We start from the raw sequence: 57,671 nt of genomic DNA, 5'->3' as shown, positions 1-57,671 counted from the left end.
GCCGACGCCTTTGCCGGCGATGAAGCGGATTCCCGGCTCGGCCATCAGCTGCACGCGGGAATAGAGCAATGCGCCGTGAGTCACGTCCGGGTCGTCACCGGCATCCTTGATGGTTCCAGCCTCGGCGCCGTCCTTGGTCAGCCGACAGAACTCCAGGCGCATCTGCACCTGCTTGCCCTTGGGCAAGACGATCTGCACGGCGTCCGCCACCACTCCACCGAGCAACAGGCGCGCGGCGGCGAGGCTGGTGGCCGTGGCGCAGCTGCCGGTAGTCAGGCCGCTGCGCAGGGGCGCGGGTTGTTCGGCGGTTTCGTCACGCATCGAGGGGTTTGACCAGATCGAGCAGGGTGATCGGCAACGCCTGGCGCCAGGTGTCGAATTCGCCCAGCGGCTGTGCCTGGGCGATGTGGATGCGGGTCAGTTCGCCGCCGTGGCGTTCGCGCCAGCTCATCAAGGTCATTTCGCTTTGCAGGGTCACAGCGTTGGCGACCAGTCGGCCACCGGGTTTGAGTTGTGCCCAGCAGGTTTCCAGCACGCCTTCGCGGGTCACGCCGCCGCCGATGAAAATCGCGTCCGGTCGCTCCAGCCCGGCGAGAGCTTGCGGGGCGCTGCCACGAATCAGTTGCAGGCCGGGCACACCCAGCGCATCGCGGTTGTGTTCGATCAGCTGCTGGCGACCATCGTCAGCCTCGATGGCCAGTGCGCGACAGCTCGGGTGCGCGCGCATCCACTCGATGCCGATCGAGCCGCTGCCCGCGCCGACGTCCCAGAGCAATTCGCCCGGTGTCGGGGCGAGGCGGGCGAGGGTGATCGCGCGCACGTCGCGCTTGGTCAGTTGGCCGTCGTGCCGGAAGGCCGAGTCCGGCAGGCCGGCGAGGCGCGACAGGCGCGGTGTCTGCGGATCGGCGAGGCACTCGAGGGCGATCACGTTGAGGTCGGCAATGAGCGGATCGTTCCAGTCGTTGGCGCTGCCGTCGATCCGGCGTTCGGCGCTGCCGCCCAGATGTTCCAGCACGCTCAGGCGACTGGCGCCGAATCCGCGTTCACGCAGCAACGTGGCAACCGCCGCCGGGCTCTGGCCGTCATTGCTCAGCAGCAACAGGCGCACGCCGCCAAACAGTTGTGCATTGAGAGCCGCCAGCGGGCGAGCCACCAGCGACAGCACGCTGACGTCCTGCAACGGCCAGCCCAGTCGGGCCGCCGCCAGCGAGCAGGACGACGGGGCCGGCAGGACCAGCATCTCGGCCTCCGGAACCTGACGCGCCAGACTCGCGCCAACGCCGTAGAACATCGGATCACCACTGGCCAGCACACACACGGCTTCACCGCGACGCTCGAGCACCGGGGCCAGGGAAAACGGGCTCGGCCACAACTGGCGCTCGCCACGGATGCACACCGGCAACAGATCCAGCTGACGCTGACCGCCGATGATCCGCGAAGCGTCCATCAAGGCGCGCCGGGCATTCTTGCCCAGGCCTTTGAAGCCGTCTTCACCGATTCCTACTACTGTCAGCCAGGGTGACATCTGTAGCCCCTCAAAAAAGTGTCCGCAAACGCGCCGTTCCGACGGGCAGACTTTTCATGCCGTCGGACAAAGCAGGCATAATACCGCGCCTTCGCCCGCGAAGCGCCTTTCCCACAGAGCTGTCAGCCCTTGAACGAACGTCCGATGTCCAACGCCATACGCCCCTCGGCCTGTCCGGGGTTGCTGCGTATCGTCCAGGCGCTGGATGGTGGCATCTGCCGGATCAAGCTCGATGGAGGTTCGATCACGGCCGATCAGGCCGATGCGGTGGCCAATGCCGCCGAGCGGTTTGCCGGCGGGGCGATCGAGGCGACAAACCGGGGCAATCTGCAGATTCGCGGGATCGGCGACCAGTCCGCCGCGCTGATCGACAGCCTGCTGGCCGCCGGTCTCGGGCCGCGAACCGCCGCCGGCGACGACGTGCGCAACCTGATGCTCAGCCCCGCCGCCGGCATTGACCGACAGATGCGCTTCGATACCCGTCCATTGGCCGGGCAGATCCTCGAGACCCTGCAAAGCCATCCGCGCTTCCACGAGCTGAGCGCCAAGTTCGCCGTGCAACTGGATGGCGGTGAAGCGCTGGCGATGCTCAAACATCCCCATGATCTGTGGTTGTCGGCATTCGAAAGCGGTGAAAACACGCTGTTGGCGTTTGGCCTGGCGGGTTGCCCGACGGAGCGACCGTTGGCCGCCGTGGCGCTTGTGGACGGACATGCGCTGGTGGTCGCGGTGCTGGAGTTGTTCCTTGATCTCGCCCGACCGGAGCAGACGCGGATGCGCCATCTGCTGGATGAATGCCCGGCGCCGCTGTTCCTGGAAAAACTCGGTCAGCGGATCAGCCTGAAAGCCGCTGGTGATTGGCAGCGGGCAGCCGGACCGGAAGGGTTGCACCTCGGCATTCACCCTCAGCCATCGGCCGGTCAGGTCTATGTCGGTGCCGCACCGCCGCTCGGCCGCCTCGGTCCGGACATGCTGCGTGGCGCTGCGCAACTGGCCATAACCTTCGGCGACGGCAGCCTGCGCTTCACCCCTTGGCAGAGTCTGTTGCTGCCCAATGTGCGGGAAACCGATGCGGTTCAAGTGCTCGACGAATTGGGCAAGCTGAACCTGCTGACCCATGTCGAAGAGCCTTTAACGCACCTGATCGCCTGCACCGGCGCCAACGGCTGCGGCAAAGGCCTGGCCGACACCAAACACGATGCCCGCCTGCTGGCTACGCTGTTGCCACATGCCGTGGATGTGCACCTGTCCGGCTGCCCGCGTTCCTGCGCCGCCGCACATCGGGCTGCGGTGACTCTGCTGGCGGTCGGCCCCGGTCACTACGATCTCTATTTTCGCGATGCAGCGCTGCCGGGTTTCGGCGCGCTGCACGCTCACAACCTTACTATCGAAGCGGCCGCGACCTTGCTCGCCGCCCGCTCACGGAGCCCCCTTGATGCTTGATTACATCCGCGACGGTCAGGAGATCTATCGCAACTCCTTCGCGATCATTCGCAGCGAGGCCAACCTGGCTCGTATCCCGGCCGACCTGGAAAAACTCGCGGTGCGGGTGATTCACGCCTGCGGCATGGTCGAGGCCATCGACGGGCTGCAGTTCTCCGAAGGCGCCGGCAAGGCCGGGCGCGATGCGCTGGCCGCTGGCGCGCCGATCCTCTGTGATGCGCGGATGGTTTCCGAAGGTGTGACCCGCGCGCGCCTGCCGGCCAACAACCAAGTGATCTGCACCTTGCGCGACGACAGTGTGCCGGAACTGGCGCGCGAGCTGGGCAACACTCGCTCGGCAGCTGCGCTGGAACTGTGGCGTCCGCATCTGGAAGGCAGCGTGGTGGTGATCGGCAACGCGCCGACGGCGCTGTTCTATCTGCTGGAAATGCTCGACGCCGGCGCCCCGAAACCGGCGCTGATCCTCGGCTTCCCGGTGGGCTTTGTCGGCGCTGCCGAATCCAAGGCCGAGCTGGCCGCCAACAGCCGTGGCGTGCCGTTCGTGATCATGCAGGGCCGCCTCGGCGGCAGCGCCATGGCCGCCGCTGCGGTCAATGCCCTCGCCACGGAGATCGAATGATGCAGGCTCAAGGACGTTTGATTGGCCTGGGCGTCGGCCCCGGTGATCCGGAACTGATTACCGTCAAGGCCCTGCGCCTGCTGCGCGAATCGCCGGTGGTGGCGTACTTTGTGGCCAAGGGCAAGAAGGGTAACGCGTTCGGCATCATCGAAGCGCACCTGCAGGACGCGCAGAATCTGCTGCCGCTGGTGTACCCGGTGACCACCGAAGTACTGCCGGCACCGCTGTCCTACGAACAGGTGATCAGCGACTTCTACGATGACGCCGCCGAGGAAGTGGCCGCGCATCTGGATGCCGGTCGCGATGTGGCCGTGATCTGCGAAGGTGATCCGTTCTTCTACGGCTCCTACATGTACCTGCATGACCGCCTCGCCGGCCGCTATGAAGCCGAAGTGGTGCCGGGCGTCTGCTCGATGCTCGGCGGCGCGTCGGTGCTCGGCGCGCCGCTGGTGTATCGCAATCAGAGCCTGTCGGTGCTGTCCGGCGTGCTGCCTCACGAAGAACTCAAGCGCCGTCTGGCCGATGCCGATGCGGCGGTGATCATGAAACTGGGGCGCAATTTCCCGAAAGTGCGCGACGTGTTGGCAGAGCTGGGTCTGGCCGAACGTGCGCTGTACGTCGAGCGCGCGACCATGGCCAACCAGAAGATCGTGTCGCTGGATGAGGTCGAGCCGATGTCATCGCCGTACTTCTCGCTGATCATTGTTCCCGGCGAACGGTGGCAAGGCTGATGACCCATTCCACACCGGCCATCGTCATTCTCGGCCAGGGCGCGCTGGCCACGGCCCGTCGCCTTCAGCAGGTCTATCCGGCTGCAAAGATTCACGGCCTCAATGGACGCGTCGAAGGCGCCGACCTGACTTACAGCGACTTCGGCGCGACCCTGCGCGAGTTGTATCAACAGGACACGCCGATCATTGCCCTGTGCGCGGCCGGCATTGTCATTCGCACCCTGGCGCCGCTGTTGCTGGAGAAAGGTGTCGAGCCACCGGTGCTCGCCGTGGCTGAAGACGGCAGCGCCGTGGTGCCGCTGCTCGGCGGCTTGGGCGGGGTGAATGTCATGGCCCGCGAGATCGCAGCTGCGCTTGAAGTGGCAGCGGCGATCACCACCAGCGGTGAGTTGCGTTTCGGCACCTGCCTGCTCAACCCGCCCGGCGGTTATGCCCTTGGCGATCTGGAGCAGGGCAAGCGTTTTGTCTCCGATCTGCTCGCCGGCCACAGCGTGCGCATCGACGGCGCTGCGCCGTGGCTTGAGCAGGCGCAACTGCCGGAAGATCCACAGGCACAGCGCTCGATTCATGTGGGTAGCGCCGCTCGCGCGGCGAATACCAGTGAGTTACTGATTTATCCGCGCAGCGTGGCGGTGGCGGTGGGTTCGTCAGTGACTGACGTGCCGGGCACCCTTCGCGATGCATTGCAGCAGGCCGGTGTGGCGATTCAATCGCTGGCCTGTCTGGTGGCGGCCGATGCTCAGATGGCCAGTCCGGCATTGCGTGAAGCAGCGCTTGAACTGGCAGTGCCGCTGCGCTTTGTCGTGCCGGCGAATGACATCGGTGAGTTGGTTCGCGATGCAGTCCCCGGCGCTCGAATCATCACAACATCCCGAGACATTGCCATCGCCGTGGCCGAACAGCCGCTGGATGTTTCGCAGATCGGTCGTCCGCGCGGCCGTCTGGCCGTCATCGGCCTCGGCCCGGGCGCGGCAGAGCTGATGGTGCCTGCGGTGAAAGCCGAACTGGCTCGCGCCACCGACGTTCTCGGTTACGAAACCTACGTGCGCATGGCCGGCCCCTTCCGCGACGATCAGGTGCAGCATTGCACCGACAATCGCGAAGAAATGCAGCGTGCCCGTCACGCCTTCAGACTGGCCGCTCAGGGACGTTCGGTGATTGTGGTTTCGTCGGGCGATCCGGGCGTGTTCGCCATGGCGGCAGCGGTGCTCGAAGCGTTGCACGAGTCGACGGACCCGGCGTGGCACAGCGTCGATCTGGAAATCCTGCCGGGTGTTTCGGCGTCGCTCGCCACCGCCGCTCAGGCCGGTGCACCGCTGGGCCATGACTTCTGCGTGATGTCGCTGTCGGACAACCTCAAGCCGTGGTCGATCATCGAAAAGCGTCTGGATCTGGCCGCCGAGGCGGATCTGGCGCTGGCCTTCTACAACCCGATCTCTCGTTCGCGACCGTGGCAGTTGGGCCGAGCCCTGGAAATCGTTGCGCAACACCGTACATCGCAGACACCGGTGGTGCTCGGGCGTGACATCGGCCGGCCGGGGCAGACGTTGCGGGTGACGACGCTCGGCGCGTTGACCCCGGATCAAGTGGACATGCGCACTATGGTGTTGATCGGTTCGTCCACCACCTGCACGTTCCCCCGCGCCGAAGGCGGGAAGTGGGTCTACACGCCACGTTGGTACGGTAGCAAGCCAGCGGGCTGAGCCTCTCGCTCCGACGTATCAGGAAGCTGGAGCAGTACTAAATAAAACAGGGCGCGAACAGGAGTTCGCGACCCTGTTTTTTTGGGGACAAGGAAAGTTTCTATTTCGACCGTGTTCAATATTTAAATTGAATGTCTTTGGATGTTTCCATTGACATTGTTTGAATGGTTTCGTGTTTGTCTGGGTCGGTTGTTTTTTTCTATATTGGTTTCGCGCTTTTGGTTGGCGTGTATTTGGGTTTTTAACATGCGTTTTATATCGCTCTGGAGACTTTCTCCTGGCGAGGCATTCATGTGTGCGTTTGTTTTTTTTGAACGAGTTGTTACTTAAAGAGTATTTAAAAATGCAAGGTGCTGAAAATTCAAAAGTTGAGAAAGGCTTTGTAAAGTTCGTCGACTTGTTCAAGCTGGCCGACCTGGAGCGGGCATTATTGCCGCATAAAGGAACTGAGCAGTACGACGCAGTGATTCGTTATTACTTCGCCTGCATCGGTCTGCTCGATTCGCCACGCCTGCTGCAGCCGCTGACATTGTTCAAGCAGGCTCTGGGAGAGCTGGGAAACCATCGAGTGCGCCGTGAAGCGGAAAATGCACCGGCCCCGAGCCCGGACAGCGAGGCGGCCCTCAGCCTTGCGCAAGTAAGCGACCGGGTCGAGGGTTTTGAGGCGCGTCTGCGCTACGGCGTTGAACTGATGAAGACTCCTGCCACCCAAGTGCCGAAAATCCTGCACTTTGTATGGCTCGGTGGCGGGCTGGGTGATATTCAGCGTGATTACATCAATGTCTGGAAAAAGGTACTTGCCGGGCAGGGTTATAAAATCAATGTCTGGTATGACAATGATGCTTTGCTCGCATATCGAACCAACCAGCTTGTTGTAGAAGCTGCCAAAGCCGATGCCATGCAGCACGGTGGTGTCGACAGTGCGACCGAGCGGGAATTGGGTGAGCTCTATGTCGCGCGTGTCATTGCGCTAAAACAGCAGATGTACCAATACATTAATGATGCGGTCGCCAAGGGCGAGTCGGCCGATGCAGCGCGAATGCAGTTACTGGTTCGAGGATACGGGCAGGACGCACAGGAACTACGGCGTCTGAAAACAACTAACCGTGACAGTATCCAGGCGCTTGTCGACGGTGATGTGCAGGTGCGCGATCTGGCTGGCGCCGAGAAGCCTTTGCAGCTGCAGGCCCTTTACCAGCGTGAAATGCGTTTGCGCGGCAATTTCGCCGCAGCGTCGGATGTTGTAAGAGCCGAGGTGTTGCACCTGGAGGGTGGCAGTTACACCGATGTGGATAATTTGCCGCCACTGTTGAAGTCGGTTGGGGGGGTCGATATCAGTGGCTTCAGTGACGATGCCCGATTGGGTCTGTTGCAATTGTTGCTCAACGAAAACCCGGAATGGATGCCGGGGCGGCAAGCGCTGAAAAGCCGCTATGTGGACAGAACCGACCAGATTCCCGAAGCGCATCGGCAGGCACTGCAAGCGTTTGCCAAAGGCAAACCGCTGCTAGCCCAGGTTTTTCAACCACCTCAGGATTTGCTTGTCCGCCCCTACGCTTTGCGAGCGGTGGCGGTGAGATCGACGATCAGTAACGGGTACATGATGGCGCACCCGGGCTCGGCGGTGCTGGAGTCTGTACTCAAGCGTCTTGAGTTCAACCTCGGACTGGTGGATGCCACCGCTCGACTGGCTGTGCAGAGGGGGGTCAAACCCGAGGATTCCGAGGCAATGCAATCACTGGCGCTCGAAGAGCTCGAGCGCACCTACGGGTCTATCAATGACCTGCCGGACATGGAGTCGGTCTTTGCGACCTACCTGGCCGATGCGGCCGCCAGTTACTACAACGATGGCATTCGCCCGCAGAGTGAAGGGACGATTTATCTGACCGGTCCAGTGGGGATAAAGGATGGCACGAGTGATTTCGAGAAGGCCCGTTTAACGCCTCGGGGGGCGCAGGTGTCACGCGAGGAAATGGCGATCGAACCCTTGCTCGTCGTCAATCGAGCCACCGAGGAAGAGTTGGATCACTCGTGGAAAGATAACGAAACCGACTTCGACAAGTGGGTGGAATCCGAAAAGCAGCGCTGGCGCGACGGTCAATTCAAGACCCGCTACGCCGGCAATATTGACGAACTGCTCAAGCACTCCACCGTTGAATTCGAACTTGGCTGGCCCTTGATCGAGGGGCGCCATGTGATCAATACCGAACTGTTGCAACGCATGGCTGACCATCTTGGCGAGCCCTTCACCCGAGCAATGATGAGCGGCCATGATGGCCCGGTCACGTTTGCCGATAGGATACCGCTTGATTTCAATGATCGTCAGTTGATCCGCAATCAGGACACCAGGCGGCGCCCGCCCGCGTCACGGAGTCATGAGGTGACACGAAGTCTTGCGCTGGATGAAATTCTCACAGGTCTGGGTACAGGCGCATGGCAACTGGCGCACCTCAGCCCGCTGCAGCGTCTGACGCTCGGGGCATTGCTCGGTGCAGAGTCACTGGATGAGCAGAGTTTTGCCGCACTGGGCGGCGCGCTGGACAACCTGATCAACAGCCTCAGCGAACGCGGGACTTCCGGGCGTTACGCTGCGATCGAGCAGCATCTCTACCAGCGGCGCCCAGCCGAGTTCGTTGCCGGGCTGAAAAGTGTCGCCGACGTGTTGCCGACGAGTTCGAGCAATGCGCTGAGCCTGAAGAAAACAGCATTGTCCACCGCGGTGACCCTGCATGACTGGGGACGTCAGGTCGCGCTGATTCAGTATGTCGCCACCCAGGAACACCGTCAGCAAGTTCAGGAACGGGTGGAGCAGGTGCTCAACCAATTCGAGGCCGGTACCGTCAAGATGGTACCGCAGGATCTGTTGCTGCACGGGGCGGGTGACACGGTCGCCGGTCGCTGCTTCCCTCTCGTGCTGGCGATGAGTGCGGCCCTGACGCAAGGTGAAGCGGCCAGCCGACGCTTGCGCGAAAGGTTCTTCCTCGCGGTACTTGAGCCGGATCAGGCTGACTCCCAGGCGTTTTTGCAGGCTGTGGAGGAAATGCACGGGGTCAAGGCCGGCGACGTGGGTACCGTTCTGGGGCGGCTGGATCTGGAGACAGTCGCCGCAACGCTGGAGGCATCAGTCGGTACCCGAACCCTGATGCTCAACTCCGACAATCACTCGATGCTGGTAGCCAGAACCGAGAGCGGCACCAACGTTACGTATCACTTTTACGATCCAAACTTTGGTGTGTTCGAATTCGACAGTTCCGTCTCGTTTAAAGTGGCGCTGGGAAAATTCTTCCGGTTGGGGATGGCCAGACATTACGCTGCCTACGGTGAGGCCGACCATCCGCGGTTCGATTTGATCGACATAAAGGGCCAGCAGGTCTCGGAGCAGATGCTGTCGACAGGCGTCAAAGTGGCACACTTGTTCACGGAGGACACCTTGCCGAACGTACCGTTGCGCAAGGTTCGCCAGCGGCTGAACAGTGCGCACGGTCGAGCCTTGATGGAAAATCCGCGCCTGGGCCGCGCGTTGTTTGATGCCGACCATCACTGGTGGGCCGAGCAGATTGCCAGCGCGACGTCGCGCTTGCAGGAAGGGCATGACTCGGTGTCGCCGCTGGTGCCATTGTTCAGCTCGCTGGAGTTCACACACGAGGGCCCGTACCGGCTTGGCATGCTGGACCCGAATACGGGTGAGCTCGTGGCGACGGTGACCAGCATCGACGGGCGCCTGTTGCGTATCAGGAACTATCTGTCCGAGCTGTTCTCGACCCTCGGACGCAAGCCGGTCAAGGCGGGTGCAACGCAGCAAGCCACAGAAGCGGCGGCTGTTCACACCCTCAATGCCGGATTCGCAGTTCAGGCATTGATGAATGCCCTGCGTGGACGCGAAGGCGACGACCGGACCATGACCACTGCCGTGCGCTGGCATGCGTATGTCAACTATGCACAACTGGCACATGGCACTCTGTTCGACGCGGCGGGACTGATCGCGCTGGTAAAGGAGGCACTGCGCGATGAAAAAATCATTGCCCGGACCAGTGCGCGGGTCGTCGGCGAAGCGCTGGCGCCATTGACAGGTAAAACCATCGGGGCGGTGGCTGGACATGTGGCCAATGAGGGCGTGGGGGCTGTGCTGGGGCTGGCCAACGTCGGGTTCGATATTTATCAGTTGGCGACGGCGCAGAACGATCTCGAAACCGTGACCTACGCCACCCAGCTGACATTCGATGCCACCAGCCTCGCCCTGACCGGTGCCGGAATGGGCGCGGGGCTTGCCGGGGCCGGAACGGCGGCAGCAGTGCTGGGTGGCGCGGGCGTGATTATCGGCGGGCTGGCGGTGGGCGTGACTGCATTGGCACAGGCGTACGCGATCATTGCGGAGGAGGCGAAAGCGGTCGGTCTGTTTTTCAACGAGCTCGAACAGGCTCACCGCGGCCAGGCCTACCACTACAAACCCACGCAGGATGTCTGGCTGCCGCGCGCGTCTCTGATAGTCACTGACATTGACATGGACACTGGAGAGGTGTCGCTGGAGAGCACCAAACTCTACCCGCTGCGCGATCATTTCGGTGTGCCGGAATTCGAGGCGGACTACGCGCGTGCAATCAACCTCAGCAAGGAACTGGGTTATCCCGACCGCATGCGTTTCGTTCCCCCGGCCGACCAGGCGATCGTGTTGCCGTGTACGCCCCAGGCCTGCTATCGCTACGAATACCAGACATTGCCTTTCTCCTCGCAACGCCATGACACGGGCTTCGATATCGCCCGGCGTCTGGAGAAGAGGAAGCCGGATGGCAAATGGCTGTTCCTGCATTCGTTCTACTCGTTCCCCAGCCACTACATCGTCAATCGGCTGTGGCCGGATTACCGTGCGACCCAAATCAGCGTCAAGCTCGATGCGCGGGAGCGCAAACTGGTGGTGCCGAATATCCCGCCGGCGTGGCAGGACAAACTTTCCTATCGACTGCAAGGTGGCGCAAGCCTCTGCACCTTGGTGCTCAGTCCCGGTGCCAATGTCGAACTGGTGTCAGCGGGCACACAGAACAATCGCTGGATTCTGGTAGCACCCTGGGCGAGTGAAAGCGACATTCAATTCGGCAAGACCGGCGCGTTCAGTGTGAAGGACTGTCAGTTCAAAATGTCGGGAACCGGACCGTCCGAGGTGTTTCTGGTCATCGACGGTGGCCGCCTGCTGAAGGTCGAGGGCAGTCAGCAACGCCGGTTGGTGGTGGTACAGGAACAGGCGCCGAAGGGCATCGACGGTCAGGTGTTGCAGGATCATCTGCTGGCGTTGGCCAGGGACCATCGATTGGCGCTGCCCTATACGCGGATCAACAACTATCCGATCCCCTTTGAAAAAGCCGAAGCGCCGCGTTACACCACCGGTTGGTATGACGCCGCAGAGGATCGTGTTCTGCACATCCGTAACGACTACGATCTCTCGGAAGAGGATCTGATGTTGTCCGCCGTAGCCGGCGAGTTTGCGTATTTCCATGAAAAAGACGGTTTCGACATCTTGCAGGTCGATGCGAGCACCGGACTGCTCAGCCATCGCTATCGCCTGCTGGTCAGGAAGCAGGGGACCGGTACGATTCGCAGTGTGGAAGCCGACGGCCATGGGGTTCTCCACGTCGTGCAGGAATATGTCCAGCCGGACGCAACGGTTGAGCGCTTCAATTACCTGATTCACGACGGACAGATGTGGCTGAGTTCGGTGAACCGCGGTCTTGAATTGCAATTCGAGGCGTTGCTCGATGACCGTCATGCCCTGACTGACTGGGTGCCTGTGCTGGGGGACAGGTTTTTGTTCCCGCCGGTTCTCGGCGAGCGGGAATACACGACGGTCGACTGGCAGTTCGCGCCTTACGTTTCCATCTGCTGGAAAATGGATGAGACACTGCGCGACATGGCGTGGATTCGTTCCCGGGACAACCTGATCATCCGTCCGGTGCCACGTCGTCATCATCTGCGCGGCTGGCGTGACTCTGTGCAGAATCTGAATGATCTGATGTTGCTCACCGTTGCTGGTGACAACGATGTATTCGTCATCTACGACCGACTCTTCCAGAAGTTGTGCCGGGTGGAGCGCACCGTGGTGCAGGGCGAGAATCGCTGGTCGCATCGTTGGGTCCAGCCTGATCGGCTCAAGGAGGTAATCGCCGAGCAGAACAGTTATCTGGCGAAGACCGAAGACGGGCTGGTCTTCGAGATGGGGGCCGATGGCAACGCGCAGTTTGCCGGAGTCGGCGAGCGCTGGCTCAAGGGCCGTGCACAATGGTGGCTGGCGCTGGAATCTCTGGCCCTTCAGCACGAGGCTGAGCAGTTCTCCATCGTTGGCATTGCAAATGTCGCCGCCGATGCAGGTGTCCACGGTTGGTTCGTGGGCAACCGCCTGTTGTTGAGTGAGGTGGGTAGCGCCGATGTGCGTCTGCTGGGACTGACTCCCGATAATCAGTCGGCCTGGTTGTTCGATCCGGCGGCGGGAGCGGTCTGGCGGCAGGCGTTCGTTGATCCGCAGCGACTCGGCCCGGCATTCGGAAGTGGCTCGCAGTTGCGTCAGGCTGACGCCGTGCCCAAGCCGGAACGGGAATGGGAGCGGCAGAGTTTCACCGATGTCTGGATTGAGGGCGCCGGTCTCATGGGAACGACCCGCGATGGCGTGGTGTTTGAATTGCATTATCAGGAACAGCCGATGATTGTCGCGGTGGCGCCTGACTGGGTGGCGGCGCAGGGCGAGTCCGTGACCGAGAGTCTGCATGCCCTTCTGGCGACGGAAGCGCATCGTCCGTTCATTTCCGTTGCGTCCCGAGACCCCATCGAGCAGTGGTACATCGTCGACAGCGGGCGATTGGTCCGCGTCGCCGCTGCGGATTTGCCCAAGGACTTCCAGTTGCTGGGAACCCGTCGATACGCCGACGTCTTGCTGCACGAGCCTGAGGCGCGTTTAGTCCAGGGCTTCCCGAGCAAGCATCGGATCGGCCCTCTGGATTACGTCCGGCGCGTCGGCGAGGTGCTCGTGATCCAGGGACGGATGGATGCGAACGACCTCATGCCGTTGATCCCCGACGACGTGCTCATGTTGGTGGTGCGCATGGGCCGTGGCTCGATGAAATGTCATCTGACGCCGGCGCTGGCGCGCAAGCTTGATTCTCTGGTGGTCGATTGCCGTTTCCCTTTGGGCGGCACGCCTTTGGTTCCGGGCCGATTGATCTGGTCGCCGGATTCGCCACAGAAGCTTGAGGCAAGTCTGGTCGGGGATCATTTGATCGTGGTGGATCCGGACAGCGAGCACAATCTGATCTGGCGCAATGCGTGTGCGAGTGATACCAGTCTGCGTGGCGATGCGATGCTCGAGGTTCAGGGCTTGCGACGTTGCAAGGTATCGTCGCTCGTGCGTTGGTTGATGGAGCGCAGAGGTGGGAGCAATAGTGTGAAACTTAAAGAACTGTTGGATGAGGCGAAGGGTAAAGTCACTGCCGACTCTACGCTTTAACGTCGAGGACTTGCGTCTGCCGATTCGTGAACACTGACAAAAAAGACCGCCGATACGAACATCGGCGGTCTTTTTGTTTGTGCGCGCAACAGGCTGTTTGCCAATGCCGAAACTTAATTTGTGGTGCGGAAAGTTTATTGTTTTTTTTGTTTTCAGGTCGGCAGGCGAGAGTTTTTTGGTAGTTAGTGTGTTGTTCTTCGAGTTGGTGTTTTTTAATGTTTCGATTGTAATGTTTGGAATTTCCATGGTTTTGCCATGTTTGTGTTGTTTGGGTAGTTTTGAACCGGACTTCAATGGATGGTTGGTTAAAGGTGGTTTTTATGGAATATGTCCCAGGGGATGTTGCAGAATTGTCCTGGTTTTCTTCAGTGTCCGAATTTAAGACAATAAAGGCAGCGTTCGCCGAGTATTCGGCGAGTGCCGAATACTCGGCGCTGGAACGTTATTTTCAATCTGTCGTTGCAACTGCGCCGATCGCCGAAAAGCAGTTGCCGGTCAAACTCTTTCTGGAAACCTTCGAATCGTTGGCCGGGCGAATGGAAGGGCCCGCCTCGTCGGTCATCGAACGGGCGCGTGTCGGTATTAAAAGTTACGCATCGCGGCTTTCCGCAACCGTTTCCATGCTTTCGGGTGTCGCTCGTCCCGTGCCGAAAATCATGCACTTCGTCTGGGTAGGCGGCAGTGAAGTCGGCAACATCCAGCGCGACTACATGAATATCTGGCGCGCCTTGCTGGGCCCGGAGGATTACCGATTCAATCTCTGGTACGACAGCGATGCGCTGCTGGCTTTCGAGATGAACCGCGTCATTCTCGACAGCGCCAGGGCGCATGCGATGGAGTCCGGGGGAGATCAAGTCAGCAAACCTTCGCAGCTGTCGCAAATGATTGAAGACCGCGCGCGTATCCTGAAACTCCAGATGTCGGATTACATCAACCAGCCACAATGGGCCGGACGCAGGGATGACGCCCGCATCCAGTTGATGGTCAGCGCTTATGGCAAGGACCGGACGGTGCTGGAGGCGTTCCGCCAGAAGTGTCTGGATTCGCATCTGGCGATGGCAAGTGACGATCTGCATCTGCGTGACGTTGGCCATGAGTTTGCCGGACATTTTCTGCAGGATGTCTATCAGCGGGAAGTCGGCATGCGCGGAAATTTCGCGGCAGCCAGCGATGTCGTCAGGTTGCAGGCCGGGTTTCTGGAGGGCGGCCGCTACAGTGACATGGACTATTTGCCTCCGTTTGCCGACGGGCTGGGCGGGGTGGACATCAGCAAGTTCAGCGCAGATGCGAAGGTCGGCGTTCTACAACTTCTACTCAACGAAGATGCCGCGTTGATGCCCGGTCGAGATCGGTCCCGATACACAGACAGAACCGACAAAATTCCTGCGGAGCATAAAGATAAACTGCTCGCGTTCGCCCGCGAGAAGCCGGGTCTTTCCAGAATATTCGTTGCCCCGAAGGACCGCTCGGTACCGCAGGACGCTGTTCGCCTGGGGGTCGCGCGAGGCATTGCATCCAACAACGAAATGAACGCGCATTTTCTGGCCCACCCGCGCAGCGCAATGACCATGGCCTACATGCAAGCGATCCGTTTGAATTATGACTGTTTGTATGAAGTCGAACGTCGTCTGGACGCAGCGGGCATCGTGGCGACGGATGATAGCCGTGTTATCAGCGTCATTCAGAACGTCGTCAATGAAAAACAGGCTGAAGGAAGATTTCCAGGTTCAAAAAATCACTATTCATCGGCGAGTCTCATTGAAGCCATTGCTACGTATTATCAAGACGGAATTCGTATCGGCGCACGAGGAACTATCACGCTGACCGGGCCGGGTGGGGCGGTGGCGGGAGTGGCAAAGTATATAGAAGATAAATTATTGCCCGATCATGTTGATGATGTCCGTAATCATCTCAAGTTGGTAAGTGGTTATAACGTCTATACCGAAGAGGAAATGATCTCTGGCTGGACCGTCAATGATGATCCAGAACAATGGCTGACGAAAGAACACAACAAGTGGAAGGGTGGAAAGCTCCTGTCACGTTATGGCGCCAACCTGACGGAGTTGCTCAATGAGCACCATATGACACTCAAGCAGGGCTGGCCGGTTATTGAAGGTAAACCGGTGTTCTTGACCGATGTATTGCAGAAGCTGATGAATGATCTGGGCGAGCCCTTGATCAATGCCATGCGAGACAAACTCAGTGGTGAAATCGATGTCGGCAGGCGCGTCGACCTGGGTTTCGATGTTCGACAGCAAATCCTTGCGCAGCCTGACAGCGCCCTGCCTGTTTCCAACGGGGAACAGGTCGCCGGCAATCTCAATGATTTCCTGACCCGGCTTGCCCACGGATCGGTTGCACTGGATCAATTGAGTCCTTTGCAGAGGGCTGTCATCGGGGGATTGTTCCGCGCACCGAACGTGGATGCCCAAGGTTTTGCCGAGGCCTGGGAAAAAGTCCAGGAGGTCGCCCTGGGAACCGCCGATGAGAGTTTTTTCAAACGCTACAACGCTATCGAAAAGGTCCTCCACGAGAGCAAGGCTCCCGCGTTTGAAGCAGGCCTTGCCCATGGGGGTACACTTGGCGTGGAGACAGCGGGCGAACTGAAAGTGCGTGCATTGGCCGAGCCGCTGACCCTGTACCAGTGGGGGCAGCGCATTGCACAGATCAACAGCACCGCGCGCCGCGACTATCAGACGAAAATCCTTGAAAGTGCCGCGCGGGTTCGGGAGCGGTTTTACAACGCGGGGGCCATTTCGGCGCGACAGTTTCCCCAGGATCTGTTGAGACTGGGCACCGACGATCCCGGCCGCCGCTGCTTTCCCTTGGCATTGCTGATGGCCGCTGCGCTGGGACTCGGGGACGAGGCCCAGCGTGCGCTGGTTGGCCGGATTGCCAATGCCAGTCTTGACCCCACTGACGCCGAGTCCCGAGCCATGTTTGCCGCGCTGGATGATTTGTCGGGCGTTGCAACGACCGAGATCGGGCGCTCGAACGGGGTACTTGGGCTTGACGTGATTGTCCGCAATCTTGAGATGAAACCCGGATCTGCTGTCTACCTGCTCGACACCGGCAAGCATGCATTGCTGGTAGCCAGGATTCAGATTGACGGTAAACCGGCCTATCGCTTTTTCGACCCGAATTTTGCAATTTACGGATTCTCCCGGGCAGATCAACTCCAGCAAGCCATTCAAGGTCACCTCGCCAGTGACGGTGATTTGGCAGCGCTCTATGGTCTGGCCGGTTCGACCGACTCCGTGTTCACGGTGATCGAACTGGATACGAAGGCGATTGCCGACAAGGTATTGCCTTCGAAACTGTCCGTGAACGACCTTCTGAAGAGCGAACGGGTTACCGTCGGCCGAACGGTTTCGGTATGGGATGAACAGGCGTCGGCACGCATGCGCTCGCTTTCTGAAAACCTGCGGATGGGAGAGGGCCTGGCGCAACTTGATGCGCGCTACCAGGCAGGCGAGTTCGAAGAAGCAACCCGGCGTTTGCGCAGTGACAATAAACTTGGGGAGCACTATCTGCCATTGCTTGAGACGGTGAAGGAAACATCGAAAACGCACTACACGCTGACCCTGGTTGACGCTCGCAATCCCCAGGTCTCGGTCGAGGTCAGTACCGTCGACTCACGCTTCATCAAACTCGCAAGGCACATCAAGCGTCTGGCAAAAAACCTTGCGGGTCCGGCGCGAGGTCCGGCGGATTCTGACGGCGGCAGCCGCTTGAGTTTTGCCTTCGCTATCCAGGCCATCATCAATGAGATGCGCAGTCGAGAGTATCAACGTCAAGGGGGGCAGATTCCTGCATTGACCACCGCTTTGCAGGTCCAGGCATACGTGAGCTATGCGCAACTGAGTTTCGGTGTCGCGACAGATGCACTGCAGATGGTCAGTCTGGTGCGACAAGTGGCGGCGAGTGAACGGGCTCTTGCCGCGGGTCACGCTTCACTGTCCTCGCGTCTGCTGGGTCGCGCCGCGTCGGGAGTGGGCCTCGGGTTCTCGGCGGTCAACATCGGTTTCGACATCCATGGCCTGACCGTGGCCACCAATGATGAGCAACGCTCGCGATTCGCCACTCAGCTTGCCTTCAATGTGGCGGCGTTGGGTCTGGATATAGCTGCGCTGGCTGTCGGCGGTACGGTGGGGGCAGCCGCCGCTGTGCTGTCGGTTCCTTTGTTGGGCATCGGTATCGGTGCAGCGGCCATTGCCAGCAACCTGGGACAAATCAGCGACAAGGCCAGAGCGGTCGGACGGCACTTGTTTCTGATCAATGAAGCCTACACAGAGTCGGGGCACAACATAGAGGAGGGTGTCCTGAGGTTCGAACCTGAAGCCGTCATTACAGCGCTGGATCTACGGCGGGGCAGCGTGGAGTTCGATAGCCAGAAGTTCTTTCCGACGATCTTTCAGACTGTAGGGCTTCCCTCCTTCGATGCAAGAGACCAGGAACAGCACCGGGCGATCAATATTCGCGAAGCGCTGCGCCTCCCATCAACTCTGAGAATCGACAGGCAGAATAAGGTCAATGCAGTTGTATTGCCCTGCACGCCAACCTGTTACTACGGATATGAATACCAATTGGGCTCGTCCGGTTTTGCTCCCGACGAGGATGTGTCAGAACGCCTGACGGCTTATCAGCGTTTCTGGGATTACGGGGACTATCCATTACCGGTTGCGCAAGACAGCAGCAGACTGCGTACGTCCTATCCCAATATCATCGACGGGTGGAAGAAACGCCTGGAGTTCGATGAGCGGGGCGAGCAACGGTTCCAGTTCTTTTCCACGGCCCCGTTCCCTCATGTCCTCTACAAACTGCATCCGTTCAACAAGCCGACCACTGTCCGCATCAGCCTGAATGAACACTGCCGCCAGTTGGTCGTACCTCAATTGCCGGCCGAATGGAACAACCTGATTTCCTATGAGATCACCGCCCATTCTGGACAAGTGCAGCTGACGCTCAGTCCGGGTGTGGTATCGGTTGTCCTCAATTCGCCGCCTCTGGTTGACGGACCTTCCGTCGTGGCGTTTTCGCCTCGTGCCACAGCCGACTGGGTAATTTCCGCGCCTTGGGCCGGTGAGGAACAGGTCCGGTTCGAGGACGCTGTACTTATCGTCGACGGCATCCGGATCGATGGCTTTGAAGGTTTTATACGGCTCAAGGGCGGCGAACTGTTTCAGGTCGATCGCAGCAAAAACAATGCGTTGCTGCTGGTTCGCATGGATCTGGAAAGCGACAGGGTTTGGCAAACAAGTAAATCCGCTGTTGGCATCACAATCGATCCGCCGGACGTGGATCGGATTTCCGATACCGTTCTGGCAAGGCTCAGGAGCCTGCGCCGGGCGAATCGACTGGCGTCGTCACACATTCCAGTATCCGGTTTCCATGTGCCTTTGACCGTCTCGAACAGGCCTGTCTCGACCACCGGGTACTACGACGCCGGGCGGGATCGCATGCTGTATCCGCGCAATCTGCCGGACGCAGTGAACACAGGCATCGTTCTTGGGGCTGTCGTCGCAGAGCATGCGTGGTTCTACCATCCCGACCACCCGACGATATGGCGTGTCGATGCCCTTTCCGGAACGGTCAATCATCGCTATCGCCTGATGAATCCTGCGCAGGGTTCAAGAATCAAGGGTTTCGAAGGCACAGTCGGCGGAGATCTGCGTGTCGTTCAGGAAATCACCGGGTCGGGTGAGACCGACTATTCGCTGGAATATCTGATTCGCGGACAAAAGCTGACATTCACCCACTTCCATGCCAGTAGTCACTCTGAAGATTTACTTCAAAGGACACTGGAGTACTGGAAACAACCTTTGAGTCAGTTCATGCGATCCAGGCCGTATGCCGATGACTCCAGCGAAATGTCCGCGTCGCTGAGCTCCTGGAAATCCGCGCCGTTTATTGGGTTGCGCTGTATTGACCACGGTGAGTTTGCGTACTCTGGATGGCTTCGGCCGCATGACAACCAATTCATCCTCAATGATTTCGATGTCACGCAGCGGACGATGTTGATGTGGGACCGGGTCGATAATCAGGACGCGATTATTTATGACAAGGAAGATGAAACGCTCATTCGAGTTGCGCTGAGCCGGATCGAAGACAGGGAGACCCTGGACGACGTTATCGAAAACGATGTCGTCGAGATGACTTCCACCGCAGGTCGTTACATTGCCACCAAAAAGGACGGGCGTCTGTTCGAAGTCGACAGGGACGGCGAACTGCGGTTCATCGGTGTCGGTCAGCGCTGGTTCGAACTGAATCCGCAATGGATCGATGCATTGGCGAAGCTGGCTCAAGCGTATAAGGCCGCGCCGTTTGCGGTCATTGGTCTGACTCGTACTTCCAGTCCCGGATTCCTGGCGGCTTGGTGCATCGCCGGGCAGTTGTTGCTGGTGGACGGCGGCTCTGGCGGGGAACTGACGTTGCTCGCCATGACGCCGGAAGGAAAGGCAGCCTGGGTGTTCGACAAGGAGGCGGGCAAGCTCTATCGCCAGGCATTTGTCGATTTCGCAGCCGTTCGGGTCGCCTTTGCCGAAGGCTCGAAGCTGTTGAACCGGGAGCATTTGCCGAAGGTGGAGCCCGTCTGGGATCAGTGGCAGGTTGCGGAGGTCGAGGTTCATGGTCAAGGATTGCTGGCGCAGACTCGGGACGGTGTGAACCTGGCGTTGATCGAGGGCCGGCCGGCCAGAATCCTCGGTGTCGAAAATCGCTGGTCCGCCCTTGATCATTCAACCGACGTCCAGCTGCGCGGCCGTTTGCAAAAGCTGGTCTCGGCATTTCCTCATGCCGCCTTCATGCCGGTCGGAGAGAAGGATGGTCGCTATCGGTACTATGTCCCCGAGTCCGATCAGCTGTTTGACGTTCGCAAACCGTCAGACGGGCAATGGCCGGCGTTTCTGGGCATTAAAAGTGGATCTGTGCCGCTGACGTTCGACTCCGCGGATAACGTTGTCTTCACTCAGCGCTTTGATCCGGCCCCTTCAATCTCGGTCTGGATGCAGGATTGCCTGGCGAAACGGGATGAAGAGGTCATGTTCATTGCATCTCGCGGTGACTTTCCGGGTTCGCAGGCAGTAGTGCCGCAGGGCGTTGAAAGGCTGTTGCTGACATTCGGCTCGCCGCAACAGGTCTGTCGCCTGAACGACGAGGACTGGCAGCGTATGGACTGCATCGTGCTCGAATGCCAGCCTTCCCCGGTCATTCAGCCTTCAAAACTGCCCGTCCTGATCCTTGAGATGTCTGCGAACGAACATCTGTTGCTGACGGTGCAGGACGGACAACTGGTGTTGATCGATCCGGACAACGCTCACAGTCTGATAGTGCGCGATGTGTACGCCTCGGAAGGCGGGCCGGTCATTGCGATGGAGATCCATGTCAGGACCGGAACGAGTAACCACCGGTTCAGTCTTGAACGGTTGCTGCTCACGGTCATGGCTGATCAGGTCGACAAAGGATACGTGGAAATGAAGGCGTTGATCGCAACGAGCGAATCGTTCACCCGCTGATTCGATGGCCACCAAAAAAGGCCGCTGATGTCTGCATCGGCGGCCTTGTGTATTTCTGCTTCACGGCACCAGATAACCTTTCACACCGGTAAAGATGATTTGCGCAGCCAGGGCGCAGACAAACAGTCCCATCAGGCGGCTGACGATCTGCAGACCCTGATCGCCGAGAATCCGTTCGATGCGGTTCGACAGGTACAACACCACGCCCACCGTGAAGCTGGCGAGGGCGATGCTCATGATCGCAAAGAGCTTGTCGTCCCAGTGCGGCTGGCTGACGCCCATCACCAATAGCGCACCGATGGTGCCGGGGCCGACGGTCAGCGGAATGGTCAGCGGAACAATCGTCACGTCCTGCTGCACGTTGTCGGTCTGCACGGCGGACTTGCCCTGCGCCATGCCCAGCGCCGAAATGAACAGTACGCTGCCGGCACCGATGCGGAAGGCATCCACAGTGATGCCGAACACATCGAAGATTACCCGCCCGAACAGGTACAGCAATACGCTCGAGACCAGGGTGGCGACAGCCACTTTCCAGGCCAGGCGGCGTTGTTCCTTGCGCGAGTAACCGCGGGTCAGGCTGATGAAGCAGGACAACACGAAGAACGGGCTGTAGAGCACCAGCATCTTCAGGTAAACACTGAATAACACGTGGAGCATGGCGCGGGCTCGCTGGCGGGGAAAGTCGGGGGAGTCTAACAGGCGCTATCGTGTCTGTCGGCTCACGACGGTTGCGTCGTCGCACGGTTCTGCTGATCACGCTGGGCTACCCAGTGTTCGATCAGCTCTCGCAGTTGCGACAGCTCCACCGGTTTGGCCATGTGCCCGTCCATCCCGGCCTGGCGCGCGCGTTCCTTGTGCTCGGCGAGGATGTGCGCGGTCAGCGCCACGATCGGCGTGCGGATGCGCTGGTTGCCGACTTCCCAGGCCCGCAGTTGCTGGGTGGCGGAGAAGCCGTCGAGGATCGGCATTTCGCAGTCCATCAACACCAGGTCGTAGCGCTGGGCTTTCATCGCCTGCAAGGCTTCTTCGCCATTGCTGGCGGTGTCGGGCTGCAGGTTGAGTTTGCCGAGCATGCCCCGGATCACCTTGGTCGAAATGGTGTTGTCTTCGGCCACCAGAATACGGAAATCACTCGGCACCTTGACCGGCGCGGCGGGGCTCGCAACCTGTGGCTGGAACACCACCTGGCCACGATTGCGCTGGTTCAGTTCATCGGCGAGCGTGGTCTTGAGGGTGTAGCCGGCCACCGGTTTGGCCAGGATGCGCTTGATCCCTGAGTTGCGCGCGATGATCTTGCTCGGCGCATTGCTGATGCCGGTGAGCATGATCAGCAGGATGTCGTGGTTCAGGCTCGGGTCTTCCTTGATCTTGGCCGCCAGTTGCATGCCGGTCATGCCGGGCATGTTCTGGTCCAGCAGGACCACGTCGAAGTAATCACGCAAATGCGCCTTGGTGCGCAGCAGGGCCAGCGCTTCCTTGCCCGACGGCACGGCGCTGACGTTCAGGCCCCAGGCGCTGCATTGCTGCACCAGCACCTTGCGGCAGGTGTCGTTGTCGTCCACCACCAGCACGCGCGCGCCTTGCAGCGGGCTGTCGAGATCCGAGGTCGGATGCTCCAGGCGATCTGGGTCCAGCGGCAGAGTCAGCCACAGCGTGCTGCCCTGGCTGGCGCCGCTCTTGATGCCGAACTCGCCCTGCATCAGGCGGATCAATTGGCGGGCGATCACCAGACCGAGGTTGCCGCCCAGGCGGTTGGCCGACAGGAAGTGCTTGCTGTGCAACTCGGCGTGCATCAGCGCGTCGCGCTCTTCCTGATCCATCGGCTGGCCGCTGTCCTGCACGGCAATGCGCAGGCGTGGGCCGGCGCTGCGTTCGTCGAGGGCGACCACCACCAGCACTTCGCCTTCTTCGGTTTTCTTCAGGGCGTTTTCCAGCAGGCTCAGCAGCGTCTGACGCAGGCGCGTCGGGTCGCCACTGATGACCCGTGGCACTTGCGGCTGGATGAAACTGATGAGCTCGACGTTCTGCTGTTCGGCCTTGGCGCGGTAGATGCTCAGGCAATCGTCGATCAGCGCGTTGAGATCGAACTGTACATCGTCGAGTTCGATCTGCCCGGACTCGAGCCGCGAGATGTCGAGTATCTCGTTGATCAGGGTCAGCAGTTCGTTGCCGGCGCTGTGGATGGTCTGCACGTAGTCGCGTTGTTTGACCGACAGTGGCGTGCCGAGCAGCAGTTCGGTCATGCCCAGTACGCCGTTCATCGGCGTGCGGATTTCGTGGCTGATCTTGGCCAGGAACTCGGCCTTGGCGTTGATTTCGGCGTTGCTCGCTGCGAGGTCGCGGCTGATGCTGAAACGGCTTTCGGTGATGCTGCGTTGACGCTCGCCGAGGGCGATGCTCATCAACAGGCCGCTGATGCAGATGAAACCCATCAGGGTCATGATCAGGCCCTGCGGCGCCACCAGGGTCAGCCCCAGCAAGGCCGGGAGGATGATCAGCGTGCCGATGTTGAACACCACCATTGCGGCAACGAACAGCCGGGCAGGGCGGTAGCCTTTCTGCCAGTGGTAGAAACCCACCAGCAGCATGCTCAGGCCGGCCAGGGCCACCAGCGCGTAGGTGATGATGTTCAGCGGCAGGGTGTTGACGAACAACAGCAACAGGCTGCAGATCACGATGAACAGGATGTCGCCGATCAGCAGCTTGTTCAGCGGATGCGGGCCGAGCGGGGCGAAGAAACGGTAGGCGAACATCAGGCCGGCGGGCGCGGTCAGCAGCAGGGCCAGATAGGCGCCGGGAGTCTGGATCGCGTGCCAGTTCGGCAACCACGGGCCGGCGAGGTTGAGCAACAGCAACAGGCTCAGGCTCAACAGACCTTCACACACCGCGAGCCACAGGCTGCTGCGCGAGCGGGTGTAGGCATAGCGGATCAGGTTGTGCAGGATCAACATCGCCAGACAGCCGAACAGCAGGCCGTAGATCAGCGTCTGGTTGTGATTGGCCGCGGCCATCACCGCCGCTTGCAGGGTGATGTACGGGCGCAGCTGGTGGTCTGAGACCAGTCGCAGGTAGACATCGAGGGGCTTGTCACTCTGGGGCAACGGCAGCATGAAATCGCTGCTGGGCAGCGGTCGCTCCGCCTGGGGCTGAGCGGTGCCGGTGTCGCGTTGTTCGATCAGTCGATCACCGTCGAGTACATACAGATTGAGGTGCGACAGGTCGGGGGCGAAGATCCGCAGCACTTGTTCGTGCTTGCCGGGCGCCAGTCTGAAACGCAGCCACAAGGCGCCATCGGGTTCGGCCGCGGTCAGGCGGTCAAGCTCGATGGGGCTGAATTGATTGGTGTAGCGGGCGGAGCGGATGTCGCTCAGCTGGAGGTTGCCCTGATCGTCAAGCAATACCGACCAGCCACTGCCTTGCGCGGCCTGGGCCGGGAGCATGCAGAGCAAGGTCAACAGCGTGACGGTGAAGCCTATGGCAATCCTGAGCCAGCGCACGGCGAAATCCCTTCGTAGGTTGATGCCAGAATATAACGATGCGCAGCGTCGGAACAGTCCGGCAGGGGCGATGGGCCCCTGCCGGAAACACAGCGTAGCTTATTACTGAGACTCACCGCGTTCACGGGCAATGGCGCGGTAGCCAATGTCGGTGCGGTAGAAGCAGCCTTCCCAGTCGATGGCCTTGGCCAGTTTGTAGGCCTGCTCCTGGGCGGCGCCGACGCTGGCGCCCATGGCGGTGGCGCAAAGCACCCGACCACCGGCCGTCACGACGTTGCCGTCCTTGAGCGCAGTACCGGCGTGGAAGACCTTGCCTTCCAGTGCGGCGGCTGCGTCCAGACCGTTGATCGGCGCGCCCTTGGCATAGTCGCCCGGATAACCGCCGGCGGCCAGCACGATGCCGACGCTCGGGCGTGGATCCCACTGCGCTTCAACCTTGTCCAGCGCCTGAGCCAGCGCGGCTTCGACCAGCAGTACCAGGCTTGATTGCAGACGCAGCATCACCGGTTGGGTTTCCGGGTCGCCGAAGCGGCAGTTGAACTCGATGACCTTCGGATTGCCGGCCTTGTCGATCATCAGACCGGCGTACAGGAAACCGGTGTAGACATTGCCTTCGTCGGCCATGCCGCGCACGGTCGGCCAGATCACCTGGTCCATCACACGCTGGTGCACGTCGGCGGTGACCACCGGTGCGGGGGAGTAAGCACCCATGCCGCCGGTGTTCGGGCCGCTGTCGCCGTCGCCGACGCGTTTGTGGTCCTGGCTGGTGGCCATCGGCAGGACGTTCTTGCCGTCGACCATGACGATGAAGCTGGCTTCTTCGCCGTCGAGGAATTCTTCGATGACAACGCGCGAACCAGCGTCGCCAAAGGCATTGCCGGCGAGCATGTCGCGCACGGCGTCTTCGGCTTCGGCCAGGGTCATGGCAACAATCACGCCTTTACCGGCGGCCAGGCCGTCGGCCTTGATCACGATCGGTGCGCCTTTTTCACGCAGATAAGCCAGGGCCGGCTCGATCTCGGTGAAGTTCTGGTAGTCGGCGGTCGGGATCTTGTGGCGTGCCAGGAAATCCTTGGTGAAGGCTTTCGAGCCTTCCAGCTGCGCGGCGCCAGCGGTCGGACCGAAGCAGTCCAGGCCACGGGAGCGGAACAGGTCGACGACGCCGGCCACCAATGGCACTTCCGGACCGACGATGGTCAGGGAAACGTTTTTCTCGGCGAAGTCAGCGAGCTGCTCGAGGGCCAGCACGTCGATGGCGACGTTTTCGCACTTGGCTTCAATCGCGGTGCCGGCGTTGCCCGGTGCGACGAAAACTTTCTGCACACGCGGATCCTGAGCCACTTTCCAGGCCAGGGCGTGTTCGCGGCCACCGCTGCCAATGATCAAAACATTCATTTCAAAAACCTCGGATGACGCTAATTCTGTTGAGCGCCGTTGGGGCGCTTTTCTGTGGGAGCTGGCTTGCCAGCGATGGCATCACTGCGGTCTATCTGAAGAACCAAGGTGTCTGCATCGCGGGCAAGCCCGCTCCCACAGGGAATCGGTTTATCAGTGACGGAAATGGCGCATGCCGGTGAAGACCATCGCGATGCCGGCTTCATCAGCAGCAGCAATCACTTCAGCATCACGCATCGAGCCGCCTGGCTGGATCACCGCCGTGATACCGACCTTGGCCGCATTGTCCAGGCCGTCGCGGAACGGGAAGAACGCATCGGATGCCATCACCGAACCGGCCACTTGCAGACCGGCGTGCTCAGCCTTGATCGCGGCGATACGCGCCGAGTTCACGCGGCTCATCTGGCCGGCGCCGACACCGATGGTCTGGCGGTTCTTGGCGTAGACGATGGCGTTGGATTTGACGAACTTGGCCACTTTCCAGGCGAAGATCAGGTCGTGGACTTCCTGCTCGGTCGGTGCGCGCTTGGTCACCACTTTCAGGTCGTCGGCACCGATCATGCCGATGTCGCGGCTCTGTACCAGCAGACCGCCGTTGACGCGCTTGTAGTCCCAGGCCGGAACGCGATCCGCCGACCACTCGCCGCAGGCCAGCAGGCGCACGTTGGCCTTGGCGGCGACAATGGCGCGGGCTTCTTCGCTGACACTTGGGGCGATGATCACTTCAACGAACTGACGCTCGACGATCGCCTTGGCGGTCTCGGCATCCAGTTCACGGTTGAAGGCGATGATGCCGCCGAACGCGGATTCGGTGTCGGTGGCGTAGGCCAGTTCGTAGGCCTGACGGATGCCACCTTCGGCGTCCGGGCTCACGGCCACGCCGCACGGGTTGGCGTGCTTGACGATCACGCAGGCCGGTTTGACGAAGCTCTTCACGCATTCCAGCGCGGCGTCGGTGTCGGCCACGTTGTTGTACGACAGTTCCTTGCCTTGCAACTGGGTGGCGGTGGCGATGCCGACTTCGGCAGGCTTGGCCTCAACGTAGAACGCCGCGCTCTGGTGCGGGTTCTCGCCGTAGCGCATTTCCTGGGCCTTGATGAACTGGCTGTTGAAGGTGCGCGGGAATTCGCTGCGACCTTCGGTGCTCAGGGTTTCGGCGGCCTGGTTCACGGTGCCCATGTAGTTGGCGATCATGCCGTCGTAGGCGGCGGTGTGTTCGAACGCCTTGAGCATCAGGTCGAAACGCTGAGCGTAGGTCAGGCCACCGGCCTTGAGGTTTTCCAGGACGTCGGCGTAATCGCTGGCATTCACCACGATGGCCACGTCTTTGTGGTTTTTCGCCGCCGAACGGACCATGGTCGGACCGCCGATGTCGATGTTCTCGATGGCGGTCGGCAGGTCGCAGCCTGGCTTGCTGATGGTGGCTTCGAACGGGTACAGGTTGACGGCTACCAGATCGATCGGCTTGATGCCGTGCTCGTTCATGATGGCGTCGTCGATACCGCGACGACCGAGGATCCCGCCGTGGATTTTCGGGTGCAGGGTTTTCACCCGACCGTCCATCATCTCTGCGAAACCGGTGTAATCCGCGACTTCCACTGCGGCCACGCCGTTGTCCTGCAGCAGTTTGAAGGTCCCGCCGGTGGAAAGGATTTCCACGCCCAGGGCTTCCAGCTCCCTGGCGAATTCGAGGATCCCGGTCTTGTCGGAAACACTGATCAAGGCGCGGCGGATCGGCAGGCGGGTAGTCTGGTCGGTCATCTCAATTTCCATCAAAAGCAAGGGAAGTCAGCAAAAAAGGCGACCGGTTTTACGCGGGCGCCTTTCTGGTTTGATTGAATGCTTACAGCAGATCGTACTGCTTGAGTTTCTTGCGCAGCGTGCCGCGGTTCAGTCCGAGCAGCTCGCTGGCCTTGGTCTGGTTGCCCTTGACGTAGTTCATCACGCTTTCGAGCAGGGGAGCCTCGACTTCGGAGAGCACCAGGTTGTACACGTCCGTGACGGACGCGCCCTCAAGGTGGGCGAAATAATTGTGCAGCGCCTTCTCGACACTCCCGCGAAGGGTCTGGCCTTCTTCGCTCGGGGTATTGAGGTGCTGTTTCAAATTCACGTTGTCGCTCACGGGTGTTGTTCCACTCACTAAAGTCTCGGTCATCATCGTCATGCGGCCACCCCTTCTCCGTCCCCTGTCAGGCTCTTGTAACGTTCGGCGAAGAACTCCCGAACGTTGGCGCATTGTGTTTCCGTACCATCCAAACGATTGAAGTGGGCGCGAAATTCCCTGGCGCCCGGCAAGGTTGCGAGATACCAGCCCACATGCTTGCGGGCAATTCGCACACCCATCACGTCCCCATAGAAGGCGTGAAGGGCGGCCAGATGCTCAAGCAGAATGCGTTCCACCTCGATCAGCTCCGGCGCCGGCAGTTTTTCGCCGGTACGCAGGAAGTGTTCGATCTCGCGAAAAATCCATGGCCGCCCCTGGGCAGCCCGGCCGATCAACAGGCCATCGGCACCGGTCGCGTCGAGCACGTAGCGGGCCTTTTCCGGCGATACGATGTCGCCGTTGGCAAAGACCGGAATCGACACCGCCTGCTTGATCGCGGCGATGGTGTCGTACTCGGCTTCACCGGTGTACAGGTCGGCGCGGGTGCGGCCATGCACCGCCAGCGCCGTGATCCCGGCCTGCTCGGCGATCTTCGCCACGGTCAGGCCGTTCTTGTTGTCGCGATCCCATCCGGTGCGGATCTTCAGGGTCACCGGCACATCAACCGCCGCCACAACGGCGTTCAGGATCTCGGTAACCAGTGCCTCATCCTTCAACAACGCGGAGCCGGCGGCCTTGTTGCAGACCTTCTTCGCCGGGCAACCCATGTTGATATCAATAATCTGTGCGCCCAGTTCGACGTTCGCCCGGGCCGCATCCGCCAGCATCTGCGCATCGCCACCGGCGATCTGCACCGAGCGCGGCTCGGGATCGCCTTCGTGGATCATGCGCATGCGCGACTTGCGGGTGTTCCACAGGCTCATGTCACTGGTGACCATTTCCGAGACTACAAGCCCTGCGCCCAGACGCTTGCACAACTGACGAAAGGGCTGGTCGGTGACACCCGCCATCGGGGCGAGGATCAAGCCGTTCTGCAATGTATATGGGCCGATGCGTACCGCCGACATAGGACTTCCCTGAAGTGGGGCCGGATCATGAGAGTTCGAAAAAGGGTTGGCATGATACCCGCTCTCGATGACTGGATAAAGGCTGAATTGAACAAAATCTGAACAGTTATTCTGTTATTACCGCCGGTTTGGTCGTGCGCTGCGCAGTCAGAAAACTGCCGTCAATCCGGGAGCGGCGCAGCGTTTCACTCGGGCGAGTGGAAACTCAGGCTGTAGTTCACGGCTTTCGGGCCTGGATCGAGGATGTCCAGGGCGATGTGGATCGGCGTCTGCGGCGGCATTTCCGCCATGCCTTCGAGGTCGCCGTTGAGGTATTCGCCGGGCTTGAAGCGACGACTGGCGATCAGGTGACCGTTGAGGTCGGCGAAGCGCAGCTCCAGCAGCGGAAACGGCTGCGAGAACGGCGCGCGGTTATAGATGATTGCGTCCACCACCAGCGCACCGCTGAATTCCGGGTGGCTGCGCACCACCAGGTTGCTGCTCTTGATCTTGGCGATATCCACCTTGGACGGCACCGTGCAGCCGACTTGCGGACACAGTTGCTGGAACCATGGCCGGTATTGATCCTGGCGGGCCAGTTCATCGAAGTGATAGGCGATGTATTGTCCACCCAGACCGGCAGCGGCGAGTACGATCAGCAACAGCCAGAGCAGACGACGGCCCCAGGGCGAGCGGCGTTTCTGCCAGTCCAGTTGCAGCGGGTCGTCGGTCAGGTCCTGCAAGGCTTCGGCGCGAACGCTGGATTCGACGCGTTCGCGTTTTTTGCGTGCAGGTTCGATCAGTGGCAGTTCGTCGTCGACGTCGTCGCTGGCCGACAGGCGTTCGCGACGGGCATTCGGGTCGATCGGATCGTGCAGGCGCAGTTGCGGGATCGGCGGTTCGTCGTCGAGATCCACCGGTTCCAGCGACAGCGAGGGTTCGGTGCGCTCTGATCGAATCGGCTCGGGCTCGATGGCTTCGGGTTCTTCTTCGACTTCGGGTGCGCGTTCATCCGCCGGCTCGCTGAACAGGCTGTCCGGCCATTTCGTGTCTTCCGGTTCGTGGCTGTCACGGCGAGCGCTCAGGGCGTCTTCGCGCGGGCGGCCGAACTCGGTGGTCGGCTGGATTTCCCGTTGTTCGAGGCGGGCCAGTTCTTCGTCCAGATCCAGACTGTCCAGATCCAGCTCGGTGGCGCTCCATTGCTTCTGGCTGACGGCGCGCGGCTCGGGCGTTTCGACGATGGCCGGTGGCTCGGCAGGCGCAGGCTCGCTGATCGGCGGTGGCTCGCTGATTAACGGCGCCACCGGCGTGACAGCTTCCTTGCCAGCGTGTTGCTCCAGCAATTGCTTGGCGGCATTGAACACTTGCAGACAGGAGCCGCAACGAACCACTCCGCGGGCCACGCTCAACTGAGCGTGGCTGACGCGGAAACTGGTTTGGCAATGCGGGCACTGGGTGACGAAGCTGTCGGTCATGCGGCGATCCGGATTGAGCAGGCGGTCATTCTAGCGCCGACGGCCGGTGATGCGCACCCAGCCATCACGATTGGCGATCGGGTCGAGATCGAAGTCCTGCGCGTAGGCAGCGGCGACTTCGTCACCTTGTTCGGCGAGGATCCCGGACAGTGCCAGACGCCCGCCGGACTTGACCAGGCCGGACAGTTGCGGCGCCAGGGAAACCAGCGGGCCGGCCAGAATGTTGGCGACCAGTACGTCGGCTTTGACCTGCGGCAGTTCTTCCGGCAGGTACAGCGGGAACAGTTCGTCAGCGATATTGTTGCGCCCGGCGTTGTCGCGGGACGCTTCCAGCGCCTGCACATCGATGTCGGTGCCCACGGCTTCTTTCGCGCCGAGCAGCAGGGCGGCAATCGCCAGAATCCCCGAGCCGCAGCCAAAGTCCAGCACGTTGCAGTCTTTCAGGTCCTGGCCGTCCAGCCATTCCAGGCACAGGGCGGTGGTCGGGTGGGTGCCGGTGCCGAACGCCAGGCCCGGGTCCAGCAGCAGGTTGACCGCGTCCGGCTCCGGGGCGGCGTGCCAGCTCGGCACGATCCACAGACGCTGGCCGAAACGCATCGGCTGGAAACCATCCATCCAGCTGCGTTCCCAGTCCTGGTCTTCGATGACTTCGCTGTGGTGCTCGGGCAGCGGGCTGCCGGTCAGCAGTTCCAGATGGGCCAGTACCGGGGCGGCTTCGGTGCCGCCCTCGAACAGGGCCAGCAGGTGGGTGTGCGCCCACAGCGGGGTGGTATTGAGTTCCGGTTCGAAGATCGGCTGATCTTCGGCGTCCATGAAGGTCACCGAAACGGCGCCCACTTCAAGAAAAGCGTCTTCGTAGGTTTCGGCTTGTTCTGGGCTGATGGCGAGACGGACTTGCAGCCAAGGCATGGCGGGCACCTGTGAAAAAGATTGATTGCAGCCTAGCGGCCTGCGACAAGCGCGCAAGTTTACGCGAGCGCGACGGTTTTGTGGGAGCGGGGAATGTGTGAGCAGATGAAACCTTCGGAAACAACAAAGCCGCCCGAAGGCGGCCTTGTCAGGTGCGGGCTGAAGCTTAGTGCTTCTCGCCAGCCAGCTTGTGCTCGAGGTAGTGAATGTTCACGCCCCCTTTGCAGAAGCCTTCGTCGCGGGTCAGATCACGGTGCAGCGGGATGTTGGTCTTGATCCCGTCGACCACGATTTCGTCCAGGGCATTGCGCATGCGGGCCATGGCTTCGTCGCGGGTCGCGCCGTAAGTGATCAGCTTGCCGATCAGCGAGTCGTAGTTCGGCGGAACGGCATAACCGCTGTACAGGTGCGAATCGACGCGAACGCCGTTGCCGCCTGGTGCGTGGAAATGCTTGACCGTGCCCGGGCTCGGCATGAAGGTTTTCGGGTCTTCGGCGTTGATCCGGCATTCCAGCGAGTGACCGCGGATCACCACATCATCCTGGGTATACGACAGCTTGTTGCCAGCGGCGATGCTGAGCATCTCCTTGACGATGTCGATACCGGTGACCATTTCCGAAACCGGGTGCTCCACCTGAACACGGGTGTTCATTTCGATGAAGTAGAAACGACCGTTCTCGTACAGGAACTCGAAGGTGCCGGCGCCACGGTAGCCGATGTCGATGCACGCCTTGACGCAGCGGGCCAGGACTTCCTTGCGCGCGTTCTCATCGATGCCCGGTGCCGGTGCTTCTTCGAGAACTTTCTGGTGACGGCGTTGCAGCGAGCAATCGCGGTCGCCCAGATGGATGGCGTTGCCCTGGCCGTCGGACAGAACCTGCACTTCGACGTGACGCGGGTTGGTCAGGAATTTTTCCAGATAGACCATCGGGTTGCCGAACGCCGCGCCAGCTTCGGAGCGGGTCAGTTTCGCCGAGGCGATCAGGTCTTCTTCCTTGTGCACCACGCGCATGCCGCGACCACCACCGCCGCCGGCGGCCTTGATGATCACCGGATAGCCGACTTCACGACCGATGCGCAGTGCCGTTTCCTCGTCTTCCGGCAGCGGGCCGTCGGAACCTGGAACGGTTGGCACGCCCGCTTCGATCATCGCGTGCTTGGCCGATACCTTGTCGCCCATCAGGCGAATGGTTTCGGCTTTCGGGCCGATGAAAGCGAAGCCGGAGTTCTCGACCTGCTCGGCGAAATCAGCGTTTTCCGCGAGGAAGCCGTAGCCCGGGTGAATGGCGGTAGCGCCAGTCACTTCGGCGGCAGCGATGATAGCCGGGATGTGCAGGTAGGACTGAGCGGCGGACGCCGGGCCGATGCAGACGGATTCGTCTGCCAGACCCAGGTGCATCAGCTCTTTGTCGGCCTTGGAGTAAACGGCGACGGTCTTGATGCCCATCTCTTTGCAGGCACGCAGAATCCGCAGGGCGATCTCACCGCGGTTAGCGATCAGAACTTTTTCCAACTTCGCAGTCATCAAAGGCTCTCCGCAGTTCAAACGATGGTGAACAGCGGTTGGTCGTACTCAACCGGCTGGCCGTCTTCGACGAGGATGGACTCGATCACACCGCTGGTTTCAGCTTCGATGTGGTTCATCATCTTCATGGCTTCGACGATGCACAGGGTGTCGCCTTTCTTCACGGTCTGGCCGACTTCAACGAAGGACGGCGAGGTGGGCGAAGATTTGCGATAGAAGGTGCCGACCATCGGCGAACGGGCAACGGTGCCGTTCAGCGCTGGAGCAGCAGCGGCAGCCGGAGCAGCTGCAGCAGCAACCGGAGCGGCAGCGGCGGCAGGTGCAGCGGCCGGAGCCTGCATCGGAGCCGGAGCGTAGTACTGCTGCGCCGGGGTCTTGCTGTGACGGCTGATGCGTACGGACTCTTCGCCTTCCTTGATCTCGAGCTCGTCGATGCCGGACTCTTCCAGCAATTCGATCAGTTTCTTAACTTTACGGATATCCATGAATCATCAACTCCCAAGGGTCGGTCAGGGGCGTTTAGCTTGGTGTTCAAGCTGCTCTAGTGCAGCCTCCAGGGCCAGTCGGTAACCGCTGGCGCCAAGGCCGCAGATCACTCCTACCGCTACATCGGAGAAGTAAGAGTGATGGCGGAAAGGTTCGCGTTTGTGCACGTTGGACAAATGCACTTCGATGAATGGGATGCTCACTCCCAGCAGCGCGTCACGTAATGCGACACTTGTGTGTGTAAATGCTGCCGGGTTGATCAGAATGAAGTCCACGCCCTCGCCGCGTGCGGCGTGGATGCGATCGATCAATTCGTACTCGGCATTGCTTTGCAGATACAGCAGATGATGGCCGGCTTCACGGGCGCGGCGTTCCAGATCCTGATTGATCTGCGCCAGGGTGGTCGACCCGTAGGTCCCGGGTTCCCGGGTGCCGAGCAGGTTCAGGTTGGGGCCGTGCAGCACCAGTAGCGTTGCCATCTGCGTGTTCCTTGTTATGGGTGAGCCTTCGTCAGAACCCGGCGACTATGCCGCAAAGACTTTGTGACTGTCCAGTTCTCTGCAATAGCCAGCACGATGTCCGATGTTTGCGCAAAATATGTGACTGACTGATTAAATCCGGTCATTCGCTTTGGCAACGCGTTCGGCGAAGTCGCCGGCGTTGATCTCGCCGATCACCCGAACATCGCGACGTTCCACCCCGTCCTTGCCGAAGAACATCAGCGCCGGTGGGCCGAACAGGCTGTAGCGGTCGAGCAGGGTGCGCTGTTCGGCATTGCTGGCGGTGATGTCGAAGCGGATCAGCCGGTAACCCTTGAGCCGATCGACGACCGTGGCGTCATTGAGCACTTCGTGTTCGATGACTTTGCAGCTGATGCACCAGTCGGCATACCAGTCGAGCAGCAGTGGGGTGCCGGCGGTTTTCGCCTCGAGCAGCACCCGATCCAGTTCCGCCGGGGTGCTGACGGTCTGCCACGAACCGCTGTTCTGCGCGGTCGAGCCACTGTCGGCAAGGCGTGTCGGGGCTATCGGGTTCAACGGGTCGGTCTGCCCGCTGAACGCGCCGTACCAGCAGGCCAGCGCGTAAAACAGCAGGAACATGCCGAGCAACTGGCCGAGGCGTTTGCGCGGCGGTTTGTAGACGAATTCCAGAGCGCCGAGGAACAGGCCGACACCGCCGGCCAACAAGCCGATCAGCAGCAACGTGATCTGCCCCGGCAGTACCCGGCTGAGCAGGCCGATCGCCAGACCGAGCAGCAATACGCCGATGCCGTTCTTCACGTACATCATCCACGGCCCGCTTTTCGGCAGCCACGCCGCGCCGCCGGTGGCCACCAGCAACAGCGGCGCGCCCATGCCCAGGCCGAGCATGAACAGCTTCAGGCCACCGCCCAGCGCATCGCCGCTGGCGCTTATATAAAGCAGTGCGCCGGCCAGCGGTGCGGAAACGCACGGCGAGACCAGCAGACTCGACACCACGCCCAACACTGCCGCGCCCCACAGCGAGCCGCCTTCGGTGCGCCCGGCAATCCGGTCGAGTCGGCTGCTGATGAAGTGCGGCAGTTTCAGCTCGAACACGCCGAACATCGCCAGTGCGAACACCGCAAAGAACATCGCGAACGGCACCAGTACCCAAGCCGATTGCAGCCGTGCCTGCAGATTCAGTTGCGCGCCGAACAGCCCCATCAATGCGCCGAGCAGCGCGAAACACGCGGCCATCGGCAGCACATAAGCCAGCGACAGATTGAAGCCACGCAAACCGCCGACCTGCCCACGCAACACCACACCGGACAGGATCGGCAGCATCGGCAATACACAAGGCGTGAAGGTCAGGCCCAGGCCCGCCAGGAAAAACAGCGCCAGATCACGCCAGTCCCAACCCGCCACCGGAGCGGACGCGTCATTTGCCGCCGCGTTGCCCTCGATGCTCAGGCGTTCGGTTTCCGGTGGATAGCACAAACCCTTGTCGGCACAACCCTGATAGGTGACGGCCAGCGTGAACGACCGGGAATCATTGCGCGGCAGTTCTACATCGAGAATGCCGTGGTAGACCTCGACGTCGCCGAAATACTCGTCGTGCTTCTGTTCGCCTTGGGGCAGTTGTGCGGCGCCAAGTTTTACCTCGGCCGGCTCGGCGCGAAACTGGAAACGGTGGCGGTAGAGGTAATAGCCTTCGGTGGCGACGAAGCGCAGTTTGACCGATTGCGGCGTGCTCTCGACCAGGCTCAGTTGAAAGGCTTCGCGCACCGGCAGGAAATCGGCACTGTTGTTGACCGAGCCCAGTGTGGCGCTGGGTTTGCTGTCGAACAGACCGGCGGCGCCGGCCGGCAGGGCGAAGATGAAAAACAGCAGGCAGAGCAGACGGCGCATGACAATCTCGCGAATCAAAGGTGCGGGAATGATAGCGGACTTGGCCCTGCGCTGTGTGTCACACGCGGAACGCCTGCACGGCAGTGTGCAGCTGACCGCCCAGCAACAGCAGGTTCTCGCCTTGCTCGCGGCCCTGGCCGATGCGCAGCAGATTGTCCCCGCCCAATTGGTGAATCCGTTCGCTGTGATCGCGGATCTCGCTGACCGCACCGCTCTGTTGCGCGGTGATGTCGGCGATGCGGATCGCGGTGTCGGAGATGGTCTGGATCGCGCCGACAATCTTGTCCAGTGCCCCGTCCGCCGATTGCGCCTGATTGGCCGTGGCCTCGGCATGTTCGACCTGCGCGCGCATGCCCTCGACCGATTGCCGGGCGGCGGTTTGCAGGCCGGCGATCAGGGTCTGGATTTCGGCGGTGGCGCCGGCTGTGCGTTGTGCCAGCGAGCGCACTTCCTCGGCCACCACGGCAAACCCGCGGCCCATTTCCCCGGCGCGGGCGGCTTCGATCGCCGCGTTGAGCGCCAGCAGGTTGGTCTGGTCGGCAATCGAGCGGATCACCGTCAGCACGCCGCCGATGGTTGCCGACTCTTCGGCCAGGTGTTCGATCATCTGCGCATTGCCTTGCACTTCGCCGACCAGTGCGTGCAGACCGGTGAGGCTCTGGCCGATCACTTGTTGCCCGTGTTCGACGGCCAGCCCGGCATGGCGGCTGGCGTCGGCGGCCTGCCGTGCATCGCCGGCCACTTGCTGGATGGTCGCTTCCAGTTCGCCGAGGGAATCACGGATCAGCGCGGTATCGCCGGCCTGATGTTCGGCGCCGCTGTGCAAGTCATTGCTCAGCTCGGCGAGGGTGCGGCTGCTGCCGGCCACTTGCTCGGCATTGCCGCGAATCGTCCCGACGAGATCCACCAGATAGGCGCGCAGGCGATTGAGCGAGGCTTCGATGTCGTGCAGTTCGCGGTTGGTCTTGCCCAGATGAATGTCGCGGCTGAAATCGCCTTCGGCCCAGGTCGACAGCGCCGGCGCGAGGTTGGTCAGGGTGCGGGCCAGGCGTCGCTGCAGGGTGTCGATCAGCAGCGCGATCAGCAGAATCAGGCCGATCATCACGCCTTGCATCAGCCGCACTTCGCCCTGGATCTGCCCGTGCTGGGCGCGCACCACGGGTTCGAGACCGGCGATGGCTTGTTGCACGGCGGCGATTTTCTGGTGAGTCGCGGTGCTCAGATCGGTGCGTTTCTGGATCTGCTCGCGGGTGCGCGCCAGTTCCGCCGGGTATCGACCGAGCAAACTGTTGAGTTCGCGTTTGAGGCCGACCCCGGCATCTTCGGCGGCGGCTTTTGCTGTGCTTTCGATGCCCATCATCGCGGCGAAGTCGTCGCTGCCGGACTCACTGCTGGCGACCACGCCGAGCAAGGGCAGGGCATCGATTGTCTGGGCCTGGGCGCGGATGTTGCTGACTTCGCGCTCGACATCGGCGGCCAGTTCACTGCGTCCGCTGCTGACCAGTTTGTCTCGGGCCAGCGACAGTTTGCCCAGATGTTGAGAGGCAATCAGCAGGGGCGTCAGGTAAGTCGCATTGCCGCCGGCGTAGGTGCTGAGTTGATCGAGACTGGCGCTCAATTCGCGCTCGGCCTGCAGCAGCAGGGCCTGCGGATCGCCGGCCAGTTTGCCGGCGGCCAGCAGGTCGGTCTTGCTGAACCCATCGAGGTCGGCGAGGCTCGGGCGCAAGGTGTCGGCCAGCGCGGGCGGCAGCTCACCGAGTTCTTTCTGCAAATCATCGATGGCCTGACTGGCGCTGCTCAGGCGCAGGGCGTCGCCGCTGGCGAGGTAATCCTCGACGTTGCGTGCCACGACATTCTGAAATTGCTGCGACAGCCCCAGGTAACGCTCCATCAACAGATACGGGCGCTCCAGGGCTTTTTGCGACCACCACAGCGTGGCGCCGAGGGCCACGCAGACGGCGACCAGCAACAGAGTATTGAGATTGGTGAGCAACTTCAGGCGCATGACGGCTACCAACGGCAGAATGGTAAGCGCCTGAATTTATTGCGGTTCTGTTACACGGTTATGACCGATTGGGTCGAATCCGATGAAAAAGTGGCACTTTGCTTTGAGTCGCGAGCGGTCTGCACCCGATTGCGTCCTTCGCCCTTGGCGCGATACAGCGCCTCGTCGGCCTGGCTGGCCATCATCAGGCTGTCGGAGTCGTCGTGCATCTCCACCACGCCGGCGCTGAAGGTGCACCACAGATCCTGCGGCTGGGCCGGGTAGTGGATCTCGGCAAAGCGCTGGCGGATTTCGTCGAGCACTTTGTGCGCCGCTTCTATATCGGTGTCCGGCATGACGATGGCGAATTCTTCACCGCCGTAACGGCCGATGAAGTCGGTCTTGCGCAGACGCTGCTTGAGGAACAGCGCCAGGCTCTTGATGACCCGGTCGCCCATGGGGTGGCCGTGGCTATCATTGACCCGTTTGAAGTGGTCGATGTCGAGCATGGCAAAGCTCAACGGCTTGTTTTCACGGCGGGCGCGGAACGAGCAGTCTTCGAGCAATTGCAGAATGTGCGTGTGGTTGTACAGGCCGGTGAGGCTGTCGCGGACCATCCGTGCTTTCAGGTTGCGCGCGCGGGCGGCGCGGTTGCGCACGGTGGTGATCAGGTGGCGCGGCTTGATCGGTTTGGTCAGGAAGTCGTCGCCACCTTCGCTCATGGCGTCGAGCTGCTTGTCCAGGTCGTCTTCGGCCGACAGGTAAATGATCGGCACGCTGACGTAGCGGTCGTTGTGGCGGATGACCTTGGCCAGCTCGGTGCCGGTGCAGGCTGGCATGTACATGTCGAGGATGATCAGGTCTGGCTGGAAGTCCGCCAGCTCGGCCATCGCTTGAATCGGTTCGATCAGGGTGCGGGTGACGATCCCGGCGCTGTTGAGCAGGCGTTCGGTGTGCAGGGCCTGGGCGCGGGAGTCGTCGATGATCAGCACTTTATAGGGTTCGTACTGGGCGACGCAGGTCAGGACTTCGATCTTCTCCAGCAGGCTCGACGCTTCGAGGGTGCCGGTGAGGAATTCCTGGCCACCGGCGCGCACTGCCGCTAGGCGGGTCGGGGTGTCGGTTTCGTGCAGGCTGAAGAACAGCAGCGGCAGTGGTTCTTCCAGACCTTGCTGGGCTTCGGCAGCGAGTTTCAGGCCGACGCCGGCGCCGCTGAAATCCACGTCCATGACGATCGCGGCCGGCAGGCGCTCGACCATCGACGAGCGAAACGCCGACACGCTGTCCAGCGCCTGGGCGCTCAGACCGAAAAACTCCAGCTGCTTGGCCAGCCGCTCGGCGCGGTCGTGATCCTGCAGCATCACGTAGATCGGTTTGCGCAGGGGCGGCAGGAAGGTCTGATCAAGCTGATCGCCATGGCGCAGGCCGGTGCGCGACAAGCGCTGCATCAGGCGGTTGAGATCGGTGATCAGGCCGCTGCTCAGGCGTCCGCGATTGGCGTCCACCGCTTCCAGCGACTGGCTGATGTGGCGGGCCAGCTGCGTATGTTCGGGCTGTTCGAAACGCTCGGCAAAACGCAGCAGGCGCAAATTGGCCTCGCTCAGTTCGGCGAGATCGGCAGTGGACCACTCACTGCGTTGCAGGCGCTGCCATATCTCAAGAATTTGACGTGCCTGATGAATTACCCGCTGGGCAAAGTGGTGCTTGAGGCGCTCACGGCTGGGGTCTTCTGGCTCGGTCATATCCTGACTACTAGTTAGGGTGCATGCTGAGATCGACTGGTGGCTCTATGCTAGCACCTCTTTTCCCTTACATGAGTGTCGTACGTCAATAATCTGCGGTACGACATCATTCAGTTTCTGACTGGTGGGTTTCAATTTGAACCTGATCGTCGGGGAAGTCCCCATCTACCGGGCATTTGCCGATCTGCACACCGGTGAATTTGTCGCAGGCCGAGAAAGGTGGGGCGGGGTATTTGTGTTGTCCCGTTGCGGGTATCGGGGGCGGATTGGCGATGGTTCCGGTATCGGGGAATCCCTTAGGTTGGTCTGTCCGGACCTTGTGGCGGTCGGCGAGACAGCGCCTGTCAATATTGACGGGTGCCGGGTCGAGGCACGTTGTTGTATGGTTGTGGTCGAACCGTTGAACCCAAGATTGAAAGGATATCGCCATGCTGGACTGGAAGAACCGCGCGGGCAGCGCGCCTGAACGTGCCGCCGAGCCCAAGTCGGCCGCCCGCAGCTATGTCGGCGGGCTGTTGTTCAGCCGGGCGCTGGCCACGCTGGTTGCCATTTATCTGTTGGTGACTATTGCCCTTGGCTGGTATTGGAGTCAGGAACCGGCGCTGTTTCCCGTCGCGCAGAACGCTCAGGTTGCCGCCGAGAAGGAAGGCAAGCAGATGGTGGTCGGCTACACCACCGTCGAAACCCTGAAAACCGTTGCCGGTACTTTGCTCGACAAGCCGGGCGGCTACATTTCCAACGACCGTTTCCCGCCGGGCCTGTGGATGGACAACATGCCGAGCTGGGAATACGGCGTGCTGGTGCAGGTACGCGACCTGACCCGCGCCCTGCGCAAGGACTTCGCCCGTTCGCAGTCGCAATCGGCTGAAGACGCCGACCTGGCCAAGGCCGAGCCGCGCTTCAACTTCGACAACAAGAGCTGGGTCCTGCCGTCCAGCGAGTCGGAATATCAGGAAGGCATCAATTCCCTGAGCCGTTATCAGGCGCGTCTGTCCGATCCGACCCAGAAAAACGCGCTGTTCTACGCCCGCGCCGACAACCTGAACAACTGGCTGGGCGATGTCGGCACCCGTCTCGGTTCGCTGTCGCAACGCCTGTCGGCCAGCGTTGGCCGGGTCAAGCTCAACACCGCGCTGAAAACCGAAGTGCCGGCGGTGGGTGAAGTGCCGCAGGTCGACGAGGAGGTCGTCGAGACTCCGTGGATGCAGATCGACAACGTGTTCTACGAAGCCCGTGGCCAGGCCTGGGCGCTGTCGCACCTGCTGCGCGCGATCGAAGTCGATTTCGCCGACGTGCTGGCGAAGAAGAACGCGACCGTCAGCGTGCGTCAGATCATTCGTGAGCTGGAGGCGTCGCAGGAGCCGATCTGGAGCCCGATGATCCTCAATGGCAGTGGCTTCGGTGTGTTGGCCAACCACTCGCTGGTCATGGCCAACTACATTTCCCGGGCCAACGCCGCCGTGATCGATTTGCGTCAACTGCTCAATCAGGGCTGAGTCATGGACGAGAGCGCCAGAGAGGCGGCCCACCGCGCTGCCTCGGATGCTGAACAGATCGCCTGGGTCGACGAGCAGGACAACCTGCTCGGCGCCCTGGTACGTTCCGACCTGCGCGAGCGCGGGCTGATCGGCCGTGGCACCTACATCATGCTGTTCAACTCCGCCGGTGAACTCTGCGTGCATCGGCGCACGTTGAGCAAAGCCATCTATCCCGGTTACTGGGACGTGGCAGCAGGCGGCATGGTGCAGGCGCACGAGACCTACGCCGAGTCGGCGGCCCGTGAACTGGAAGAAGAGCTGGGCGTGAGTGGCGTAGAGCTGACGGCCCACGACCATTTCTACTTCGAAGACACCGGCAATCGTCTGTGGTGTTCGGCGTTTTCGGCGGTGTGGGACGGGCCGCTGATCCTGCAGCCTGAAGAAGTGCTCGAAGCGCGCTTCATTCCGGTCGAGCAGGTCATGCAGGAAATCCGGCAAAAGCCTTACTGCCCGGACTCTCTGGCAGCCTTGAAACGTTATCTGAAGGCTCAGCAAAGCAACGTCGCAAAGAACACATAAATTGGCGCCGATTGGCACTTAGCAATCGGTGTTTTTGCCGTTACACTGCGCGACCTTTTCAAGCTGCACCGGCCCGCTTTTATTGAAGAACCGGTGCAGTAGCGCTGCCCCTGCCTGAGTGGGGCTTCGCGGTCGATAGCCTTGCCCAAGGCTGCGATCAGTCTTTGTCCTCCCGAGAGGATTGCCGGTGGCCAAAAAAGCCGCATCCTTCGCCGCCCTGGGCGGCCTGGTATTTTCCACCGACGCAGGTCGTCATTGCCCGGAATGCAGCAAGCCGGTGGACGCCTGTATCTGCAAGCAAACCGTGATCCCGGCCGGCGACGGCATTGCCCGCGTACGCCGCGAGAGCAAGGGCCGTGGCGGCAAGACGGTGACCACCATCACCGGCGTGCCCCTGGCCGAGGACGCACTCAAGGAGCTGGCGACAACGTTGAAGAAACGTTGCGGCACCGGCGGTGCGTTGAAAGACGGGATCATCGAGATCCAGGGCGATCATGTCGAGCTGCTCCTGGCCGAGTTGGTCAAGCACGGTTTCAAAGCGAAGAAGTCCGGCGGCTAGCAGCCTCTGTGAAACCCACCGGCGGCTTGATTCAGCTCCAGGGTTCCTGGGTCTGACGTCGTTTCCATGGTTTTCACAGAGCCTGTTCATGACCGGTTTCTAAACTCAACGCTGTCAGCGCGGTCTACCGCCGCGCTGACGAACCGTCATTTTCATTCTTTAGACTGCGCCGGCCTGAGATCAGGCGACGCACTATGACTTCTTTATAGGGGACTTCGATGTCCGTACGACGCACACGCAAAGACGATGGCAGCCAATGGACAGTTGCGGACAGCCGCAGTGTTTACGGGATTCGCCATTGGGGGGCCGGGTATTTCGCGATCAATGACGCCGGTCGCGTCGAAGTTCGTCCGAACGGCCCGAGCAGCTCGCCTATCGATCTGTTCGAACAAGTCGACCAGTTGCGCAAGAGTGGCTTGTCCCTGCCGCTGCTGGTGCGTTTCCCCGACATCCTGCAAGACCGCGTCCGTCAGCTGACCGGCGCTTTCGATGCGAACATCGAGCGTCTGGAATACCAGAGCAAATACACCGCGCTGTACCCGATCAAGGTCAACCAGCAGGAAGCGGTGATCGAGAACATCATCGCCACCCAGAACGTTTCCATCGGTCTGGAAGCCGGCTCCAAGCCTGAGCTGCTGGCGGTGCTGGCGCTGGCGCCGAAGGGCGGCACCATCGTCTGTAACGGGTACAAGGACCGCGAGTTCATCCGTCTGGCGCTGATGGGCCAGAAGCTCGGCCACAACGTGTTCATCGTGATCGAGAAAGAATCCGAAGTCGGTCTGGTGATCGAAGAGGCCGCCTCGCTGAAGGTCAAGCCACAGGTCGGCCTGCGCGTGCGTCTGTCGTCCCTGGCGTCGTCGAAGTGGGCAGACACCGGTGGCGAGAAATCCAAGTTCGGTCTGTCGGCGGCGCAACTGTTGTCGGTAGTCGAGCGCTTCCGCGCGGCGGGCCTGGATCAGGGCATCCGCCTGCTGCACTTCCACATGGGTTCGCAGATCGCCAACCTCGCTGACTACCAGCATGGCTTCAAGGAGGCGATCCGTTACTACGGCGAGCTGCGCAATCTGGGCCTGCCAGTCGATCACATCGACGTCGGCGGTGGTCTGGGTGTGGACTACGACGGTACCCACTCGCGCAACGCCAGTTCGATCAACTACGACATGGACGACTACGCCGGTGTCGTGGTCGGCATGCTCAAGGAATTCTGCGACGCGCAGGCCCTGCCGCATCCGCACATCTTCTCCGAAAGCGGCCGTTCGCTGACCGCGCACCACGCGATGCTGGTGGTGCAGGTGACCGACGTCGAGAAACACAACGACGACGTGCCGCAGATCGAGAACAAGGAAGCGCTGCCGGAAACCGTGCAGTGGCTGGTTGACCTGCTCGGCCCGACCGACATCGAAATGGTCACCGAAACCTACTGGCGTGCCACTCACTACATGAGCGACGTAGCTGCCCAGTACGCCGACGGCAAACTGACCCTGGCCGAGAAAGCCCTGGCCGAGCAGTGCTACTTCGCCGTATGCCGTCGCCTGCACAACTCGTTGAAAGCACGTCAGCGTTCGCACCGTCAGGTGCTGGACGAACTCAACGACAAGCTGGCCGACAAGTACATCTGCAACTTCTCGGTGTTCCAGAGCCTGCCGGACACCTGGGCGATCGATCAGGTACTGCCGATCATCCCGCTGCACCGTCTCGACGAAGAACCGCTGCGTCGCGCCGTCCTGCAAGACCTGACCTGCGACTCCGACGGCAAGATCAACCAGTACGTCGACGAGCAGAGCATCGAGACCAGCCTGCCGGTGCACGCGCTGAACGAAGGTGAAGACTACCTGCTGGGCGTGTTCCTGGTCGGTGCCTACCAGGAAATCCTGGGCGACATGCACAACCTGTTCGGTGACACCGACTCGGTGAACATCTACCAGAACGCCGATGGCAGCGTGTACCACGCCGGTATTGAAACCCACGACACCATCGAAGACATGCTGCGTTATGTGCACCTGTCGCCGGAAGAACTGATGACTCACTACCGCGACAAGTGCGCCAGTGCCCGCATCAGCGCCAGCGAGCGCACCCAGTTCCTCGATGCATTGCGCCTGGGTCTGACCCGCTCCTCCTACCTGTCTTCCTGAGGCCAGGTTCCGCTTTCATCTGGTTGTCTGAAATTGTTCCGCTAACCGCGGACGTTTCAGATAACCGGGTGAGACGCTTCTTTTTCTCTTCGCGAAACGGCTTGTTCCAAGGCGAGCAAAGTGACGTCGTCTGCTTTTCGCGTAGGTCATTTCCGAATTTGTAGTTCGGCCCTCTACTCGGCCATGGGTCTCGGCGAGAATCCCCGCCCGCCCCCCTGTAGAGAATCCCCCCATGTTCGATCCAGCTGACGAGCCGTCGTTTCGTCTCGATGTAGCGGGCCTGTCCGACTCGCTTGAAGTCCTGGCATTCACGGGTTGCGAAGCCATCAGCGAGCCTTTTTCATTCGAGATCGACGTGCTGGCAGATGATCCGCATCTGGATCTTGCCGGCCTCATGTATCGTTCGGCGCGCCTGTGTTTCGGGTCTTGCGGCAATAGTGTTCACGGGCAGTTGCACAGTCTTGTCCAGCATGAACAGGGGCGCGGTGCGCGGTTGTTTCGGGCGCGGCTCGAGCCGCGGTTGAGCTGCCTGGGCCTGCGTTACAGCCAGCGCATCTTCAGTGATCTTTCGATACCGCAGATTCTTGATCAGGTGCTCAGGGAGCACGGTATCAGTGGCAACTGGCGCCGATTCGACCTGCAAGGCGCGTATCCGCCCCGGACATTCTGCACCCAATACGGCGAGTCGGATCTACAACTGGTGCAGCGGTTGTGCAGACAGGCACGCATTCACTATCACTTCGAACATGGGATTCGGAGACATTGCCTGGTGTTCGGGGACGATCCGACCCGGCTGCCACGCGCCGGGAGCCTGCGGTCCGATGTCGAGGATGGGGAACCGTCGCCGACAGTGCGCCGCTGGCAATCGGGCGAACATTCGCGCCTGCACGCAGAAGGCTCGCGGCGGACACGTACGGCGCAGGGGGAGTCCGATTCGCCAACCCTGCGCAGTGGTCACTGGTTGACGATTTCCGGCCAGCTCCTGGCAGACGCCAATCCGCACTGGCTGGTGAGCCGAATCGAGCATCGGGCCGATCAGTCGCTCGAGCCGCCCTACAGCAACCGGATTTATGCCGTTGACCAGTTGGCGCTACCCCGATCATCCGTCGGATACCGGGGGGCGCGCATGTGCAGTCCGCAACGTGCGTGGGTGGTGGCGGTCGAGGAGGCACAACCTGATGCCGTGCGGCCGGTGGCTGTCCAGTTCGACTGGCTTTATCAGGGTGAAGGGGCCCGCCCCAGCCACTGCTGGCTGCCGCTGGCTCCGGCGTTGGCCGATACGCCGATGGCCTCATTGAAGGACGGGGTGGAGGTGGTGGTGAGCTTTCTGGAAGGTGACCCTGAGCAGCCCGTGATCAGCGGCGTCTTGCAGGTCCCGGCACTCACCGAAGCGATCGCGGATGACGCACCGTCACCACTGCCCGAGCGTCTGGCGAGTGCGGGCTTGCCTCAGTGGTTGAAGGCGGCCGAGCCTTTGTTGTTGCTGTGCCTGATACCGGGGGGCGGCAGTTATCGCCATTGCTCGGCGTCACTGTGCAGCTGTCGATTGGTCGCCGGGCTCAAAACGAGCGACGGAAGATGAGCGTCGCGGCCCCCGGACAGCGCGCTCAATGGTTGTTGCTGGACATCGCACAAGCGCCGCAGGCAGTGCAGACGTTACGTCAGGGATTCGCCGGTGTGCACAGCCTGAAGCTGTTTGACGGTACGGAGTTTCAGCCGGTCAGTGAACAAGGCCCTTGGCTGATCGACCTGCGTGACAGCCCGGCGCTGTCGGCGCTTTGCCACACCGATCCCATGACCTGGCAAGGGCTGCTGCTGGGCAGCGAAGCCTCGGCGCAGGTATTGCGCGAACACTTGCAGCGGATGCTGACCGTGTCCGTCGGCCTGAATCACCGGGCACTGCTCAATTTCTACAATCGCCAGACCGCCAGCTACTTTTTCGACGCCTGCGATGCCCGGCAATTGAGCTGCTGGCTCGGGCCGATCGGATGGCTGCGCTGGTTCGGCGGGAACTGGGCCGATCTGGCTGGCGGCAGTCAGGGCTGGCAGCAACTTCGCAATCCGGGGCTGGCCGTGGAGCCGCTGCGGATCGAACAAAGCCTGACCCGCCGACAGCGCGAACGTCTGCACCGTTGCCTGCTGGATCAGCATGTCTGGCGCTGGAGTCAGGCGACAGGAAGCGACTATCGGCTGATGTCAGCCTTTCAGGAGCAAGGCCTGGCGCTGGGGTTCAGCGAGCAGACGCTGCTGGACGACTGGTTGTGGCTGCGTTTGCAGCATCCGCGTGCCGAGCTGACACCGCTGCCGCAAGGTTTGACCCCACGGCAGCGGCTCGAACTGTTGCGTCGGCGCTGGCTGAACGACCCGTCGTGAGGCGCCGCTTCAGTGAGCGGCACCGCTGAACCAGCCATCGGTGCGCCGCAGCCACCACGCCAGCCCCCCGAGCGTCAGGCTGCGCAGCACCATGAACAGCAGGAATGAAATCCACAGGCCGTGATTGCCCAGACCTTGCAGCGCCCAGGCGACCGGCAGCAGCAGGATCACGGTCGCCAGCATGCCGTTGCGCATTTCCCGGGCGCGGGTGGCACCGATGAACAAGCCGTCGAGCAAGTAGCTCCAGACTGCGATCAACGGCAGCACGGCCAGATAGGGCAGGTAGATGAACGCGGTCTCGCGCACGCTCTGGATGTCGGTCTGCATTTCGATGAACAAGTGGCCGGCCAACAGAAACAGCGCGGCAAAGCCCAGGCTCGCCAGCAACGACCAGCCACCGGCAACCACCAGCGAGCGGCGCAGGGCCAGACGATCCCGGGCGCCGATGGCGTGGCCGCACAAGGCTTCGACGGCGTGGGCCAGTCCGTCCAGCGCGTGGGCGGTCAACAGCAGGCCGTTGAGCAACAGCGCGTTCGCCGCGACGGTGGCATCGCCCAGTCGCGCGCCCTGCACGGTGATCAGGAAAAACACCGATTGCAGGGCCAGGCTGCGGATGAAAATGTCGCGGTTGACCGCCAGCAGCGGGCGCCAGCTCTGCCAGAGTTTCAGGGCGGCCCAGGCGATGTGGCCGGGATAGGCGCGCAAAGCCTTGCGAGTCATCCACAGACCGAGCAGGGCGCCGCTCCATTCGGCGATCACCGAGGCGCGCGCCGAACCGACCACGCCCCAGTCCAGGCCAATCACGAACCACAGGTTGAGCACGATGTTGATCAGGTTGGTGCTCAGCAGAATAGCCAGCGGCGCCCGGGCATTCTGGGTGCCGAGGAACCAGCCGACCAGCGCATAACTGGCCAGCGCTGCCGGCAATCCGAACAGGCGGGTGTGGAAGAAGTCGCGGGTCAGCTGATCCAGCTCCGCCGACGGTTGCATGAAGTGCAGCGCGACCCCGCTCAGCGGTACGCCCAGCGTTCCAAGCAGCAGCGCCAGCCCCATCGCCAGCAGCAGGCCCTGAAGCAGAATCTGCCGCAAGGCTGCACCATCGCTGCGACCCGCAGCCTGGGCGGCGAAGCCGGTGGTGCCCATGCGCAGGAATCCCATGGCCCAGGCCAGAAAGGTGTACAGGCTGGCACCCACGGCCACCGCGCCCAGTTGATGGGCATGGGGCAGGTGGCCGATGACGGTGCTGTCGACCAGCGCCACCAGTGGCACGGAAATGTTGGAGAGGATCATGGGGGCGGCGAGGGCCCAGACCCGGCGATGGGTCGGGCGGTCGCGCCAGTCGGTGATCAGGTTGGACATGCGGGCTCCTTGAGGAGCGGCATTGTAGCGGGCGGCGTCAGTGAATGATCCAGCTCAGCAGCCACAATCCCAGCAGCAACCAGATGATCCCGGCAATGATCGAGGCATTCATGAACGCGCGGATCGCCGACCACAGCAGCATCAGGCCGACGATCAGCGCGATGATGCTGATGATCGACGTGTCCATGCCCAGCGCCTTCGACAGCCCGTCGACAAAGTTGCCGCCCGCGTTGCCGAGCAGATTGAACAGGCCGCTGAGGCCGTCGACGATGAAGCGGATGATCGAGCCGAGCGCCTGGCCCAGCCATTCGAAAAAGCTTTCTACCTGCATGTCTGTTTCCTGATGAAAGAGCTGAGCCTTGGGCCGCAGCGGGTGCGGTCGAGTTCCCTGCAAGCATAGAGGGTTTTAACGGGCGGCTGGCGCTTGCCTTCGCTCGACATCCCCCCGAAGCTATACGCCTTCAGGAGAGCCCGATGAACCTTGTTGAACTGACCGAACGCCTGCACGCCATTCGCGACCGCAATGACTGGCGGCAATTTCACAGCCCGAAAAACCTGGCCATGGCCGCCAGCGTGGAGATGTCCGAACTGGTGGAAATCTTTCAGTGGCTGACCGAAGACCAGTCCCGCGAGTTGCCGGCGGACAAACTCGCCCACGCCGGGCAGGAAGTCGGCGACATCGTTCTGTATCTGTTGCTGCTGTGCAGCGAGCTGGGCCTGGACATGAATGAAGTGGTGCGCAGCAAACTCGCCGACAGCGAACGGCGGTTCAGCTGATGAGCGACCGTCATTTCGATCAGTTGGCGACCCGCTTCGCCGAAAAAATCTACGGTGGCGCCAAGGGCGCGATCCGCCTCGCTGTGCTGCAGGCCGACCTCGCCGAAGCCTTGCCGGATCGTCCGTTGCGGGTGCTCGACATCGGTGGCGGCCTGGGCCACATGTCGTTGTGGCTGGCTGAACGCGGGCACCAGGTGACGTTCACCGAGCCGGCCGAACCGATGCTCGAAGGCGCACGCCAGCGCTTTGCCGAAGCCGGGCAAACCGCGACGTTCATTCAGGCGCCCTGGCAGGAACTGCTCGGCCAGCTCACCGAACCCTTCGATCTGGTGCTGTGCCATGCGGTGCTGGAGTGGCTGGCCGAACCCCACGCGATTCTGCCGGTGCTGCATCAGTTGACCAAGCCCGGCGGCTGGCTGTCGCTGGCGTTCTACAACCGCGATGCACTGATTTACCGGAACCTGCTCAAAGGCCATTTCAAGAAAATGCGCAAGAACGACATGGCCGGTGAAAAGCAGAGCCTGACCCCGCAGCAGCCACTCGATCCACGGGAACTGGCGACGCAACTCGCCGGGTTGTGGCAGGTCGAAACTCAGAGCGGGGTGCGGGTTTTCCACGATTACATGCCGGTGGAATTCCAGGCCCGCGCCGAGTTGATTGATTTGCTCGAGATGGAACTCGCCCACCGTCGTCACCCAGGCTTCGCCGGGCTTGGGCGCTACTTGCACTGGATCTGCCGGCCGATCTGATCGGAGCGAGATATGAAAGGTCATTCAGGGTTACTGCTGATCTGTCTGGGGTTGGCCGCTTGCCAGGGCAGCAACCCCTACGTAGCGCAGTCGCGACCGTTGCCGCCGGCCCCTCCGCAGGCAGCGACCACTTTCGACCGCAGCGCTTATCCTGCGCCGCCACGGGATTACGGGCGCTATCGCAGTTGGGCGTGGCTCAACGGTCAGTTGCCGCCGGGTACGGCCTGGGCGGATTCGGCGCAAGTGGCCGAAGCCGTCAGCAGTGCGCTGGATCAGCGCGGCTTGCGCCCGCTGCATGACAATCGCCCGGCCGACCTGCTGGTCAGCGCCAACCTGAGCCTGGAAACCCGCCTGCGTCAGGTGCAGGACGATTACGGTTACTACGGCGGCTACGGCGGATATGACCGTTACGGCCGCGGTTACGGGATGTACAACACGGTGCCGATCGTGCGTACCTACCAGGAACAGGTCGTGGTGGTGCGAGTCGATCTGTTCGACGCCGGCAGTGGTCAGCCGGTCTGGAGCGCCAGCGCCGAAACCGGCACGCAAGGCAAGCAAAGTGATCGCACCGACGCGATTCGGGAGGCTGTCGAGAAGGCCATGTCGGCGTATCCTCCCAGTTAGCTTCTGGCAAATGAGAAGCTCCCTCAGGTTCATGTCTTCCACCGGAGAAAAACCATGTTCCGCCGTCTCGCTTTATTGGCTGTGGCCGCGCTGCTCAGTGCCTGCGCCGCCAACCAGGTCAACCATGACTTCGACGCCAGCCGCGACTTTGCCGCTTACCGCAGCTGGAGCTGGAAAGACCCCGCCCTGCAATACCGCCCCGACGATCCAAGGATCAAGAGCGACCTGACCGAACAGCGCATCCGTCAGGCCGTCGCCGACCAACTGGATCAGCGTGGCCTGCGCCCGGCCGCTTCGGGCGCCCGAGGCGATCTGTTTGTGCAGACCTACCTGATCGTCGAGGACCGTCAGCAACAGGTGACCACCAACTACGGCGGCGGTTGGGGCGGCCCGTGGAACGGTTACTGGGGCGCCCCGATGTACAACGAAACCCGCAACATCACCTATAAAGTAGCGACCATTCAGGTCGATCTGCTCGACGGCAAGGACGGCAAACTGGTGTGGCGTGGCAGCGACGAGCAGATGCTCAGCCGCACGCCGAACCCGGCGGATCGCAGCAATGCCATCCGCGAAACGGTGGCGCGGATCCTGTCCAACTATCCACCGCGTTAATCTGTTGAAAAAGTACGGGAGCCAAATGGCTCCCGTTTTTTATGGGCGGGTAAAACTGGCGTCTTGCCAGCAGTGTTGCCTGCGCGTGTCTACACTCATACCCATCCATGGAGGTTGCGCCCGGCCGTGCGCCGGCAAAGGAGTGCGCCATGTCCCGCCATTCGCCGTTCATCGATCCTGCCCGACAACGCGGGGCCATTGGCCTGATGGCGGCGCTGACCCTGGGCATGGCGCTGGTGTTCATCCTGGTGGTGGTCGACAGCGGTCGCTTGTACCTCGAGCGTCGTCATCTGCAACAGATCGCCGACGTCGCCGCCCTTGAAGCCGCGACCCGTGGCGGCAACTGCGGCGCCGGGGCCACGGCCAACGCTTATGCGCAGGCCAGCGTCGTGCGGAACAATTTCCCGATTCCCAGTGCCGGTCGCACCTTGGCCGTCGCCTGTGGCACGCTGAACCTGGACGCCAGCAATCTGCGGGTGTTTGCCGTCAATGCCGCCAGCACCGAAGCGATCCGTGTCGTCGTCAGTCATACCGTGCCTCAGAGCTTTGCCGGTGCCATCGGCGGACTCTTCGGCGGCGCGGGCCGCAATGCAACCATCAATCTCAGCGCCACGGCAGTCGCGGCGGTGCCGCCACCATTGGCATCCCTGACCATCCGCAGCACCGCATTGAGCGTCGATACGGGGCGGTCAGCCGTGCTCAATGCGTTGTTCGGTGGCTTGCTGGGCGGCAACCTCTCGCTCAGTGCCGCGAGCTGGAATGGCCTGGTCAACACCAATATCAATCTGCTCGGTTATCTGGACCGGTTGAAGGTCGATATCGGTCTCAGTGCGGGCGGCTACAGTGAAGTGCTCGGCAACACCATCGCCGTCAGTCAACTGGTCCAGACCGCGATCAACGTCCTCGACCCCAACGGCACCCTGAGTGCCACGGCAACCATCCTCGGCTTGCAGGCGATCAAGGCAGCGGCCGGCGCGACCCAAGTGGTGCTGGGCAACCTGCTGAAGGTACAGGCTGGCACCCAGGCCACGGCACTGGCGGTGGACGTGCGGGCGTTCGATCTGATTCAGGGCTTCGTGCAACTGGCCAACAAGCAGAACGGCCTGGTGGCCAACCAGACGATCAACCTTGGCGTGGCACAAATTACCGCGAGCGTGCAGGTGCTGGAGCCGCCGCAATTGTCGGCTATCGGTAACCCTCGGCTGGCAGCCGCCAACCCCTTGGGGCCGAACCGGATTTATGTGAAGACCGCGCAGGTGCGAACTCTGTTATCGGTCAATCTGCCTTTGCTGGATACGATTCTGTCGCTGGTCAACGCCGTGGCCGATCTCGCCGGGCCGCTGACCAATACGTTGAATGCCTTGCTCAGCCTGAATCTGGTGGGGGTGATCGATTCGCTGACGTGCGCGCTCGGTGCGCCCTGCCAGACACCGTCGATCGAGGTGCTGCCCGGGCCGATTCGTCTCGACGTGGCGCTGGATGTGGCGGCGGCCAACAGCTACGTCACTGCATTCAGTTGCCTGACGCCGACCAACAAGACCCTGACCACCAACACCACGACTTCAGTCGCCAACCTGAAAATCGGCCGGATGGATCCGGCAGCGGTTTTCGGCAGTAACGTCACGCCGCCGGCCGTGGTGGTGCAGCCGTTGAAGGTGATCGATATCGGTGTGAAGACCTGTCGGCGTTTTCTGGTGCTGCCGGTCAGCTGCGATCCACGCGTCCCTGCCGTCGGCGGCGGCCTCGACATCTCAGCCGATACCACCGTCGGCCAGAACGCCAACATCCCCCATGTCTACTCCGCACCGCCGGCTGCCAGTCTGCCGGAGATCAACCAGCCGCCGTTCTATTACAGCTACAGCACCGGCAACGTGGTCAGCAGCCTGAGCGACACCCTGAACAACCTCAACCTCAACATGCATGGCCCGACGGGCAGTCTGGTCAGTGGATTGGGGGCGATTCTGAGCTCCGTGAAGACCTTGCTGGTCACCACCATCAATACGGTGCTCAGTCCGCTGCTCGACACCCTCATCAACACGCTGTTGATGGCCCTGGGGATCAACCTCAATCAGGTCGATGTCGGCGCCAATCTCAGTTGTCAGTCGGGGCGGGCGACGCTGGTGATCTGATCGTCGAGGGCGATCGGCAATTCGATGCAGAACCGGGCGCCGTCGTCGCCGTTGCGCACGCTCAGGCGTCCGCCCATGTTCTCGACGATGCCGTAACTCACCGACAAGCCCAGGCCAGTGCCGACGCCCACCGGTTTGGTGGTGAAGAACGGCTCGAAAATCCGCTCCAGCAAACGCGGATCGATGCCGCCGCCGTTGTCCTCGACCCACAGCCGCACCACGTGTTCGTCGTGTTCGGCATGCACGGCAATCCACGGCTGGAAGTCGCGATTGGATTCACGCTTGCTCAACAGCGCGTCCCGGGCGTTGACCATCAGGTTGATCAACACCTGTTCCAATTGATCGACGTACCCGCGCACCTGCAGCTGGAAGTTCGCCTCGCCGATTCGTAGCTCGACGCCTTTGCCGCGCAGACCTTCGGACAGCAACGACAAGGTGCCTTCGATGGCGTCGAGCGGATTGAACGGGTGCTGTTCGATTTCCGAGCGCCGGCCGAACACCCGCATGTGATCGACCACCCGCGCCGCACGCTGGACCTGAGTGTCGATGCGGTTGAGCTTGTCGGTCAGGTAGTCGATCTGCACATCGCCGTTGCCCAGACGTTTGAGCACGTTGACGATGGCCATGCGCATCACGTTCAGCGGCTGATTGATCTCGTGGGCCAGCCCCGTGGCCATCTCGCCGAGGGTGGCCATTTTCGCGCTTTGGGTCAGTTGTTGCTGCGAACGCCGGACCTCGGTGTTGTCACGGCCCACCGCTTGCACTTCAAGCAGACGGCCCTGCTCGTCGAACACTCCGCGATCCGACCAGATCCACCACGCATGTTCGCGCCCCGGCAGGCGCAGGTTGATTTCGGCACTGCTCACCGGCGCGTCCGGAGTCAGTTGCGCCAGACGCTGGACGAAGGCCTCGCGTTGTTCGTCCGACATCCAGCTGCCCAGATTCACCCCCGGCAGTTGTTCCGGGGCGCACTCCAGATACATCGCCAGTGGCCGGTTGCCGAAGGTCAGGGTCAGGTCGGGGCGATAGCGGCAGATCATGGCCGGCGAATCTTCCACGAGGATGCGATAGCGTTCTTCGCTGGTCTTGATCCGCTCGGCGGCGAGGGTCGCGTCGGTAACGTCCAGCCACAGCCCGACAGCCTCCACTGGCAGACCGAGATCGTCGCGCAACAGTTTGGCTTCGTCGAGCAGCCAGTGGGTGTTGCCCTGGGTGTCGAGCATCCGGTAGCGCGTGCTCACCGAACCTTCGCGCAACAACTGCCGGGTGCGTTCGAAATACGCCGCGCGATCGTCGGGATGGACATGATTCACCAGCGCACCGTCGGCGCAGTCGGCAAGGCTCCAGCCCAGCAATGGTTGCAGGCTGGCGCTGAAAAACGTCGGCTGCAGCGCGCCCTCGACATAGCGCTGCACGTAGATCACCGCTGGCGCGCTGGCGATCAGGTTGTCCAGTCGCGCATGGGCAGCGGCGGCCTGCTGTTGCTGGTTCTTGATGTCGCTGATGTCGAGCATGAAGCCTACGAGACGCCGCTCGGCGCCGATGCCCAGTGACTGGCCCTGCAAGCGGAACCACTGCGGTTGCGCCTGATCAACGGGTTGCAGGCGCACGCACAGCTCCAGCGCCTGACCTTCGTCCTGCAAGGCTTGCAGGCGGCTGCGCAGTTCTTCGCGGTCGGCCGGGTGCACCCGGGCGAACCAGGCCTGAATCGGCAGGCGCCCGGCGCTCAAGCCGAGGCTGACGGCCAGCGCATCGGCGAGCAGCACTTCGGCGCTGTCGCTGAACACCTCCCACCAACCGGTGCCGAGCAGGCTTTGCAGGATTTCCAGACGTTCCAGCTGCAAGTGGTGACGATGTTCACGCAGGCGTTCCAGCAGCGGCGCGGCGACGGCGGCGGCCAGTTGCAGCCAGTCGTGATCGCTCAACTCGGCGGTGTGTGGCTGCGCGCTGAAACAGCCGAAGAGCAACCATGCCGCCACGCCATGGGCGTCGCGGTAAGGCACGGCAAACCCTTCGGCGGGGCCGAACACGCTGCTCAGGCGGGGATGCTCGGCGGGCAGCACGCGTTGCGGTGCGGCGCCGTTAAGGCTGTCGAGTCCGGTACCCAGGCGCTGCGCCATATCCCACAGTCGCGGGGCGTCGGGTGCGCTGTAATGCTGATGAATCTGCCAGCCCTCGGTCTCTTCATCCAGCAGCGCTACGGCCAGGCAAGGCACCTGAAAACGCTGGCTCAGGCACTGCAACTGTTCGCCCAGCACCTGTGGCAGACGCGCCAGGCCGCAGAGCCGCAAGTGGTCGCGGATGTGTGCGGCGAGCCACTGGCATTGCTCGCGGCTGTGCGCCTGACGTCTTTCGCTCAGCAGGTCGCCGATATCCAGCAGTTGCAGAACCCAGCCATCCCCCTGCGGCTGTACCCAGCCGCGCAAGTGCAGCGGCGGACCGGCGAGGCTGAAAAAATCCAGATCGAGCAACTGTCCCTGCCAGTCGGCGGGCACGCCTTCGACCGCAAGCGCGCTGTGCGGCAGCAGGTAATCGAGCAGATGCGGCGTGCGAGCGGCGGACAGTTGTTGCGCCAGCACATGGCGCAGTGGCCCGGTCAGGTGGATGACCTGGCCTTCGCCATCCAGATGCAGCTGCAAACCGACGCCGGGCACCACGGGGTCGTCCATGACCGCTGGCGGTGTGGACGTTTGACGATTGAGCAGGCGGTCGAACAGCTTGTCACCGGAACTCAAAATTGCAGGCTCGAGCTGGCGGTCAGGTTGGCCGGTAGATTGGGTACCGCCCCGATACCGGGCAAGACCAGAAACGGTAACGCCTGATTGAGCTTGTTGGTCGGGTAGTTGATGGTCACGGTCAGCAGGCCGCCCACGTAGGTGATCGTGGCGTCGGTGGCCGCGTTGAAGTTCAGTGCTGACGGTAGCCACGCCAGGCGTCGCGTCAGTTCGGCGCGTGCCACGTTCTGGATCGCGGTCGCGTAGTTGGCGGTCGCCGGATCCAGTGCCACGCCACGCCGCACTGCTTCGGACGTCGACTGGGTAAAGGCCTGCATCAGCAACATCGGCAGGCTGTAGCTCACAATCCCGTAAAACACGGCAAAGAAGATGACGAAGACCAAGGCGAATTCGATGGCGGCGGCGCCTTTTTGCTTGCGGGGGAGGCCGGTTTTCATGAGTGCGTCTACCCTGACAGTCACTACGTAGTATCAGCATAGAATCATTCAGCCAAAACGGACGATTTTTACCGGATGCACAGCTTTGTCCTACTGATCTGGCTGACACTCTGCGCCGCGCAGGATGCCCGCGAACGCCACATCGGCAACGGCCTGACCCTCGGCGTCGGCGCGCTGGCGCTGGTCTGGTTGCTGGTCACCGGCAGCACCTGGCTCGGGGCGGATGCGGCGCAGGGCGGCTGGGCGGTGTTGCTGGCGCTGGCGCTCACGCTGCCGGGTTACCTGCTGGGGCGAATGGGCGGCGGCGATGTGAAACTAATGACAGCCCTGGCCCTCGCGACAGACGGTCAGCACCTGCTCGGCGCGTTTATCGGCGCTGCTCTCTGCAGTGCGATGTGGGTGCTGCTGGTGCCAAAAGTCTGGCTGCATGCCAGTCAAGGGGTTAGAGAACGTCTTCGATATTTCAGTCCTGAAATGTCAAAAAAGCTGCCATTTGCGCCGTTTGTGCTGGTTGGAACAATCCTGACTTTTTATTGGATCCATTAGTCGCCACTCGCCACTACTGCTATGTACATAGTCGGAAAGTGCGTCTACTTTCAAATGAGCGGTTATACAGCCATAGGCTGGCGGTACAGGAATGGTCAGCTTTGGCCCGGGCATGGAGTGGCACGTGAACAAGCTTACGTCGGCGGTAAAAGTCCTTGTGGTCGATGATCAGGCGCTGATCGTTGAAGAACTCTGTGAGTTTCTTGAGAGCAGCGGTTATCGCTGCGTGCCCTGTGAGTCCAGCAGCGAGGCGGTCACGCGTTTCAGTGAAGACCCGGCCATCGGCCTGGTGTTGTGCGACCTGCACATGCCGGACATGGACGGCATCGAGCTGGTGCAGGCGCTGCAGGGGGTGTCCGGCAAGAGCCGGGCGTTCGAAGCAATCATGCTTACCGGCCGCGCCGACAAGCAGGATGTGATCAAGGCGTTGCGCGCGGGGATTGCCGATTACTACCAGAAACCGGTGGATCTGGATGAGTTGCTGGAGGGGTTGCGGCGTCAGGAAACGGTGCTGCAGGAGCGGCAGAAGACCCTGCAACTGGGGCACCTGAATCAGAAGCTGCAGGATCTTTCTTCGTCGATCGATGATTTGTATCAGGATCTGGACAAGGTTCGGCGCGGGCCTGCGCCGGCTGCCCAGACCGTGGCAGAGGGTGACAGTGCAGAGATACCGGCGATTTTCGAGCAGTTGTCGCCGCGCCAGCTCGATGTGGCCCGGCTGGTGGGCAAGGGGCAGACCAATTATCAGATTGCCTGTGAGTTGGGGATTACCGAGAACACGGTGAAGTTGTATGTGTCGCAGGTTTTGCGGTTGACGCATATGCATAATCGGACGCAGCTGGCGTTGGCTCTGGCGCCGGGGAGTTCTTCTGCTGTTCGGCGGGGGGTTACGGCGCATTGACCTTGGCGGCCTTTGGGCCGGCCAGGCCTTGGGTTTGTTTTGGGTGAATATCCGTTTCTTTGGGTGTTGCGGCTGGCGGTTCCGCCCTTACGGCGGGTCACTTTTGGCAAACGCCCCAAAAGTAACCA

Annotated in this window: 39 protein-coding genes (1 of these 39 running past the window's edge); 19 read left to right on the top strand and 20 right to left on the bottom strand. The window is 61.6% G+C overall.

All coding sequences use genetic code 11. The features are described 5' to 3' along the window. Window positions 1–321, bottom strand: partial view of a cobalt-precorrin-5B (C(1))-methyltransferase gene (locus tag QRN46_RS21220; RefSeq protein WP_011332250.1) — the 5' end (the start) only. It extends 777 nt beyond the left edge of the window; only the first 321 of its 1,098 coding nucleotides appear in the window; it begins with the start codon at window positions 319–321; its stop codon lies beyond the left edge, outside the window. Next, window positions 314–1,525 (bottom strand): bifunctional cobalt-precorrin-7 (C(5))-methyltransferase/cobalt-precorrin-6B (C(15))-methyltransferase, encoded by a 1,212-nt coding sequence (locus QRN46_RS21215; RefSeq protein WP_011332251.1) that lies wholly within the window; start codon window positions 1,523–1,525, stop codon window positions 314–316. Before QRN46_RS21215 ends, QRN46_RS21220 begins: the two co-directional genes overlap by 8 nt. 144 nt (window positions 1,526–1,669) lie before the next feature. Here QRN46_RS21215 and cobG point away from each other — a divergent pair, with 144 nt between their 5' ends. The 6 genes from cobG (at window position 1,670) to QRN46_RS21185 (ending at window position 21,021) form a co-directional block, all read left to right on the top strand. Next, window positions 1,670–2,968 carry a precorrin-3B synthase gene (cobG, locus tag QRN46_RS21210; RefSeq protein WP_011332252.1) on the top strand — a complete coding sequence of 433 codons (1,299 nt, stop codon included), beginning with the start codon at window positions 1,670–1,672 and terminating at the stop codon, window positions 2,966–2,968. Further along, the gene (locus tag QRN46_RS21205) at window positions 2,961–3,587 is read left to right on the top strand and encodes a precorrin-8X methylmutase (protein ID WP_011332253.1); all 627 of its coding nucleotides are present in this window, start codon (window positions 2,961–2,963) and stop codon (window positions 3,585–3,587) included. The genes cobG and QRN46_RS21205 overlap by 8 nt, the downstream gene beginning before the upstream one ends. Continuing rightward, a complete protein-coding gene (locus QRN46_RS21200; protein ID WP_011332254.1) occupies window positions 3,584–4,318 on the top strand; it encodes a precorrin-2 C(20)-methyltransferase in 735 nt (244 codons plus the stop codon). Before QRN46_RS21205 ends, QRN46_RS21200 begins: the two co-directional genes overlap by 4 nt. Then, complete coding sequence (gene cobJ, locus QRN46_RS21195; protein WP_201817297.1) at window positions 4,318–6,021, top strand: precorrin-3B C(17)-methyltransferase; 1,704 nt, start codon at window positions 4,318–4,320, stop codon at window positions 6,019–6,021. Before QRN46_RS21200 ends, cobJ begins: the two co-directional genes overlap by 1 nt. 343 nt (window positions 6,022–6,364) lie before the next feature. Next, entirely contained in the window at window positions 6,365–13,507 is a 7,143-nt protein-coding gene (locus tag QRN46_RS21190; protein WP_285357044.1) for a TcdA/TcdB pore-forming domain-containing protein, read from the top strand. Window positions 13,508–13,827: 320 nt separating this feature from the next. Beyond that, window positions 13,828–21,021 carry a TcdA/TcdB pore-forming domain-containing protein gene (locus tag QRN46_RS21185; protein ID WP_285357042.1) on the top strand — a complete coding sequence of 2,398 codons (7,194 nt, stop codon included), beginning with the start codon at window positions 13,828–13,830 and terminating at the stop codon, window positions 21,019–21,021. 60 nt (window positions 21,022–21,081) lie between these two features. Here QRN46_RS21185 and tspR read toward each other — a convergent pair whose 3' ends face one another. From tspR to gcbA, 14 genes are all read right to left on the bottom strand, one after another. Next, window positions 21,082–21,678: a type III secretion system genes modulator TspR gene (gene tspR / locus QRN46_RS21180; protein WP_007951032.1), complete on the bottom strand. Its 597-nt coding sequence runs from the start codon at window positions 21,676–21,678 to the stop codon at window positions 21,082–21,084. 62 nt (window positions 21,679–21,740) lie between these two features. Further along, window positions 21,741–24,518: a hybrid sensor histidine kinase/response regulator gene (locus QRN46_RS21175; RefSeq protein WP_011332258.1), complete on the bottom strand. Its 2,778-nt coding sequence runs from the start codon at window positions 24,516–24,518 to the stop codon at window positions 21,741–21,743. A gap of 102 nt (window positions 24,519–24,620) precedes the next feature. Beyond that, complete coding sequence (purD, locus tag QRN46_RS21170) at window positions 24,621–25,913, bottom strand: phosphoribosylamine--glycine ligase (RefSeq protein WP_064379203.1); 1,293 nt, start codon at window positions 25,911–25,913, stop codon at window positions 24,621–24,623. Window positions 25,914–26,066: 153 nt separating this feature from the next. Beyond that, a complete protein-coding gene (purH, locus tag QRN46_RS21165) occupies window positions 26,067–27,674 on the bottom strand; it encodes a bifunctional phosphoribosylaminoimidazolecarboxamide formyltransferase/IMP cyclohydrolase (RefSeq protein ID WP_041475129.1) in 1,608 nt (535 codons plus the stop codon). 82 nt (window positions 27,675–27,756) lie between these two features. Beyond that, window positions 27,757–28,077, bottom strand: a complete 321-nt coding sequence (fis, locus tag QRN46_RS21160; RefSeq protein ID WP_002555375.1) for a DNA-binding transcriptional regulator Fis — start codon at window positions 28,075–28,077, stop codon at window positions 27,757–27,759. Next, window positions 28,074–29,084 carry a tRNA dihydrouridine synthase DusB gene (dusB, locus tag QRN46_RS21155; RefSeq protein ID WP_011332261.1) on the bottom strand — a complete coding sequence of 337 codons (1,011 nt, stop codon included), beginning with the start codon at window positions 29,082–29,084 and terminating at the stop codon, window positions 28,074–28,076. The genes fis and dusB overlap by 4 nt, the downstream gene beginning before the upstream one ends. Before the next feature lie 185 nt (window positions 29,085–29,269). Then, complete coding sequence (locus QRN46_RS21150; RefSeq protein WP_011332262.1) at window positions 29,270–30,538, bottom strand: DUF3426 domain-containing protein; 1,269 nt, start codon at window positions 30,536–30,538, stop codon at window positions 29,270–29,272. A gap of 30 nt (window positions 30,539–30,568) precedes the next feature. After that, window positions 30,569–31,447: a 50S ribosomal protein L11 methyltransferase gene (gene prmA / locus QRN46_RS21145; protein WP_201817304.1), complete on the bottom strand. Its 879-nt coding sequence runs from the start codon at window positions 31,445–31,447 to the stop codon at window positions 30,569–30,571. A 166-nt stretch (window positions 31,448–31,613) separates the two neighbouring features. Then, window positions 31,614–32,972, bottom strand: a complete 1,359-nt coding sequence (gene accC, locus QRN46_RS21140; RefSeq protein ID WP_064593229.1) for an acetyl-CoA carboxylase biotin carboxylase subunit — start codon at window positions 32,970–32,972, stop codon at window positions 31,614–31,616. Window positions 32,973–32,989: 17 nt separating this feature from the next. Beyond that, on the bottom strand, window positions 32,990–33,457 hold the full coding sequence (gene accB / locus QRN46_RS21135; protein ID WP_007951023.1) for an acetyl-CoA carboxylase biotin carboxyl carrier protein: 468 nt from the start codon (window positions 33,455–33,457) through the stop codon (window positions 32,990–32,992). A gap of 24 nt (window positions 33,458–33,481) precedes the next feature. Next, window positions 33,482–33,937, bottom strand: a complete 456-nt coding sequence (aroQ, locus tag QRN46_RS21130; RefSeq protein ID WP_011332265.1) for a type II 3-dehydroquinate dehydratase — start codon at window positions 33,935–33,937, stop codon at window positions 33,482–33,484. A 132-nt stretch (window positions 33,938–34,069) separates the two neighbouring features. Then, on the bottom strand, window positions 34,070–35,827 hold the full coding sequence (locus QRN46_RS21125) for a protein-disulfide reductase DsbD (RefSeq protein ID WP_201817306.1): 1,758 nt from the start codon (window positions 35,825–35,827) through the stop codon (window positions 34,070–34,072). 58 nt (window positions 35,828–35,885) lie between these two features. Further along, window positions 35,886–36,929, bottom strand: a complete 1,044-nt coding sequence (locus QRN46_RS29155) for a methyl-accepting chemotaxis protein (RefSeq protein ID WP_371857702.1) — start codon at window positions 36,927–36,929, stop codon at window positions 35,886–35,888. Between the two features lie 953 nt (window positions 36,930–37,882). Beyond that, window positions 37,883–39,553 (bottom strand): diguanylate cyclase GcbA, encoded by a 1,671-nt coding sequence (gcbA, locus tag QRN46_RS21115; RefSeq protein WP_011332268.1) that lies wholly within the window; start codon window positions 39,551–39,553, stop codon window positions 37,883–37,885. Window positions 39,554–39,981: 428 nt separating this feature from the next. Here gcbA and QRN46_RS21110 point away from each other — a divergent pair, with 428 nt between their 5' ends. The 6 genes from QRN46_RS21110 (at window position 39,982) to QRN46_RS21085 (ending at window position 46,674) form a co-directional block, all read left to right on the top strand. Further along, on the top strand, window positions 39,982–41,049 hold the full coding sequence (locus QRN46_RS21110) for a DUF2333 family protein (RefSeq protein ID WP_011332269.1): 1,068 nt from the start codon (window positions 39,982–39,984) through the stop codon (window positions 41,047–41,049). A gap of 3 nt (window positions 41,050–41,052) precedes the next feature. Then, entirely contained in the window at window positions 41,053–41,610 is a 558-nt protein-coding gene (locus tag QRN46_RS21105; protein ID WP_064379226.1) for an NUDIX hydrolase, read from the top strand. A 187-nt stretch (window positions 41,611–41,797) separates the two neighbouring features. Then, on the top strand, window positions 41,798–42,169 hold the full coding sequence (locus QRN46_RS21100) for a translation initiation factor Sui1 (RefSeq protein WP_007951016.1): 372 nt from the start codon (window positions 41,798–41,800) through the stop codon (window positions 42,167–42,169). A gap of 218 nt (window positions 42,170–42,387) precedes the next feature. After that, entirely contained in the window at window positions 42,388–44,301 is a 1,914-nt protein-coding gene (gene speA, locus QRN46_RS21095; RefSeq protein WP_011332271.1) for an arginine decarboxylase, read from the top strand. Between the two features lie 232 nt (window positions 44,302–44,533). Beyond that, window positions 44,534–45,883 carry a type VI secretion system Vgr family protein gene (locus QRN46_RS21090; protein WP_221615459.1) on the top strand — a complete coding sequence of 450 codons (1,350 nt, stop codon included), beginning with the start codon at window positions 44,534–44,536 and terminating at the stop codon, window positions 45,881–45,883. Beyond that, complete coding sequence (locus tag QRN46_RS21085) at window positions 45,880–46,674, top strand: DUF4123 domain-containing protein (protein ID WP_011332273.1); 795 nt, start codon at window positions 45,880–45,882, stop codon at window positions 46,672–46,674. Before QRN46_RS21090 ends, QRN46_RS21085 begins: the two co-directional genes overlap by 4 nt. A gap of 9 nt (window positions 46,675–46,683) precedes the next feature. Here QRN46_RS21085 and QRN46_RS21080 read toward each other — a convergent pair whose 3' ends face one another. Further along, a complete protein-coding gene (locus tag QRN46_RS21080; RefSeq protein WP_011332274.1) occupies window positions 46,684–48,033 on the bottom strand; it encodes an MATE family efflux transporter in 1,350 nt (449 codons plus the stop codon). 37 nt (window positions 48,034–48,070) lie between these two features. Further along, a complete protein-coding gene (locus QRN46_RS21075; protein WP_007951010.1) occupies window positions 48,071–48,364 on the bottom strand; it encodes a hypothetical protein in 294 nt (97 codons plus the stop codon). Between the two features lie 143 nt (window positions 48,365–48,507). On the opposite strand from QRN46_RS21075, the gene QRN46_RS21070 reads away from it, so the two are divergent. The 5 genes from QRN46_RS21070 (at window position 48,508) to QRN46_RS21050 (ending at window position 52,924) form a co-directional block, all read left to right on the top strand. Further along, the gene (locus tag QRN46_RS21070; protein WP_011332275.1) at window positions 48,508–48,810 is read left to right on the top strand and encodes a MazG-like family protein; all 303 of its coding nucleotides are present in this window, start codon (window positions 48,508–48,510) and stop codon (window positions 48,808–48,810) included. Continuing rightward, window positions 48,810–49,559, top strand: coding sequence for a methyltransferase (locus QRN46_RS21065; RefSeq protein WP_011332276.1), 750 nt, complete (start codon window positions 48,810–48,812; stop codon window positions 49,557–49,559). Before QRN46_RS21070 ends, QRN46_RS21065 begins: the two co-directional genes overlap by 1 nt. 12 nt (window positions 49,560–49,571) lie before the next feature. Further along, window positions 49,572–50,183 (top strand): DUF4136 domain-containing protein, encoded by a 612-nt coding sequence (locus QRN46_RS21060; protein WP_011332277.1) that lies wholly within the window; start codon window positions 49,572–49,574, stop codon window positions 50,181–50,183. Window positions 50,184–50,237: 54 nt separating this feature from the next. Further along, window positions 50,238–50,795: a DUF4136 domain-containing protein gene (locus tag QRN46_RS21055; RefSeq protein ID WP_007951006.1), complete on the top strand. Its 558-nt coding sequence runs from the start codon at window positions 50,238–50,240 to the stop codon at window positions 50,793–50,795. Between the two features lie 149 nt (window positions 50,796–50,944). Further along, the gene (locus QRN46_RS21050) at window positions 50,945–52,924 is read left to right on the top strand and encodes a TadG family pilus assembly protein (protein WP_285357015.1); all 1,980 of its coding nucleotides are present in this window, start codon (window positions 50,945–50,947) and stop codon (window positions 52,922–52,924) included. Here QRN46_RS21050 and QRN46_RS21045 read toward each other — a convergent pair. Both QRN46_RS21045 and QRN46_RS21040 read right to left on the bottom strand, forming a co-directional pair. Next, window positions 52,894–55,659 (bottom strand): PAS domain-containing sensor histidine kinase, encoded by a 2,766-nt coding sequence (locus QRN46_RS21045; protein WP_011332279.1) that lies wholly within the window; start codon window positions 55,657–55,659, stop codon window positions 52,894–52,896. The genes QRN46_RS21050 and QRN46_RS21045 overlap by 31 nt on opposite strands. Continuing rightward, window positions 55,656–56,096 carry a TadE/TadG family type IV pilus assembly protein gene (locus tag QRN46_RS21040; protein WP_011332280.1) on the bottom strand — a complete coding sequence of 147 codons (441 nt, stop codon included), beginning with the start codon at window positions 56,094–56,096 and terminating at the stop codon, window positions 55,656–55,658. Before QRN46_RS21040 ends, QRN46_RS21045 begins: the two co-directional genes overlap by 4 nt. Before the next feature lie 75 nt (window positions 56,097–56,171). Here QRN46_RS21040 and QRN46_RS21035 point away from each other — a divergent pair, with 75 nt between their 5' ends. Further along, entirely contained in the window at window positions 56,172–56,642 is a 471-nt protein-coding gene (locus QRN46_RS21035) for an A24 family peptidase (protein ID WP_011332281.1), read from the top strand. Window positions 56,643–56,766: 124 nt separating this feature from the next. Beyond that, the gene (locus QRN46_RS21030; protein WP_041475496.1) at window positions 56,767–57,543 is read left to right on the top strand and encodes a response regulator transcription factor; all 777 of its coding nucleotides are present in this window, start codon (window positions 56,767–56,769) and stop codon (window positions 57,541–57,543) included. The last annotated feature ends 128 nt before the right edge of the window (window positions 57,544–57,671 follow it).

The organism is Pseudomonas sp. lyk4-R2A-10 (assembly GCF_030209075.1).
In the GTDB taxonomy this organism is placed as follows: Bacteria; Pseudomonadota; Gammaproteobacteria; order Pseudomonadales; family Pseudomonadaceae; genus Aquipseudomonas; species Aquipseudomonas glycinae.
Note: the sequence above shows the minus strand (reverse complement) of the source record. Positions and strands in the feature narration are given on the sequence as shown.

Excerpts from the sequence above, each read along its gene's own strand:
- QRN46_RS21215 (WP_011332251.1), bottom strand. The coding sequence starts at position 1,525 with ATGTCACCCTGGCTGACAGTAGTAGGAATCGGTGAAGACGGCTTCAAA.
- cobG (WP_011332252.1), top strand. The coding sequence starts at position 1,670 with ATGTCCAACGCCATACGCCCCTCGGCCTGTCCGGGGTTGCTGCGTATC.
- QRN46_RS21205 (WP_011332253.1), top strand. The coding sequence starts at position 2,961 with ATGCTTGATTACATCCGCGACGGTCAGGAGATCTATCGCAACTCCTTC.
- QRN46_RS21200 (WP_011332254.1), top strand. The coding sequence starts at position 3,584 with ATGATGCAGGCTCAAGGACGTTTGATTGGCCTGGGCGTCGGCCCCGGT.
- cobJ (WP_201817297.1), top strand. The coding sequence starts at position 4,318 with ATGACCCATTCCACACCGGCCATCGTCATTCTCGGCCAGGGCGCGCTG.
- QRN46_RS21190 (WP_285357044.1), top strand. The coding sequence starts at position 6,365 with ATGCAAGGTGCTGAAAATTCAAAAGTTGAGAAAGGCTTTGTAAAGTTC.
- QRN46_RS21185 (WP_285357042.1), top strand. The coding sequence starts at position 13,828 with ATGGAATATGTCCCAGGGGATGTTGCAGAATTGTCCTGGTTTTCTTCA.
- tspR (WP_007951032.1), bottom strand. The coding sequence starts at position 21,678 with ATGCTCCACGTGTTATTCAGTGTTTACCTGAAGATGCTGGTGCTCTAC.
- purD (WP_064379203.1), bottom strand. The coding sequence starts at position 25,913 with ATGAATGTTTTGATCATTGGCAGCGGTGGCCGCGAACACGCCCTGGCC.
- purH (WP_041475129.1), bottom strand. The coding sequence starts at position 27,674 with ATGACCGACCAGACTACCCGCCTGCCGATCCGCCGCGCCTTGATCAGT.
- fis (WP_002555375.1), bottom strand. The coding sequence starts at position 28,077 with ATGACGATGATGACCGAGACTTTAGTGAGTGGAACAACACCCGTGAGC.
- dusB (WP_011332261.1), bottom strand. The coding sequence starts at position 29,084 with ATGTCGGCGGTACGCATCGGCCCATATACATTGCAGAACGGCTTGATC.
- QRN46_RS21150 (WP_011332262.1), bottom strand. The coding sequence starts at position 30,538 with ATGACCGACAGCTTCGTCACCCAGTGCCCGCATTGCCAAACCAGTTTC.
- prmA (WP_201817304.1), bottom strand. The coding sequence starts at position 31,447 with ATGCCTTGGCTGCAAGTCCGTCTCGCCATCAGCCCAGAACAAGCCGAA.
- accC (WP_064593229.1), bottom strand. The coding sequence starts at position 32,972 with ATGACTGCGAAGTTGGAAAAAGTTCTGATCGCTAACCGCGGTGAGATC.
- accB (WP_007951023.1), bottom strand. The coding sequence starts at position 33,457 with ATGGATATCCGTAAAGTTAAGAAACTGATCGAATTGCTGGAAGAGTCC.
- aroQ (WP_011332265.1), bottom strand. The coding sequence starts at position 33,937 with ATGGCAACGCTACTGGTGCTGCACGGCCCCAACCTGAACCTGCTCGGC.
- QRN46_RS21125 (WP_201817306.1), bottom strand. The coding sequence starts at position 35,827 with ATGCGCCGTCTGCTCTGCCTGCTGTTTTTCATCTTCGCCCTGCCGGCC.
- QRN46_RS29155 (WP_371857702.1), bottom strand. The coding sequence starts at position 36,929 with ATGATCGGCCTGATTCTGCTGATCGCGCTGCTGATCGACACCCTGCAG.
- gcbA (WP_011332268.1), bottom strand. The coding sequence starts at position 39,553 with ATGACCGAGCCAGAAGACCCCAGCCGTGAGCGCCTCAAGCACCACTTT.
- QRN46_RS21110 (WP_011332269.1), top strand. The coding sequence starts at position 39,982 with ATGCTGGACTGGAAGAACCGCGCGGGCAGCGCGCCTGAACGTGCCGCC.
- QRN46_RS21105 (WP_064379226.1), top strand. The coding sequence starts at position 41,053 with ATGGACGAGAGCGCCAGAGAGGCGGCCCACCGCGCTGCCTCGGATGCT.
- speA (WP_011332271.1), top strand. The coding sequence starts at position 42,388 with ATGTCCGTACGACGCACACGCAAAGACGATGGCAGCCAATGGACAGTT.
- QRN46_RS21090 (WP_221615459.1), top strand. The coding sequence starts at position 44,534 with ATGTTCGATCCAGCTGACGAGCCGTCGTTTCGTCTCGATGTAGCGGGC.
- QRN46_RS21085 (WP_011332273.1), top strand. The coding sequence starts at position 45,880 with ATGAGCGTCGCGGCCCCCGGACAGCGCGCTCAATGGTTGTTGCTGGAC.
- QRN46_RS21080 (WP_011332274.1), bottom strand. The coding sequence starts at position 48,033 with ATGTCCAACCTGATCACCGACTGGCGCGACCGCCCGACCCATCGCCGG.
- QRN46_RS21075 (WP_007951010.1), bottom strand. The coding sequence starts at position 48,364 with ATGCAGGTAGAAAGCTTTTTCGAATGGCTGGGCCAGGCGCTCGGCTCG.
- QRN46_RS21070 (WP_011332275.1), top strand. The coding sequence starts at position 48,508 with ATGAACCTTGTTGAACTGACCGAACGCCTGCACGCCATTCGCGACCGC.
- QRN46_RS21065 (WP_011332276.1), top strand. The coding sequence starts at position 48,810 with ATGAGCGACCGTCATTTCGATCAGTTGGCGACCCGCTTCGCCGAAAAA.
- QRN46_RS21060 (WP_011332277.1), top strand. The coding sequence starts at position 49,572 with ATGAAAGGTCATTCAGGGTTACTGCTGATCTGTCTGGGGTTGGCCGCT.
- QRN46_RS21055 (WP_007951006.1), top strand. The coding sequence starts at position 50,238 with ATGTTCCGCCGTCTCGCTTTATTGGCTGTGGCCGCGCTGCTCAGTGCC.
- QRN46_RS21050 (WP_285357015.1), top strand. The coding sequence starts at position 50,945 with ATGTCCCGCCATTCGCCGTTCATCGATCCTGCCCGACAACGCGGGGCC.
- QRN46_RS21040 (WP_011332280.1), bottom strand. The coding sequence starts at position 56,096 with ATGAAAACCGGCCTCCCCCGCAAGCAAAAAGGCGCCGCCGCCATCGAA.
- QRN46_RS21035 (WP_011332281.1), top strand. The coding sequence starts at position 56,172 with ATGCACAGCTTTGTCCTACTGATCTGGCTGACACTCTGCGCCGCGCAG.